Annotated in this window: 52 protein-coding genes (1 of these 52 cut by a window edge); 20 read left to right on the top strand and 32 right to left on the bottom strand. The window is 69.9% G+C overall.

Features of this window, described 5'->3' with window-relative positions; all coding sequences use genetic code 11:
* Both ahpF and ahpC read right to left on the bottom strand, forming a co-directional pair.
* Positions 1-1,289: the 5' portion of an alkyl hydroperoxide reductase subunit F gene (ahpF, locus tag J2850_RS01280; RefSeq protein WP_209977936.1), read on the bottom strand. The gene continues 310 nt to the left of window position 1, outside the view; the window shows 1,289 of its 1,599 coding nt (coding positions 1-1,289); its start codon is at positions 1,287-1,289; its stop codon lies beyond the left edge, outside the window.
* A 505-nt stretch (positions 1,290-1,794) separates the two neighbouring features.
* The gene (gene ahpC, locus J2850_RS01275) at positions 1,795-2,358 is read right to left on the bottom strand and encodes an alkyl hydroperoxide reductase subunit C (RefSeq protein ID WP_209977933.1); all 564 of its coding nucleotides are present in this window, start codon (positions 2,356-2,358) and stop codon (positions 1,795-1,797) included.
* A 237-nt stretch (positions 2,359-2,595) separates the two neighbouring features.
* Between ahpC and J2850_RS01270 the strand changes: the two genes are divergently transcribed.
* Positions 2,596-3,507, top strand: coding sequence for a hydrogen peroxide-inducible genes activator (locus J2850_RS01270; protein ID WP_209977931.1), 912 nt, complete (start codon positions 2,596-2,598; stop codon positions 3,505-3,507).
* A gap of 161 nt (positions 3,508-3,668) precedes the next feature.
* On the top strand, positions 3,669-4,559 hold the full coding sequence (locus tag J2850_RS01265; protein ID WP_209977930.1) for a prephenate/arogenate dehydrogenase family protein: 891 nt from the start codon (positions 3,669-3,671) through the stop codon (positions 4,557-4,559).
* Positions 4,560-4,635: 76 nt separating this feature from the next.
* Here J2850_RS01265 and J2850_RS32010 read toward each other — a convergent pair whose 3' ends face one another.
* Positions 4,636-6,333: a methyl-accepting chemotaxis protein gene (locus J2850_RS32010; protein ID WP_209977928.1), complete on the bottom strand. Its 1,698-nt coding sequence runs from the start codon at positions 6,331-6,333 to the stop codon at positions 4,636-4,638.
* A gap of 272 nt (positions 6,334-6,605) precedes the next feature.
* A complete protein-coding gene (locus J2850_RS01255; RefSeq protein WP_209977927.1) occupies positions 6,606-7,169 on the bottom strand; it encodes a DJ-1/PfpI family protein in 564 nt (187 codons plus the stop codon).
* A gap of 245 nt (positions 7,170-7,414) precedes the next feature.
* On the opposite strand from J2850_RS01255, the gene J2850_RS01250 reads away from it, so the two are divergent.
* A complete protein-coding gene (locus J2850_RS01250; RefSeq protein ID WP_209977925.1) occupies positions 7,415-7,564 on the top strand; it encodes a hypothetical protein in 150 nt (49 codons plus the stop codon).
* Between the two features lie 221 nt (positions 7,565-7,785).
* Here the strand turns inward: J2850_RS01250 and aceA are convergent, their stop codons facing one another.
* Positions 7,786-9,063, bottom strand: a complete 1,278-nt coding sequence (gene aceA / locus J2850_RS01245; protein WP_209977923.1) for an isocitrate lyase — start codon at positions 9,061-9,063, stop codon at positions 7,786-7,788.
* Between the two features lie 333 nt (positions 9,064-9,396).
* Between aceA and J2850_RS01240 the strand changes: the two genes are divergently transcribed.
* From J2850_RS01240 to J2850_RS01220, 5 genes are all read left to right on the top strand, one after another.
* The gene (locus J2850_RS01240; protein ID WP_209978414.1) at positions 9,397-10,839 is read left to right on the top strand and encodes a helix-turn-helix domain-containing protein; all 1,443 of its coding nucleotides are present in this window, start codon (positions 9,397-9,399) and stop codon (positions 10,837-10,839) included.
* Positions 10,840-11,076: 237 nt separating this feature from the next.
* The gene (locus tag J2850_RS01235; RefSeq protein WP_209977922.1) at positions 11,077-11,850 is read left to right on the top strand and encodes a ferredoxin--NADP reductase; all 774 of its coding nucleotides are present in this window, start codon (positions 11,077-11,079) and stop codon (positions 11,848-11,850) included.
* 292 nt (positions 11,851-12,142) lie between these two features.
* Complete coding sequence (locus tag J2850_RS01230; protein ID WP_209977920.1) at positions 12,143-13,924, top strand: glycoside hydrolase family 17 protein; 1,782 nt, start codon at positions 12,143-12,145, stop codon at positions 13,922-13,924.
* Between the two features lie 170 nt (positions 13,925-14,094).
* Positions 14,095-14,721 (top strand): LysE family translocator, encoded by a 627-nt coding sequence (locus J2850_RS01225; RefSeq protein WP_209977918.1) that lies wholly within the window; start codon positions 14,095-14,097, stop codon positions 14,719-14,721.
* 129 nt (positions 14,722-14,850) lie between these two features.
* A complete protein-coding gene (locus J2850_RS01220) occupies positions 14,851-16,362 on the top strand; it encodes an HD domain-containing phosphohydrolase (protein WP_209977917.1) in 1,512 nt (503 codons plus the stop codon).
* Between the two features lie 25 nt (positions 16,363-16,387).
* Here J2850_RS01220 and dapB read toward each other — a convergent pair whose 3' ends face one another.
* Together dapB and J2850_RS01210 are read right to left on the bottom strand one after the other, a co-directional pair.
* Positions 16,388-17,185, bottom strand: coding sequence for a 4-hydroxy-tetrahydrodipicolinate reductase (gene dapB / locus J2850_RS01215; protein WP_209977915.1), 798 nt, complete (start codon positions 17,183-17,185; stop codon positions 16,388-16,390).
* Positions 17,186-17,265: 80 nt separating this feature from the next.
* Positions 17,266-18,267 (bottom strand): zinc ABC transporter substrate-binding protein, encoded by a 1,002-nt coding sequence (locus J2850_RS01210; RefSeq protein WP_209977913.1) that lies wholly within the window; start codon positions 18,265-18,267, stop codon positions 17,266-17,268.
* A gap of 88 nt (positions 18,268-18,355) precedes the next feature.
* Between J2850_RS01210 and znuC the strand changes: the two genes are divergently transcribed.
* The 3 genes from znuC to J2850_RS01195 are packed head-to-tail and all read left to right on the top strand — an operon-like array spanning position 18,356 to position 20,164.
* Entirely contained in the window at positions 18,356-19,156 is an 801-nt protein-coding gene (znuC, locus tag J2850_RS01205) for a zinc ABC transporter ATP-binding protein ZnuC (RefSeq protein ID WP_209977911.1), read from the top strand.
* Positions 19,149-19,934: a zinc ABC transporter permease subunit ZnuB gene (gene znuB / locus J2850_RS01200; RefSeq protein WP_209978412.1), complete on the top strand. Its 786-nt coding sequence runs from the start codon at positions 19,149-19,151 to the stop codon at positions 19,932-19,934. Before znuC ends, znuB begins: the two co-directional genes overlap by 8 nt.
* Positions 19,931-20,164, top strand: coding sequence for a hypothetical protein (locus J2850_RS01195; RefSeq protein WP_209977909.1), 234 nt, complete (start codon positions 19,931-19,933; stop codon positions 20,162-20,164). The genes znuB and J2850_RS01195 overlap by 4 nt, the downstream gene beginning before the upstream one ends.
* A gap of 97 nt (positions 20,165-20,261) precedes the next feature.
* Here J2850_RS01195 and J2850_RS01190 read toward each other — a convergent pair whose 3' ends face one another.
* Positions 20,262-22,931 (bottom strand): DNA translocase FtsK, encoded by a 2,670-nt coding sequence (locus tag J2850_RS01190; protein ID WP_246512682.1) that lies wholly within the window; start codon positions 22,929-22,931, stop codon positions 20,262-20,264.
* 69 nt (positions 22,932-23,000) lie between these two features.
* Entirely contained in the window at positions 23,001-24,254 is a 1,254-nt protein-coding gene (locus J2850_RS01185; RefSeq protein WP_209977907.1) for an aminotransferase class I/II-fold pyridoxal phosphate-dependent enzyme, read from the bottom strand.
* A gap of 257 nt (positions 24,255-24,511) precedes the next feature.
* Between J2850_RS01185 and J2850_RS01180 the strand changes: the two genes are divergently transcribed.
* On the top strand, positions 24,512-25,090 hold the full coding sequence (locus J2850_RS01180; protein WP_209977905.1) for a DUF2239 family protein: 579 nt from the start codon (positions 24,512-24,514) through the stop codon (positions 25,088-25,090).
* 161 nt (positions 25,091-25,251) lie between these two features.
* On the opposite strand, the gene glnK is transcribed toward J2850_RS01180, so the two are convergent.
* The gene (glnK, locus tag J2850_RS01175) at positions 25,252-25,590 is read right to left on the bottom strand and encodes a P-II family nitrogen regulator (protein WP_209977902.1); all 339 of its coding nucleotides are present in this window, start codon (positions 25,588-25,590) and stop codon (positions 25,252-25,254) included.
* 389 nt (positions 25,591-25,979) lie between these two features.
* Between glnK and J2850_RS01170 the strand changes: the two genes are divergently transcribed.
* From J2850_RS01170 to qhpR, 3 genes are all read left to right on the top strand, one after another.
* Positions 25,980-27,278, top strand: coding sequence for a UbiH/UbiF/VisC/COQ6 family ubiquinone biosynthesis hydroxylase (locus tag J2850_RS01170; protein ID WP_211113727.1), 1,299 nt, complete (start codon positions 25,980-25,982; stop codon positions 27,276-27,278).
* A gap of 160 nt (positions 27,279-27,438) precedes the next feature.
* Positions 27,439-28,119, top strand: a complete 681-nt coding sequence (locus J2850_RS01165) for a LolA family protein (RefSeq protein WP_209977900.1) — start codon at positions 27,439-27,441, stop codon at positions 28,117-28,119.
* A 281-nt stretch (positions 28,120-28,400) separates the two neighbouring features.
* Positions 28,401-29,402 carry an AraC-like transcriptional regulator QhpR gene (gene qhpR / locus J2850_RS01160; RefSeq protein WP_209977898.1) on the top strand — a complete coding sequence of 334 codons (1,002 nt, stop codon included), beginning with the start codon at positions 28,401-28,403 and terminating at the stop codon, positions 29,400-29,402.
* A 42-nt stretch (positions 29,403-29,444) separates the two neighbouring features.
* Here qhpR and J2850_RS01155 read toward each other — a convergent pair whose 3' ends face one another.
* Positions 29,445-29,801 (bottom strand): Lin0512 family protein, encoded by a 357-nt coding sequence (locus tag J2850_RS01155; RefSeq protein ID WP_209977896.1) that lies wholly within the window; start codon positions 29,799-29,801, stop codon positions 29,445-29,447.
* Between the two features lie 299 nt (positions 29,802-30,100).
* Here J2850_RS01155 and J2850_RS01150 point away from each other — a divergent pair, with 299 nt between their 5' ends.
* From J2850_RS01150 to J2850_RS01140, 3 genes are all read left to right on the top strand, one after another.
* A complete protein-coding gene (locus tag J2850_RS01150) occupies positions 30,101-31,264 on the top strand; it encodes a patatin-like phospholipase family protein (protein WP_209977894.1) in 1,164 nt (387 codons plus the stop codon).
* A gap of 85 nt (positions 31,265-31,349) precedes the next feature.
* Entirely contained in the window at positions 31,350-32,129 is a 780-nt protein-coding gene (locus tag J2850_RS01145) for a 3-hydroxybutyrate dehydrogenase (protein ID WP_209977893.1), read from the top strand.
* Between the two features lie 116 nt (positions 32,130-32,245).
* A complete protein-coding gene (locus tag J2850_RS01140; RefSeq protein WP_209977892.1) occupies positions 32,246-32,905 on the top strand; it encodes a MarC family protein in 660 nt (219 codons plus the stop codon).
* 35 nt (positions 32,906-32,940) lie between these two features.
* Here the strand turns inward: J2850_RS01140 and paaK are convergent, their stop codons facing one another.
* The 13 genes from paaK to J2850_RS01075 form a co-directional block, all read right to left on the bottom strand.
* Positions 32,941-34,269, bottom strand: a complete 1,329-nt coding sequence (gene paaK, locus J2850_RS01135; protein ID WP_246512681.1) for a phenylacetate--CoA ligase PaaK — start codon at positions 34,267-34,269, stop codon at positions 32,941-32,943.
* Between the two features lie 73 nt (positions 34,270-34,342).
* Positions 34,343-35,551 (bottom strand): 3-oxoadipyl-CoA thiolase, encoded by a 1,209-nt coding sequence (pcaF, locus tag J2850_RS01130; protein WP_209977890.1) that lies wholly within the window; start codon positions 35,549-35,551, stop codon positions 34,343-34,345.
* A gap of 65 nt (positions 35,552-35,616) precedes the next feature.
* Positions 35,617-36,066, bottom strand: a complete 450-nt coding sequence (paaI, locus tag J2850_RS01125; RefSeq protein WP_209977888.1) for a hydroxyphenylacetyl-CoA thioesterase PaaI — start codon at positions 36,064-36,066, stop codon at positions 35,617-35,619.
* Complete coding sequence (gene paaH / locus J2850_RS01120; RefSeq protein ID WP_209977885.1) at positions 36,063-37,619, bottom strand: 3-hydroxyacyl-CoA dehydrogenase PaaH; 1,557 nt, start codon at positions 37,617-37,619, stop codon at positions 36,063-36,065. Before paaH ends, paaI begins: the two co-directional genes overlap by 4 nt.
* On the bottom strand, positions 37,619-38,413 hold the full coding sequence (paaG, locus tag J2850_RS01115; RefSeq protein WP_209978404.1) for a 2-(1,2-epoxy-1,2-dihydrophenyl)acetyl-CoA isomerase PaaG: 795 nt from the start codon (positions 38,411-38,413) through the stop codon (positions 37,619-37,621). Before paaG ends, paaH begins: the two co-directional genes overlap by 1 nt.
* 11 nt (positions 38,414-38,424) lie before the next feature.
* On the bottom strand, positions 38,425-40,116 hold the full coding sequence (gene paaN, locus J2850_RS01110) for a phenylacetic acid degradation protein PaaN (protein WP_209977884.1): 1,692 nt from the start codon (positions 40,114-40,116) through the stop codon (positions 38,425-38,427).
* A gap of 28 nt (positions 40,117-40,144) precedes the next feature.
* Positions 40,145-41,224: a 1,2-phenylacetyl-CoA epoxidase subunit PaaE gene (gene paaE, locus J2850_RS01105; RefSeq protein ID WP_209977882.1), complete on the bottom strand. Its 1,080-nt coding sequence runs from the start codon at positions 41,222-41,224 to the stop codon at positions 40,145-40,147.
* Between the two features lie 161 nt (positions 41,225-41,385).
* Positions 41,386-41,907 (bottom strand): 1,2-phenylacetyl-CoA epoxidase subunit PaaD, encoded by a 522-nt coding sequence (paaD, locus tag J2850_RS01100; RefSeq protein ID WP_209977880.1) that lies wholly within the window; start codon positions 41,905-41,907, stop codon positions 41,386-41,388.
* Positions 41,908-41,914: 7 nt separating this feature from the next.
* A complete protein-coding gene (gene paaC / locus J2850_RS01095) occupies positions 41,915-42,682 on the bottom strand; it encodes a 1,2-phenylacetyl-CoA epoxidase subunit PaaC (protein WP_209977878.1) in 768 nt (255 codons plus the stop codon).
* Positions 42,682-42,969 (bottom strand): 1,2-phenylacetyl-CoA epoxidase subunit PaaB, encoded by a 288-nt coding sequence (gene paaB, locus J2850_RS01090; RefSeq protein WP_209977877.1) that lies wholly within the window; start codon positions 42,967-42,969, stop codon positions 42,682-42,684. The genes paaC and paaB overlap by 1 nt, the downstream gene beginning before the upstream one ends.
* A gap of 23 nt (positions 42,970-42,992) precedes the next feature.
* Positions 42,993-44,006, bottom strand: coding sequence for a 1,2-phenylacetyl-CoA epoxidase subunit PaaA (gene paaA / locus J2850_RS01085; protein ID WP_209977875.1), 1,014 nt, complete (start codon positions 44,004-44,006; stop codon positions 42,993-42,995).
* Positions 44,007-44,557: 551 nt separating this feature from the next.
* Entirely contained in the window at positions 44,558-46,213 is a 1,656-nt protein-coding gene (locus J2850_RS01080; protein ID WP_209977873.1) for a sensor histidine kinase, read from the bottom strand.
* 47 nt (positions 46,214-46,260) lie between these two features.
* On the bottom strand, positions 46,261-47,079 hold the full coding sequence (locus tag J2850_RS01075; RefSeq protein ID WP_209978402.1) for a Crp/Fnr family transcriptional regulator: 819 nt from the start codon (positions 47,077-47,079) through the stop codon (positions 46,261-46,263).
* Positions 47,080-47,338: 259 nt separating this feature from the next.
* Here J2850_RS01075 and J2850_RS01070 point away from each other — a divergent pair, with 259 nt between their 5' ends.
* The gene (locus J2850_RS01070) at positions 47,339-47,587 is read left to right on the top strand and encodes a hypothetical protein (protein ID WP_209977871.1); all 249 of its coding nucleotides are present in this window, start codon (positions 47,339-47,341) and stop codon (positions 47,585-47,587) included.
* A gap of 60 nt (positions 47,588-47,647) precedes the next feature.
* On the opposite strand, the gene J2850_RS01065 is transcribed toward J2850_RS01070, so the two are convergent.
* The 8 genes from J2850_RS01065 to rimO all read right to left on the bottom strand — a co-directional run bounded on the left by J2850_RS01065 (position 47,648) and on the right by rimO (position 55,233).
* On the bottom strand, positions 47,648-49,969 hold the full coding sequence (locus tag J2850_RS01065) for an ATP-binding protein (protein ID WP_209977869.1): 2,322 nt from the start codon (positions 49,967-49,969) through the stop codon (positions 47,648-47,650).
* Between the two features lie 10 nt (positions 49,970-49,979).
* Positions 49,980-51,194, bottom strand: a complete 1,215-nt coding sequence (locus J2850_RS01060; protein ID WP_211113725.1) for an ABC transporter substrate-binding protein — start codon at positions 51,192-51,194, stop codon at positions 49,980-49,982.
* Between the two features lie 158 nt (positions 51,195-51,352).
* A complete protein-coding gene (locus J2850_RS01055) occupies positions 51,353-52,159 on the bottom strand; it encodes an alpha/beta fold hydrolase (RefSeq protein WP_307353698.1) in 807 nt (268 codons plus the stop codon).
* Between the two features lie 118 nt (positions 52,160-52,277).
* Positions 52,278-52,703: an OsmC family protein gene (locus tag J2850_RS01050; RefSeq protein WP_209977865.1), complete on the bottom strand. Its 426-nt coding sequence runs from the start codon at positions 52,701-52,703 to the stop codon at positions 52,278-52,280.
* 187 nt (positions 52,704-52,890) lie between these two features.
* The gene (locus J2850_RS01045; protein WP_209977863.1) at positions 52,891-53,142 is read right to left on the bottom strand and encodes a hypothetical protein; all 252 of its coding nucleotides are present in this window, start codon (positions 53,140-53,142) and stop codon (positions 52,891-52,893) included.
* A gap of 92 nt (positions 53,143-53,234) precedes the next feature.
* Complete coding sequence (locus tag J2850_RS01040; RefSeq protein WP_209977861.1) at positions 53,235-53,402, bottom strand: hypothetical protein; 168 nt, start codon at positions 53,400-53,402, stop codon at positions 53,235-53,237.
* A gap of 85 nt (positions 53,403-53,487) precedes the next feature.
* Complete coding sequence (locus J2850_RS01035) at positions 53,488-53,838, bottom strand: HNH endonuclease (RefSeq protein WP_209977859.1); 351 nt, start codon at positions 53,836-53,838, stop codon at positions 53,488-53,490.
* Between the two features lie 39 nt (positions 53,839-53,877).
* A complete protein-coding gene (gene rimO, locus J2850_RS01030) occupies positions 53,878-55,233 on the bottom strand; it encodes a 30S ribosomal protein S12 methylthiotransferase RimO (RefSeq protein WP_209977857.1) in 1,356 nt (451 codons plus the stop codon).
* 333 nt (positions 55,234-55,566) lie between these two features.
* Here rimO and J2850_RS01025 point away from each other — a divergent pair, with 333 nt between their 5' ends.
* A complete protein-coding gene (locus J2850_RS01025; RefSeq protein WP_246512679.1) occupies positions 55,567-56,079 on the top strand; it encodes a MarR family winged helix-turn-helix transcriptional regulator in 513 nt (170 codons plus the stop codon).
* Positions 56,080-56,081: the final 2 nt, after the last annotated feature.

The following is a 56,081-nucleotide window of genomic DNA, read 5'->3' as shown; positions in this document are numbered from 1 at the left end:
TCCTTGTAGGACAGGCCGACGACCTTGCTGCCGTCGCCGTGGACCTCGGTGGTCTGGGCCGAGGTGATGACGTCGACGTTCGGCAGGCTGTGCAGCTTGCGCTGGAGCACCGCGTCGGCGCGCAACTGGCTGTCGAACTCGATCAGGGTGACGTGGGCGACCAGGCCGGCGAGGTCGATCGCCGCCTCGACGCCGGAGTTGCCGCCGCCGATCACCGCCACGCGCTTGCCCTTGAACAGCGGGCCGTCGCAGTGCGGGCAGTAGGCCACGCCCTTGTTGCGGTACTCGGCCTCGCCCGGCACGTTCATGGTGCGCCAGCGGGCGCCGGTCGACAGGATCACCGTGCGGCCCTTCAGCGAGGCGCCGTTGGCCAGCTTCACCTCGATCAGGCCGCCCTCGCGGGCCGGCGGCACCAGCGCGGTGGCGGTCTGCAGGTTCATCACGTCGACCTCATAGTCCTTGACGTGCTGCTCCAGCGCCGCAGCCAGCTTCGGGCCCTCGGTGTGCGAGACGGAGATGAAGTTCTCGATCGCCATGGTGTCCAGCACCTGGCCGCCGAAGCGCTCGGCGGCGACGCCGGTGCGGATGCCCTTGCGGGCGGCGTAGATCGCCGCCGCGGCGCCGGCCGGGCCGCCGCCGACGACCAGGACCTCGTAGGGGGCCTTGGTCTTGATCTTCTCCGCCTCGCGGGCGATGGCGCCGGTGTCGAGCTTGGCGACGATCTGCTCCAGCCCCATGCGGCCCTGGGCGAAGGGTTCGCCGTTCAGGAAGACGGTGGGGACGGCCATGATCTGGCGCTGCTCGACCTCCTGCTGGAACAGGGCGCCGTCGATGGCGACGTGCTTGATGCGGGGGTTGAGCGCGCTCATCAGGTTCAGCGCCTGCACCACGTCGGGGCAGTTCTGGCAGGAGAGCGAGAAATAGGTCTCGAAGACGAAGTCGCCGTCCAGGTTGCGGATCTGCTCCAGCAACTCGGCCGATTCCTTCGACGGATGGCCGCCGACCTGCAGCAGGGCCAGCACCAGCGAATTGAACTCGTGGCCCATCGGCAGGCCGGCGAAGCGAACGCCGACGTCGGTGCCGACGCGGTTGATCGCGAAGGAGGGCCTGCGGGCATCGCCGCCGTCACGGACCAGCGTGATCTTGTCGGAGAGCGAGTCGATGTCTTCCAGCAGCCCCAGCATCTCCTGCGACTTCGCCGAATCGTCCAGCGACGCGACCAGTTCGATGGGCTGGGTGATGCGGTCCAGGTAGGCCTTCAACTGGGTCTTCAGATTGGCGTCCAGCATGGCATTGTTTCCCAACGTCTCTTCCGGGTCAGACCGTCGGCCTTGATCCGCGGTGGTCCGGGCGGTGAATGGGCATCCCCGCTGAAGGCAGGGCGTCTGTCCGGGCATTGCGTCCGGCTTTGAAACAGTGAAGAGGTCGAAACGTCATCGTCCTCCCCGCGCAGGTGGGGATCCAGGCTTTGAAAAAACTGCGACAAAAAGCGCGCCTGGGTTCCTGCCTTCGCGGGGACGGGAAGATCGGAGATGCGAAAACCGACAGCGAGAAAACCGGCAACCGGGAAACCGATTGCGGAAACGGCGTGACGGGTTGCCGGAAGCCGCGGAGGGTGCGGTTCGGGCATGGCGGCCGGCCCGGAAGGGCGGCGGAACTGGTTGCGGCGGCACGGCTGCGGCGGCCGGGACGGTCCCACCGAAGCTGGGGCAGGACCGATCCTGGCGGATCGGAGCGGATCGGGGCGGGGCCGGCCGAAGCCGGCCCCCGATCCGTCAGGTCCCGCGAGGGTCCTTAGATCTTGCCGACCAGGTCGAGCGACGGGGCGAGGGTCTTCTCGCCTTCCTGCCACTTGGCCGGGCAGACCTCGCCCGGGTGGGCGGCGACGTACTGGGCGGCCTTGACCTTGCGCAGCAGCTCCTTGGCGTCGCGGCCGACGCCGCCGGCGGTGACCTCGACGATCTGGATCTTGCCGTCCGGATCGACGACGAAGGTGCCGCGGTCGGCCAGGCCGGCTTCCTCGATCAGGACCTCGAAGTTGCGGCTGATCGCCAGCGTCGGGTCGCCGATCATGGTGTACTGGATCTTGCCGATGGCCGGCGAGGTGTCGTGCCAGGCCTTGTGGCAGAAGTGGGTGTCGGTCGAGACGCTGTAGATCTCGACGCCCAGCTTCTGGAATTCAGCGTAGTTGTCCGCCAGGTCTTCGAGCTCGGTCGGGCAGACGAAGGTGAAATCGGCCGGATAGAAGAAGAAAATCGACCACTTGCCCTTCAGATCGGCGTCGGTCACGTCGATGAACTTCCCGTTCTTGAACGCGGTCGCCTTGAAGGGCTTAATCTCGGTGTTGATCAACGACATTGTGTTCTCCGATGGGGTGCGATGAATGAGTGTCGCCTCTTCCCCGGCCGTCGGGCCGTGACGCGTTCGACGTAGTGCGGCGCGTCATGTCAGACAAGGGGATATGCCTTCGTGTCCGGGGTGGTGGGGCGCTGCTCCGTGTCCGGTTGACGGGTGAAGGAATACGGGAATCCGCTTATCAAGAAAAGCAGAAAATACTAATTGAACTGATCGATTTATCCGATTACATGACCGGGTATGAAACCGCTCCCCACCCTGCGCCAGCTCCGTTATCTCGTCGCCGTCGTCGATCGCCGCCATTTCGGGCAGGCGGCGGAGTCCTGCCTCGTCAGCCAGTCGACCCTGAGCGCCGGCCTTCAGGAGCTGGAGGAACTGCTCGGGGCGACGCTGGTGGAGCGCACGCGCCGGTCGGTGCTGCCAACCCCGCTCGGCCGTGAAATCGCCGAACGCGCGCGCCAGTTGCTCAAGGGGGCGGAGGAACTGGTCGACATCACCCGGTCGGCCGCCGACCCGATGTCGGGCTCGCTGCATCTGGGCGTGATCCCGACCATCGGCCCCTTCCTGATCCCCCGGGTCATGCCGGCCCTGCGCGAGACCTTTCCCCGCCTGCGCCTGTACCTGCGCGAAGACCAGACCGCGCGGCTGCTGGACCAGTTGAACGCGGGCAAGCTGGATGCCGCACTGCTGGCCTTGCCCTACCCGACGGGCGACCTGGAGACGGAGGACATCGCCGAGGACCATTTCTCCTTCGTCTGCCCGGCCGACCACCGGCTGAGCGGCACCGATCCCACCCAGCCGGTCGCCGTCCCGTCCGAGGACCTGCTGCTGCTGGAGGACGGCCACTGCCTGCGCGACCATGCCATGGCCGCCTGCGCGCTGGATGCCACGCCGCACAACACGGCCTTCCAGGGCACCAGCCTGCACACGCTGGTGCAGATGGTCGCGAACGGGCTGGGGGTGACGCTGCTGCCGCAGATGGCGGTCGATTCGGGCATCCTGCGCGGGCTCGACCTGACGGTGCGCCCGCTGGCCGGCGACCGTCCCGGCCGCCGCATCGCGCTCGCCTGGCGCCGCACCTCCGGGCGCAAGGAAACCTTCCAGTGCCTGGCCGCGGCCCTGCGGGAGGAGATGACGCGCCAAGGCGGCTGAGGGAGGCGGCCGAGGATGCCGGTCGGGAGGGCCGGCTCCTCAAGGCCGCCGGGCGGTCCGCCGCAAAGAATCGCTTGGTCCGGCCGGAGCGAGGTGGTTTAAACGGGGCGCTTTCAGCGTCGCCGTCCTTTGTCCACCCCGTTTCCGGGACACCCATCGTCATGACCGACACCGCCCCCCTGTTCGACCGCGTGGCCATCATCGGCATCGGCCTGATCGGCTCCTCCCTGGCGCGGGCGCTGGCGGACTACGGGATCGCCCGCAGCATCGTCTGCGCCGACCGCAGCGAGGCGGCCTGCGCCAAGGCGCTGGAACTGGGCATCGTGGCGGAGGCCACCACCGACCTGTCGGCGGCGCTGGCGGGGGCCGGCCTCGTGATCCTGGCGACGCCGGTCGGCAGCTTCGCCGCGGTCGGGGAACAGATGGGGCCGCTGCTGGCGCCCGGCACCATCGTCACCGACGTCGGCTCGGTCAAGCAGGCGACGCTGCGCGACGTCGGGCCGCACCTGCCGGACGGCGTCCACCTGATCCCCGGCCACCCGGTGGCGGGCACCGAGCATTCCGGGCCGGAAGCCGGGTTCGCCACCCTGTTCCAGGGCCGCTGGTGCATCCTGACCCCGCCGCCCGGGGCCGACCGGGAAGCGCTGGAGGCGGTGAGCGCGATGTGGCGCCGGGTCGGCTCCACTGTCGAGATCATGGATGCCAGCCACCATGACCGGGTGCTGGCCATCACCTCCCACCTGCCGCACCTGATCGCCTACACCATCGTCGGCACCGCGTCGGACCTGGAGGAGGACACCAAGTCCGAGGTGATCAAGTTCTCCGCCGGCGGCTTCCGCGACTTCACCCGCATCGCCGCCAGCGATCCGGTGATGTGGCGCGACGTGTTCCTGAACAACCGCGAAGCCGTCCTGGAGATCCTGCAGCGCTTCACCGAGGACCTGACCGCCCTCCAGCGCGCCATCCGCTGGGGCGAGGGCCAGCAGCTCCAGGACCACTTCACCAAGACCCGTGCCATCCGGCGGGGGATCATCGACGCCAAGCAGGCGTAAGGGACAGGCGTAAGGGACAGGCGTAGGGGAGCGGGCGGACTTCGGCCGGCGCGGGGGGCCGGGAACCGGGTGCCGGTTACGACGCCCGCAGCGCGCCCAGGAAGCCGTCCACCTCCTGCCGCATCCGCCCCGCGTCGCCGGTGACGGCGTCGACGGAGCGCACCATCACCGCGCTGGCCTGTTCGGCCGAGGCCGCGGCGGCGGTGACGGCGGCGATGTTGCCGGACACGTTGCGGGTGCCGTCGGCGGCGTCCTGGATGTTGACGGCGATCTCGCCGACCGCGGCGCTCTGCTGCTCGACCGCGGCGGCCACCTCGCCGGCGATGCCGTTCAGGCGGACGATGGTGCGGGCGACCGCGCCGATGGTCTCGACCGCCGTGCCGGAGGCGTCCTGGATCTCGGCGATGCGCGCCTGGATCTCCGCCGTGGCCTTCGCGGTCTGGCCGGCGAGCTGCTTGACCTCGCTCGCCACCACGGCGAAGCCCTTGCCCGCTTCGCCGGCGCGGGCGGCCTCGATGGTGGCGTTCAGCGCCAGCAGGTTGGTCTGGCCGGCGATGCCGGAAATCATGTCGACCACCTTGCCGATCTCCTCCGCCGCTTCGGCCAGGCTGCCCATCACCGCGGTGCCGCGTTCGGCGTCACGCGTGGCGTCGGCGGCGATGCCGGCGGAATCGGCGACGAGGCGGGCGATGCCGGCGAAGCTGGCCGACAGTTCGGTGGTGGCGGCGGCGACGCTGTCGACGTTGGCCGAGGCGCGTCCGGCGGCCGAGGAGGCCATGTCGGAATGGCGGGCGGTTTCGGCGGCGCCGCCGGCCATGGCGGCGGCGGCGGCGGCCATCTCACCGGTGGAGGCGCCCAGCGCTTCGACCAGCCGCTTCACCGTCGCCTCGAAGCCGTCGGCGAGGCTGTGCAGTTCACGGCGCCGTTCCTCCGCCGCGGCGGTCTTCAGCTCCTCCTGTTCCTTCTGCAGCCGCTCGGCGTCCAGCATGGTGTCGCGGAACACCCGCGCCGCGCCGGCCATGCGGCCGATCTCGTCACGGCGGCTGTCGTCGAGCTCGGCGGAGAAGTCGCGGGCGGCCAGCCGCTCCAGCGCACTGGCGACGTCGAGGATCGGGCGGGAGATGCCGCGCACCAGCACCACGCCGAAACCGAGGGCCAGCAGCGTGCAGAGGGTCACCCCGCCCAGCACCATGGCGTGGGCGCTGCGGTAGACGGAGGCACCCTGGTCGGCGACCGCGCCGGCATCGGTCATCGTCCCGTCGACCAGCGCGTCCAGCGCCTCCTGGACGCGGGCGAAGGCGACGGCGCTCGGGCGCTTGAAGACGCTGGTGGCGGACTTGGCGTTGCCCTCGCGGGAGAGGGCGCGCACCCGTTCCGCCGCGGCGACATAGGTGGTCCAGGCCTCGTCGAAGCCCGCCAGCCGTTCGGCACCGGTCCCGGCGGTGAAGCGGGCGCCGGCGGCCTCGCGGCGCGACGCCACGGCCGCGGCGGCTTCCTGGAAGCCGGTTTCGGCCTGGCCGACCTGAAGCTCGTTGGTGGCGAGCGCGTAGGCTGCTTCGGCGATGCGGTAGCCCTGCGCCGCCGCCGTCAGTTGGCCGGCGAGCTGCGTCGCCGGCAGCGACCGGCTGCGCATGGTTTCCGCCGCGCCGTTTAGGATTTCAAGGCGGCTGAGCGTGAAGGTCCCGAAGGCGCCGGCCATCACCACGGTGCCGAGCACCGCGACGATGATCTTCGCCCGGATGGTGAGACGTCCCGATGCCGTGTTCTTCGCCAATTCGCCGCCCCGTCGCCACGCTGCCAGCCGAGTGCCGCCTGAAAGACTACCAAGCGCGGCCCACGATTTTATTAATACGAATGTTTAAAATAATCAACGGACATGGGCGGCTTGAAGCATGACCTCGGGGGCGGGGCGGTCGTGCTGGCCGGCAGGTCCCGACCGGTGCCGGCGGGCCGGCGGCGGCCGCGATGGCGGGGATGGCGAAAACGAAACGGCCGCCGCACCAGGGCTGGTGCGGCGGCCGTTTCGGGACCGGCTGAGGATGGAGATCAGGCGGCCTTGCGAACGGAGCCCAGTTCGGTGAACAGCTTCACCACGGCCTCGACGAACTCGTTGAGCTGGTCCTGGCCGAGGGCCGAGACCGTGATGTCGTCGACGACCAGCGGCTCTTCGCTGATCTTGCCGCCGGCGGCCTGCAGGTCGGCGCGGTAGGCTTCCGGAGCGGCCAGCAGCCGGCCGCGCAGCTTGCCGGGGATGGCCAGCAACTGGATGCCCTGGTCGATCGCGGCGATCGGCTTGCCGGCGTCGAGGAAGTGGCCGACGATGCGGCGGGTGTGGGCCGACTGCTGCAGCTTCGCCACGCTGCGCTCACCGCCCGGCAGCAGCAGCATGTCGAAGTCGGCGCCGAGCGCCTCGCTCAGATGCTTGTCCACCGGGAAGTAGTGGCCCCAGGACTTGCCGTGCCAGCCGTTGACCAGACCCGTCTCGGTCGAGATGGTGCGCAGGGTGGCCCCGGTCTTGATCAGGGCGCGCTGCGGCTCGGTCATCTCCGCTTCTTCGAAGCCGTTGGAGACGAGGATGGCAATGGACTTTCCTGCGAGCGATTGATCCATACTGTCATGTCCTTTCATCGTTTCGACCAAGGACGCCGGAGCATCTTCCTTCGTCGGGTCGACCCGGAGGCGCGTCGCCTCGGGAAGAACCCGCCGCGGCGGGGGAAAGCGGCGGTTGGGAATCGGTCATCGCCGCGCATGCGAATGCGCGGCGGCCAGTCCCGCCCGCCGGTGCCCTGCGGTCAGGTGCCGGCGTTTGGGACCTTTACGTCCCGGATCGGTTTGTTTTGAGCATGGACGCTTAATTGGTCCCGAAGCCCCCGCAAGTCAACAAGGGATTCCGCGGCGCACCCAAGCCGGCGGCGGCGCGCAACGGCGCGGGCAAGGTGGATATGACCGTGATTTTCCAGTTCCGCTCAAGACTTTCGGGCTATCTCTCCGGTACCACCGGTTGATGACGTGCAGGTCTGCCATACCATAGGGGCGGGGCTTGCGCGGCCTCCTGCGCGTGGATCCGGGGCGACGGTGGCCCGGCTTCTTCGGCCGGCGCCCTGCCGATGAAAAAAACGGCCGGGGGGAAGGCCCCCGGCCGTCGGCAAGTCATAGCATCAGCCGTTCGAAAAGATCCGGCTCGCACCCCGGATCACGGACCAGTCCCAATGATCGGAACCTGCGATCAATGGAACTGATCAGCCTCGGTGGAGTCCTTGTAGGCGGTGGTCGAGGAGGTTCCGCCCGAGATCGCCGTGGCGACCGCGTCGAAGTAACCGGTGCCGACCTCGCGCTGGTGCTTGGTCGCGGTGTAGCCCTCGGCCTCGGCCTCGAACTCGGCCTGCTGCAGTTCGGAGTAGGCGGCCATGCCGCGGGCGGCGTAGCCCTTGGCCAGCTTGAACGCGGAGTAGTTCAGGCTGTGGAAGCCGGCCAGCGTCACGAACTGGAACTTGTAGCCCATCGCGCCCAGCTCGCGCTGGTACTTGGCGATGGTCGCATCGTCGAGGTTGGCCTTCCAGTTGAAGCTCGGCGAGCAGTTGTAGGCCAGCATCTTGTCCGGGAATTCCTTGTGAACCGCCTCGGCGAAGCGGCGGGCTTCGTCCAGGTTCGGCTTGGAGGTTTCCCACCACATCAGGTCGGAATAGGGGGCGTAGGACAGGCCGCGGGCGATGCAGTGGTCGACGCCCATGCCCTTCTTCAGGCGGAAGAAGCCCTCGGTGGTGCGGCCGGCGTCGAAATCGATGAAGGGATGGTCGCGCTCGTCGATGTCGGAGGTGATGAGCTGCGCCGACTCGGCGTCGGTGCGGGCGATCACCAGGGTCGAGGTGCCGCAGACGTCGGCGGCCAGGCGGGCGGCGTTCAGCGTGCGGATGTGCTGCTGCGTCGGGATCAGGACCTTGCCGCCGAGGTGGCCGCACTTCTTCTCAGAGGCGAGCTGGTCTTCCCAGTGCACGCCGGCCGCACCCGCCTTGATCATCGCCTTCATCAGCTCGAAGGCGTTCAGCGGGCCGCCGAAGCCGGCCTCGGCGTCGGCGATGATCGGCGCGAACCAGTAGGTGTCGCCCTTGCCCTCGGAAGTCTGGATCTCGTCGGCGCGCTTGAAGGTGTTGTTGATGCGCTCGACCACCGCCGGGACCGAGTTGACCGGATACAGGCTCTGGTCCGGGTACATCTGGCCGGCGGTGTTGGCATCGCCGGCGACCTGCCAGCCCGACAGATAGATGGCCTTCAGCCCGGCCTTGACCGCCTGCATCGCCTGGTTGCCGGTCAGGGCGCCCAGCGTGTTGATGTAGGGCTCGGTCTTCAGCAGCTCCCACAGGCGGCGCGCGCCCAGCTCGGCCAGCGTGTACTCGATCTTGACCGAACCGCTCAGACGCTTGACGTCGTCCATGGTGTAGTCGCGGCGGATGCCCTCGTAACGGGCGGCGTGGATGGCGGCCTTGGTCTTCTCATCGAGCGACATGGTCGGTTTCCTTCTGTCCGGAACGCCCGGTACGCTGGGCGAATGGATGGTCTCGGGGCGGGCCTTCTGTCGGTCCCCGCGGTCTCGTCGCAGCGGCGTTTCCTCCCGCCGTCTTCTGCTGCTCCTGACCGTCTTCGGGACCGCTTGCGCTTTACAGCGCGGCCGTGGATCAAGAGTTAAGCCCGCCTTGGATGCGTTGCAATAAGCCCTTGTTTGTAAAAAGGTCCGCTTGTAAACTGCCGTTCGAAAAAAGCTGTAAATCGGTAAATTTTGTAAATCCGAAAAACCGTTCCGGGCATCCGGTGCGAGGCTGGGGGAAGCATCGTGGCGATCATGGAAAAGAAGGCGATGCTGGGACCCAAGGTCCGCCGCCTGCGCCGCGACCATGGACTGACCCAGGCGCAGATGGCGGAGCAGCTCGGCATCTCCCCCAGCTACCTGAACCTGATCGAACACAACCAGAGGCCGGTCACCGTTCCGCTGCTGCTGAAGCTCGGGCAGCGCTTCGGCGTCGATCTTCAGGCCTTCGCCGAGGACGAGGAGAGCCGGCTGGTCGCCGGGCTGCGCGAGGTGTTCGCCGATCCGCTGTTCGACGGCTCCGACATCAAGAACCAGGACTTCCGCGAACTGGCGGCGGTGGCGCCGACGCTGGGGCAGGCGGTGGTGGCGCTCTACCGCGGCTACCGCGGCGCGCGCGACGACCTGCAGGCGCTGGCCGAGCGGGTGGCCGACCGCGAGAAGCTGCATCTGGTGCAGCACACCGGCTTCCCGCAGGACCAGGTCCGCGACCTCTTCCAGGCCCAGTCCAACCACTTCTCCGACCTGGAGGAGGCCGCGGAAAGCCTGTGGCAGGACGGTAAGCTGGAGCGGGGCGACATCTACCGCGGGCTGGCCGACTGGCTGAACACCCAGCACAGCGTCCGCGTCCGCCTGCTGCCGTCGGAGGTGATGGGCTACGCCGTGCGCCGCTTCGACCGCCACAGCCGCCGCATCCTGCTGTCGGAGATGCTGGCGCCGTCGGGCCGCACCTTCCAGCTCGCCTGCCAGATCGCGCTGCTGCGCCACCGCGACCTGCTGAACCGCATCGTCGAGGCCGCCAACCTGGCGGACGACGAGGCGCGGCGGCTCGCCCGCATCGGGCTGGCCAACTATTTCGCCGCCGCGGTGCTGATGCCCTACCAGCGCTTCCTGGAGGCGGCGGCCCAGGTGCGCTACGACATCGAGATCCTGCGCCGGCGCTTCGATGCCTCCTTCGAGCAGGTCTGCCACCGGCTCACCACGCTGCACCGGCCGGGAGCCAAGGGGGTGCCGTTCTTCTTCATGCGGGTGGACAGCGCCGGAAACGTGTCGAAGCGCTTCTCCGGCGCCGGCTTCCATCTCGCCCGCTTCGGCGGCGGCTGCCCGCGCTGGATCGTCTACGAGGCGTTCGGCACGCCGGGCAAGATCCACAGCCAGATGGCGGAGATGCCGGACGGAACCGCCTATTTCTCGATCGCCCGCACCGTGGCCAAGACCGGCGGTGGCCACCGCAGCCCGCCGCAGCAGTTCGCCGTGGCGCTGGGCTGCGACGTCCAACATGCGGCGCAGGTCACCTATGCGGACGGTTTCGACCTGTCCAACACCGATGCGGCGACGCCGATCGGCGTCAACTGCCGGCTCTGCCCGCGGCTGAACTGTTCGCAGCGGGCATTCCCGCCGCTGAATCACCGGCTTATCGTCGACGAGAACCTGCGCGGCCTGTCCCCCTACCTGTTCGCGCCGCCCAGTGCCGAATAGGCGGCCGGTTGACCGGGATCAATGTTCTACGGCAGTGCTTGTGTTGTTTTTGCGGAAGCCCGCCAACCGGCTGGTATAAATCCGTGGCCTTCGGCCGGGTTTGTTGATAGGTTTCGGCCGTTGCGTCGCGGCAGCTCCGCTGTTTTCCATGCACCGGCCACCTGAACGCAGCGTCCCGGACATCGGCATCTCACGTCGCCAACAGAGCTTGGCACCGACAGGTTTTGGAACGCCCCCATGAGCAACTTGATCAAAGAGCGCGTGCTGACCGTTCACCACTGGACCGACACGCTGTTCAGCTTCACCACCACGCGCGATCCCTCCTTCCGCTTCCTGCCGGGGCAGTTCACCATGATCGGGCTGGAGGTCGAAGGCCGGCCCCTGCTGCGCGCCTACAGCCTGGTCAGCGCGCATTACGAGGAGACGCTGGAGTTCTTCAGCATCAAGGTGCAGGACGGCCCGCTGACCTCGCGCCTGCAGCACCTCAAGGAAGGCGACACGCTGCTGGTGAACCGCAAGGCGACCGGCACCCTGATCACCGACAACCTGCTGTCCGGGCGCAACCTGTACCTGCTGAGCACCGGCACCGGCCTGGCGCCGTTCCTCAGCATCATCAAGGACCCGGAGATGTACGAGAAGTTCGACCGGGTGATCCTGACCCACGGCACCCGCACGGTGGCGGAACTGGCCTACGACGACCTGATCCATCACAATCTGCCGGAGAACGAGTTCTTCGGCGAGCAGGTGAAGGAGAAGCTGCTCTATTACCCGACCGTGACGCGCGAGCCCTTCCGCAACCAGGGCCGCCTGACCACGCTGATGGAGACGGGCAAGCTGTTCACCGACCTCGGCCTGCCGGATCTCGACGCCGAGAAGGACCGGGTGATGATCTGCGGCAGCCCGGCCATGCTGGCCGAGACCACGGCGATGATGGAGCGCCGCGGCTTCGTCATGGGCACCAACGGCGAGCCGGGCGGCTTCGTCATCGAGAAGGCGTTCGTCGAGCGCTGAGCGGATGGGGGCAGGGAAGGGGGCCAGGGACGGAGGCAGGCGGCCGCTGCGGGATTTGTCGCCGGCGGCCGGAATAAACCTCCCCCTCCGCCGGTTTACCAGATCGTGACGAAGGCACGTCACTCAATCCTTGACCGACCTGGCGGGCGCGCCTCTCACGGGGCGCGCCCTTTTTCCCGTCATCCCGGCCTCCGGGTTTTCTGGCGGGGCGGGTGAATAAAATCGCCCCGGCGCCTGTTGGTGCGACGGTCACCGTTCAAACCGTCAAGCCTTTGGTGTAGACATCCCGCCCATGCGCCTGATCCTCATCCTCGCCGCGATGATCGTCGCCGGCCTCGCGAATCTCGCCGTCTGGTCCCTGCCGAACCGCCCGGTGCCGCTCGACCCGCCGCCGGGCGGCAAGCTGCGCAGCGTGTCCTTCGCCCCCTTCCGCGACGGCCAGAGCCCGCTGACCCACGTCTTCCCGACGACCGCCCAGATCGAGGAGGATCTGGCGGCGCTCGCCCCGCAGGTGGCCGGCGTGCGCACCTACACCTCGCTGGAGGGGCTGGAGGTGGTCCCGGAGCTGGCGCGCAAGCACGGGCTGACGGTCACCATGGGGGCCTGGCTGTCTTCCAAGACCGACAAGAACGAGGCCGAGATCGCCTCGCTGATCGACCTCGCCAACCGCTACCCCGACACCATCACCCGCGTCATCGTCGGCAACGAGGTGCTGCTGCGGCGGGAGCTGACGCCCGAGCAGGTGGCCGGCTACATCGACCGCGTCAAGGCGGCGGTGAAGCAGCCGGTGTCCTACGCCGACGTCTGGGAATGGTGGCTGAAATACCCGCAGATCGCGGATCACGTCGATTACCTGACCATCCACCTGCTGCCCTACTGGGAAGACGTGCCGGCCGGCGTCGAGGGCGCCACCGAGCGCATCCGCCACAGCTACCGCATCATCGCCGAGCGTTTCCCCGGCAAGCCGATCCTGGTCGGCGAGACCGGCTGGCCGACCGCCGGGCGGTCGCGCGGCGCCGCGGTCCCCGGGCTGGTCAACAAGGCGAAGTTCGTCAACGCCTTCGTCCGGCTCGCCGACCGCGAAGGCTTCGACTACAACGTGATCGAGGCCTTCGACCAGGAATGGAAGGCGAAGCTGGAGGGCACCGTCGGCGGCCACTGGGGCCTCTACGACGCCGACCGCACGCCGAAATTCTCGCTGGCCGGGCCGGTGGTCGACAATGTGCGCTGGCCGTGGCTGTTCGCCGCCTCCAGCGGGCTGGCGCTGGTGCTGCTGGGCTGGCTGGCCCTGCTGCCGCGCCGGCTGCCCGGCACCGGCTGGGCGGCGCTGATCCTGCTGACCCAGGCGCTTGCCACCCTTTATGTCCGCGCCGCCTTCGTCGCCCAGCACGGCAAGCACTACTGGCAGGACACCACGCTCGCCGTCGGCATGCTGGCCCTGACCGCTGCCCTGTCGCTGGCGGTCCTGCTGACCGCCCGGCGGGCGCTGGCCAGCGGCGGGCTGGCGCGCGAGCCGCTGGTCGGCCTGCGCCATCCGCGCCCGGTGCTGTCGCGCACCGAGCGGGTGGGGCGGTGGAGCGCGGTGGCGCTCGGGGTGGTGGCCCTGGCCTGGTCGCTGCTGATCGTCTTCGACGGCCGCTACCGCGACTTCCCCAACCCCTACCTGCTGATCCCGGCCGTCGCCCTGCCGGCGCTGGGGCTGATCCGCGCCGCCCGCCGCCCGGCCGGGACCGACATCCACAACGCGCTCGGCGTCGCCAGCCTGTTCCGCCCGGCCGTGCCGGCGGCGATCGAGCCGGCGCGCGGCCTGTGGGGCGCCGTCCGCCGCCTGCCGGTGGAAACGCTCCTTGCCGCCGGCCTGCTGCTGGGTGCGGTTCTGACCGTGGTGGCGGAAGGGTTCGTGCCGCTCGAATCGCTGATCTACGGACAGCTTCCGTTCATGGCGGCGCTGCACGAGGTCGACTGGTCGCTCCCGAACTGGGAGGCGCTCGGATGGGCGGGGCTGCAGGTCCTGCTGGCGCTGCCGTTCCTCGCCACCGTCTGGACTGCGAGGCGGCCGCTGCGGCGGATTTGAGGCGGCCTCCGCCCCGTCGCCGCCGAGTGGCAACGAAAGCGCCCCTCTTCCGCCTCGGGAGAGGGGCGTTTTCGTTGCTGCACGGAAGACCCGCGCTGTCCGCGCGTTGTTGCGCCCGCAACGGCTCTGTGGATTGATGGGCGTCCACCCGACCAGCCGGAGCCCCCTCCATGTCCCCAGACCTGTGGCTTGCCTTCGCCGCCGCCTCCATCCTCATGCTGATGATCCCCGGCCCGACGGTGCTGATCGTCGTCTCCTACGCGCTCGGCCACGGCCGGCGGTCGGCGATGGCGACGGTGGCCGGTGTGGCGCTGGGCGACTTCACGGCGATGACCGCCTCGATGCTCGGGCTGGGCGTCCTGCTGTCGACCTCGGCGATGCTGTTCACCGGCCTGAAATGGCTGGGGGCCGCCTATCTCGTCTGGCTCGGCCTGAAGCTGTGGCGGGCGCCGGTCACGCCGGGCGAGGTGGAGGCGGAGCAGGCGGCCGTGCGGCCCTGGCGCATGATGCTGCACACCTATGCCGTCACCGCGCTGAACCCCAAGAGCATCGTGTTCTTCGTCGCCTTCCTGCCGCAGTTCCTCGACGCCGGCCGGCCGCTGTTCGACCAGATGCTGGTGATGGAGGCGACGTTCCTGGTTCTGGCGACGCTGAATGCCGCCGGCTACGCCCTGCTCGCCTCGGCGGCGCGGCGGGCGGTGCGCGCGCCGGCGGTGCAGCGGACGGTCAACCGCGTCGGCGGTTCGCTGCTGATGGGGGCCGGGCTGCTGACGGTCGCCTGGAAGCGGACGGTATGACGCAACCCCGCCTTGCCCGCCATGTTGACAAGGGTGGATAACCTTACCAGAAATTGATTGAACATGCATGGATGCACGCGCCGGTCGGATTTTCCGGTGGCGGGAGCGGAACGACCGGCGGGGACGGCGATGGTCGATGGCTGGGACGCGGATGATGCGACGTCGCATAACGATGTGCTGGAGTTCGCCGCCGAAACCGAGGAGAGGGACGTCGGCCGCGACTGGCCGCCCTGGCTGATCCTGATCGTCGACGACGACATGGAGGTCCATGCGATCACCCGCGTCGTCCTCGGCGAGATGGTCTTCGAGGAGCGGCCGGTCCGCTTCCTGTCGGCCTACAGCGCCAGGCAGGCGCGCGACCTGCTGGCCGCGCATCCGGGCATCGCCGCCATCCTGCTCGACGTGGTGATGGAGACGGACGACGCCGGCCTGAGGCTGGTCCGCCATATCCGCGACGGACTTGGCAACCACCATGTCCGCATCATCCTGCGCACCGGCCAGCCGGGACAGGCGCCGGAACGGCAGGTGATCGCCGCCTACGACATCAACGACTACAAGGCCAAGAGCGAGCTGACGGCACAGAAGCTGTACACCGCCACCGTCGCCGCCCTGCGCTCCTACCGGCACATCGACACGATCGAGCGCAATCGCCGGGGTCTGGAGCGGGTGATGGAGGCTGCCGACCGCCTGGCCGGCCAGCGGACCTGCGCCGATTTCCTTGCCGCCTTGCCCGGGGAGGCGGCGGCGCTGATGACGGATGCCCGCTCGGTCCTGCTGCCCGGCGACGGGGAGGGGCCAGGAGGGCCGCCGGAGCTTGCCGCGGCGGTGGCCGCGGCGCTCGGCGACGGCCGCCCGCGCTGGGGCGCCGGGTACGGCGTCGCGGTCCTGCGCAGCCGCGACGCGCCGCCGCTGGCGCTCTGCCTGCTCGGCGGTCCCTTCCAGGAGGTGGACCGTCCGCTGTTCGAGCTCCTGTGCGCCAAGGCGGCGACGGCGCTCGACAACCTGCGGCTTTACGAGCGGCTGCACCAGGCCCAGGTCGCCACCGTCCATGCGCTGGGCAAGCTGGCGGAGTACAAGGACGAGGTCACCGGCGACCATGTCCGGCGGCTGGGCCGCTGGGCGACCGCCATCGCCCGGGAGCTGCGCGCCCGCGGCGACTTCGCCGGCGAGCTGGACGAGGGGTTCTGCGACACCATCGGGCTCGCCAGCGTCCTGCACGACGTCGGCAAGGTCGGCATCCCCGACGCCATCCTGCGCAAGCCGGGCCGGCTCGACCCGGCGGAGATGGCGATCATGCGCGAGCACGCCGCCATCGGCGGCAGCATCCTGCGCGATGCCGGCATCGGGGCCGACCGCCGCGGCTACCTGTCGATGGGCGCCGAGATCGCCGAGAGCCATCACGAGAAATTCGACGGCAGCGGCTATCCGCACGGTTTGGCCGGCGACGCCATCCCGCTGTCCGGCCGGATCGTCGCCGTCGTCGACGTCTTCGACGCGCTGCTCCACCACCGCCCCTACAAGAAGGCGTGGGACATCGGCGAGGTGCTGGACCTGCTGCGGACCGAGTCCGGCCGCCACTTCGACCCGCGGGTGGTCTCCGCCTTCCTGGCCGTGCTGGGGCGGGACGGGGCGGGGGCCTAGGCAGCCCCGGCGGCCCGGGCGGCGCTCACATCCCCAGGACGTTCCGCATCGTGTAGAGGCCCGGCGTCTTGTCCCGTGCCCACAGGGCGGCGCGGACCGCGCCCTTTGCGTAGATCTGGCGGCCGGACGCCTTGTGGGTCAGCTCGATCCGCTCGCCGTCGCCGGCGAACATCACGGTGTGGTCGCCGATCACGTCGCCGCCGCGCAGGGTGGCGAAGCCGATCTCGCCGCGCGGGCGCGCGCCGGTGTGGCCGTCGCGGACCTTCTGCCAGACATCCTCCAGCGCCACGCCGCGCCCGGCCGCCGCGGCGTGGCCGAGGCCGAGCGCCGTGCCCGACGGCGCATCCACCTTCCGGCGGTGGTGCATCTCCAGGATGTCGATGTCGAAGTCGTCGTCCAGCGCGTGGGCGACCTGCTCCACCAGCGCCAGCAGCAGGTTGACGCCCAGCGACATGTTGGGCGACTGGACGATCGGCGTGTGGGTGGCGGCCTGGGCGACCGCGGCCTGCTGCGACGGGTTCAGCCCGGTGGTGCCGATGACCAGCACGGTTTCCGACTGGGCGGCGAGGGCGGCGTGGCGCTCGGTGGCCTCGGGGCTGGTGAAGTCGATCACCGCATCGGCCTGGGCGAACAGTGCCGCCGGATCGTCGATGGCGGTCACCCCCAGCGGTTCGAGCCCGGCCAGCACTCCCAGATCCTTGCCCAGCGCCGGGCCGCCGACCCGCTCGGTGCCGCCGGCCAGCGTGCAGCCGGCGGTCGCCGCGATCTCGCGCACCAGCATCTGCCCCATGCGCCCCGCGCACCCGACGACACCGATCTTCATGACGCCAATCCCCTGTTCGAGCTGTCCGAGCCGGGCTTCACCCGCTGCCAGCAGCGGTTTAGCACAGGCTCCGCCCCGGCTTAAGCGCCAAGGCAGCCGCGCAGCGACGCGGCGAGGGTGCGCAGCAGGGTGGGGTAGAGCGCCTCGCCCTCCGGCAGGCCGGCCCCCTCGGGGTCGAGGACGCCGGTCCTGGCCTTCGTGCCCTCCACCACGGTCTGCACCAGGGCCGGCTCGAACTGCGGCTCGGCGAAGACGCAGGCCGCCCCCAGCCCGGCGATCTTGGCGCGGATCGCCGACAGCCGCTTGGCCGAGGGTCGGCGGTCCGGGCTGACGGTGATCGAGCCGACCGCCGACAGGTCGTAGCGCGCCTCGAAATACTGATAGGCGTCGTGGAAGACGACGAAGGGCCTGTCCTTCACCGGCGCCAGCGTCGCCTTCAGTTCGCGGTCGAGCGCGTCGAGTGCCTGGATCGTGCGCTCGGCATTGCTGCGGTAGGTTTCGGCATCCGCCGGGTCGGCGTCGGCGAGCGTCTCCGCCGTCGCGGTCACGATGGCCCGGGCGTTGGCGGGGTCGAGCCAGATGTGGCTGTTCAGCTCCTCATGCTCCTCACCGTCCCCGTGGCCGCCATGCGCCTGTCCTTCAGGTCCATGCCCTTCATGTCCATGCCCTTCGTGGCCGTGGTCATGCGCCTCCCAGGCGCCACCCTCGCGGGTCTCCAGCAGGGTCAGGCCCTTCAGTTCCATCAGGGTCAGCCGCCTGGCCCTGGTGGCGTTGGCCGCCAGCGGCTTTTCCAGGAAGCCCTCCAGTTCGGGTCCGACCCAGACAACCAGGCCGGCGGCGGACAACGCCTTCGCGTCCGACGGTTTCATCGCGTAGCTGTGCGGGGAGGCGCCGCCGCGCACCAGCAGCATCGGCTCGCCGACCCCATGCATGACCGAGGCGACCAGGGAATGGATCGGCTTGATCGACACCACCACCTTCGGCGCCTCGGCCCGGGCGGGCAGGGCGGCGGTCAGGCAGAGCGCCGCCATGGCGCCGGCTAGGGTGCCGGCCAGGGTGGCGGACAATGCGGGACGGCGCATGGGAGGGATCCTCTCGTCTTGCTGGACAGGCTGGCGGTTTCAGCGCATAGGGAACTCACGCGCAACTGGTGTCACGTTATAACGTAACATGTCAATACCCCGCACATCCCGGGACGAGTCCCCGCTCTTCGCCGGCCCGCTTGCCTGGACCGAGGATCTCACCGTCCGCTTCGGCCGCCGCACCGTGCTCGACCGCGTCAACGTCGCCGTCCAGCCGGGCGAGGTGGTGACGCTGATCGGTCCCAACGGCGCCGGCAAGACGACGCTGGTGCGCGCCGTGCTCGGGCTGGTGGCGCCCGACGGCGGCCGGGTGCTGCGGCGCCCGAACCTGCGCATCGGCTACATGCCGCAGCGGCTGTCGGTGGACCAGACGCTGCCGCTGACCGTGCGGCGTTTCCTGGCGCTCTGGCGGCCGGTGACCGCCGACCGGGTGGAGGCGGCGCTGGAGGAGGCCGGTGTGACGCGGCTGGCGGATTCGGCGGTGCAGACCATTTCGGGCGGCGAGATGCAGCGGGTGCTGCTGGCCCGCGCCTTGCTGGGCGAGCCGGACCTGCTGGTGCTGGACGAGCCGGACCAGGCGGTCGACGTCCATGGTCAGGCCGAGCTCTTCAACCGGATCGCCCAGGTGCGGCAGCGGCGCGGCTGCGGCGTGCTGCTGGTCAGCCACGACCTGCACACGGTCATGGCGCGCACCGACCGGGTGGTGTGCCTGAACGGCCATGTCTGCTGTTCCGGCCGGCCGGAGGATGTCAGCCGCCATCCCGAGTACCATGCCCTGTTCGGCGGCCATGCCCGCGACCTCGCCGTCTATGTCCACCACCACGACCATGCCCATGCCGAGGACGGCAAGGTGGTTTCGGAGCATGACGGGGGCTGCTGCCATGGATGAGTTCGTGGTCCGCGCCCTGCTGGCCGGCGGCGGCATCGCCCTGCTGGCCGGGCCTCTGGGCTCCTTCGTGGTGTGGCGGCGCATGGCCTATTTCGGCGACACGCTGTCCCACTCGGCCCTGCTCGGGGTGACGCTCGGCTTCCTGCTGGGCGTCAACCCGATGGTCGGGGTGATGGTGGTGTGCGTGGCGCTGGCCCTGGCGCTGGTGGCGCTGCAGCGGCGGCGCACCCTGGCGGCGGACACCCTGCTCGGCATCCTGTCGCACGGCTCGCTGTCGCTCGGCCTGGTGGCGCTCGCCTTCCTGGAGACCCTGCGCATCGACCTGATGGCCTATCTGTTCGGCGACATCCTGTCGGTGACCGACGGCGACCTGATGGCGATCTATGGCGGCGGGGCGGTGGCGCTGGCCGGGCTGGCGCTGCTGTGGCGCCGTCTGCTGGCGGTGACGGTGGACGAGGATCTGGCGCGGGTGGAGGGCATGCCGGTCGATGCCCTGCGGCTGGCCTTCATGCTGCTGATCGCGCTGGTGATCGCCATCGCCATGAAGATCGTCGGCATCCTGCTGATCACCTCGCTGCTGATCATCCCGGCTGCGGCCGCCCGCCGCTTCGCGCGCACGCCGGAAACGATGGCGGCCCTGGCCTCGCTGATCGGCGTCGCCGCCGTCTTCGCCGGGCTGATGGCCTCGCTGCACTGGGATCTGCCGGGGGGGCCGAGCGTGGTGGTGGCCGCGGCGGCGCTGTTCCTGCTGGGATCGCTGGTGCCGCTGCGGCGTTGATCCGGGCGGCGCTCGGATCGCGCGCCTGCAACCAGGAAAAGAACGCGGCCGCGGAATTTTCCCGTTTTCGGACGATGCCGCCCGCGCCACAGTCCCCCTGCGGACGCGATGGCGGGTGGGCCGCCATCGCCGCCGCACTGACGGAGGGTAGGAGGATGGAAAAGATCCTCACTCTCCTGATCCTGGTGCTGGAGATCGTCAAGCGGCTGCTTGACCTTCTGATGCACTAAGATCGGGCGGGCGGGCTGGGAAATCACGGCCCCCGGTCCGCCTACCCCCGATATTGGTGCCGCACCCCGCCGCTGTCAACGGGCAGCCCGAAAACACTCATTCGTCGATGTTGCGGGCGAGAACTTCGCGCTTGCCGGAGTGGTTGGGCTTGCTGACCACCCCTTCGGTCTCCATCCGCTCGATCAGGCGGGCGGCGGAGTTGTAGCCGATGCGGAGCTGGCGCTGGATGAAACTGGTCGATGCCTTGCGCTCGCGGCAGACCACCGCCACCGCCTTGTCGTAGAGGTCGTCGCCCGACCCGCCGGCGCCGCCGGGCAGCCCGCCGTCGTCGAAGGACTCGCTGCCCTCCTCATCCTCCAGGATGGCGTCGACATAGTTGGGCTCGCCCTGCGCCTTCAGGAACCTGACGATCTGCTCGACCTCGTGGTCGGAGACGAAGGGGCCGTGGACACGGGTGATGCGGCCGCCGCCGGCCATGTAGAGCATGTCGCCCTGGCCGAGAAGCTGTTCGGCGCCCTGTTCGCCCAGGATGGTGCGGCTGTCGATCTTGCTGGTGACCTGGAAGCTGATGCGGGTGGGGAAGTTGGCCTTGATGGTGCCGGTGATGACGTCGACCGACGGGCGCTGGGTCGCCATGATCAGGTGGATGCCGGCGGCACGCGCCATCTGGGCCAGCCGCTGGATCGCCGCCTCGATGTCCTTGCCGGCCACCAGCATCAGGTCGGCCATCTCGTCGACGATCACCACGATGTAGGGCAGCTCGGTGAGGTCGAGCGGCTGCTCCTCGAACAGCGGCTTGCCGGTGTCGGGGTCGAAGCCGGTCTGGACACGGCGGGTCAGCGATTCGCCGTTCTCGCGCGCCTCGCGCAGGCGGGCGTTGTAGCCCTCGATGTTGCGCACGCCCAGCTTGGACATGTTGCGGTAGCGGTCCTCCATCTCCCGCACCGTCCATTTCAGCGCGACCACCGCCTTCTTGGGATCGGTGACGACCGGCGTCAGCAGGTGGGGGATGCCCTCGTAGACCGACAGCTCCAGCATCTTGGGGTCGATCATGATGAAGCGGCAGCGCTCCGGCGGCAGCCGGTAGAGCAGCGACAGGATCATGGTGTTGATCGCCACCGACTTGCCCGAACCGGTGGTGCCGGCGACCAGCAGGTGCGGGAAGCGGGCGAGGTCGGCCACCACCGGCTGGCCGCCGATGTCCTTGCCGAGCGCCAGCGCCAGCTTGCCGCCATGCTTGTCGAAGCCTTCGGCCGCCATCAGCTCGCGCAGCAGCACCGTCTCGCGCTTGGCGTTGGGCAGCTCGATGCCGATGACGTTGCGGCCGGGGACCACGGCGACGCGCACCGAGACGGCGCTCATCGAGCGGGCGATATCGTCGGCCAGGCCGATGACGCGCGACGACTTGGTGCCGGGCGCCGGCTCCAGCTCGTACAGCGTGACCACCGGTCCGGGATGGACCTTCTGGACCTCGCCGCGCACGCCGAAATCGCCCAGCACGCCTTCGAGCTGGCCGGCGTTGCGCTGCAGCGCCTTCTCGTCGAGCTGTTCGCCGCGGACGCCGGAGGGCGGAAGCTGCAGCAGGTCGAGCGGCGGCAGCTCGTAGCCCGGAGGACCGTCCTCGTCGCCGAGGTTGAGCGACGCCTGGCGCGGGTCGAGCCGGGCGGGCTCCTTGCGCGGATCGCTCGGCGGGCGCGGTGCGACGACCGGGATCGGACGCAGGGGCTTGTCGCCGGCATCGAGCCCCGCCGAGGCCGGTCCCGCCTGGAGGGGGCCTGGCTGGCCGGGGCCGCCGGTGACCGGACCGGCGTCGAGCCCTGCCGGCGCCGTCTCCTCGCGGTTGACGCGCACCGCCTCGTCGAACTTCGAGGTTTGCCGCGGGCGGCTGGCATTGCGGTCGGCGCCGCGCAGGGCGTCGTCGACGGCGACGGAGGCCGCCTGCGCGGCCGTGCGGCCATGGCGGCGGAGCGCATCGACGCCGTTGCCGGCGCCGTGCCGGATCATCCGCACGGCGTTGACCGTGCCCCGTCCCAGCGCCCCGACGCTGGCGATCCACTCGCCGATCGTCAGGCCGGCCGCCAGGAACAGGACGAGGCCGCCGGCGACGGCGGCGGCGGTCGCGACCATCGGCTCGGCACCGAACAGGTTGCCGACGCCGCGCAGCAGGATCTGCCCGATGCTGCCGCCCGGCAGCGGCGCCAGCGGATCGGTGGAGGCGTCGGCCAGCCCGGCCAGCGCCATCGACACCAGGATCACCCCCCACAGCGCCAGCACCGTGCGGAACAGCGGGTTCCCCAGCCGGCGCTGGGCGCCCAGCCGCCAGCCCCAGAACATCGGCACCAGCGCGATGACGAAGGCGGCCCAGCCGAGGGACTGCACCAGCAGGTCGGCGAGATAGGCGCCGGCATGGCCGAACAGGTTGGTCGTTCCGGAGACGGCTTGCGCCGGGACCGAGTTCAGCGACGGGTCGTGCGGGTCGTAGCTGCCGAGCAGGACCATCAGCAGCAGCCCGAACAACCCCAGCACGAAGCCCATCGCCTCGCGCGCCCGGGCGACCACGAAGGCGCGCATGGCCGGCGAGAAGAAGGGCGGCTTCTCCTGCCGGCCGCGGGCGGAGCGCAGGCGGTCCTTCCCCTGCTCCTTGCCCGCGTCCTTCACGCCGTCACGGGGCGAGGCGTCGCGGGAGCCGGGCTTGCGCGGGCCGGCGGCTGTCCGTCCCAGGCTGGGCCGGGGGCGCGCGGAAGAGGGGCCGGCGGGTCGGGCCATGGGGTGGAAACCTCGTGCTGCGGAAAGCTGGGACTGCTGAAGGCGAAGAGGAGCGGTAGGCGGGACGGGTCAGCCGAGAATGCGGACGATCGATGCACAGGCCTGGGCGATGGTCTCGGCATCCTGGACCAGCGCCACGCGGATGAAGGCGGCGCCGGGATTCGGCTCGCCGGGGTTGGAGCGGGACAGGTAGGCGCCGGGAAGGACGCGCACGGCGCCCTCGGCCCACAGGCGCTTGGTCGCCTCCTCGCCGTCGCCGACCTCCAGCCACAGGAAGAAGCCGCCGTCCGGCCGCCGGTAGCCGTAGCGGCCGCCGAGCTCCGCTTCCGCCGCGGCGAACTTGGCGCGGTAGGCGGCGCGGTTTTCCTCGACATGGGCCTCGTCCCGCCACAGTGCGGTGCTGGCGGCCATGATCGGCAGCGGCATGCCGGCGCAACCGTAGCTGCGCAGGCGCGAGAAGCGCCCGATCAGGGCGGGGTCGCCGGCGACGAAGCCGGACCGCATGCCGGCGGCGCTCGACCGCTTGGACAGCGAATGGAAGACCAGCAGGTTGGCCCACGGGTTGCCGTCGTGGGGCAGGCGGGCCGCCACCTGCAGGGCGCCGACCGGCGGCCGGTCCAGCCAGATCTCGGCATAGCACTCGTCGACCGCCAGCACGAAGCCGTGGCGGCGGGCCAGCCCGATCGCCTTCTCCAGATAGGCGGCCGAGGCTGCGGCCCCTTGCGGGTTTGCGGGGGTGCACAGGTAGAGCAGCGCCGTGCGGTCCAGCAGGTCCGGCGCCAGGACATCGAGGTCGGGCAGGAAACCGGTCTGGCGCGTGGCCGACAGGAACACCGGCTCCGCCCCGGCCATCACCGCCGCCCCTTCGTAGGGCGCATAGAAGGGGTTGGGCATCAGCACCGCCGGCTGTTGGCCGGCCTTGCGCGTCGGCACCGCCAGCAGGGCCAGCATGAACAGCGCCTCGCGCGTGCCGGACAGCGGCAGGACCGAGCTGTCGGCATGCAGCAGCCCGGCCGGCAGCTCGTAGCGCCGGCTCAGCCAGTCGCCGACGGCGGCGCGGAATTCCGGGGTGCCGCCGACCGGCGGGTACTTGCCCCAGCCGGCGGTGTTGGCGCGGAGAGTCTCGTCGATGATCGCGGGCGGGGTGTGCTGCGGCTCGCCGACCGTCAGGACCACCGGCGCCACGTTGGCTCGGGGGGTGATCGGCGCCAGCAGGTGGGACAGCCGGGTGAAGGGATAGTCGGCCAACTGGTCGAGCCGGTCGTTGCCGATGGCCTCGGTGAAGACCGCACCGCTGTTGACGCTGAAATCGGCAGAAACCATGACGCCGGCAACCTTCCTCGCTCAACCGGGACGCCGCCCGCAACCCCGCGGCACGGCCCTGTCGCCCCTGAGGGATCGGTCCGGGGGACCGGTCCGGGGGTGGGGCCGATCCTATCGGTGCCCAACCAGGGGCACAAGCATGCAGAACCCTCGGGCCGGACGGGTGGCCGAACGGTCACAGGGTTTCATCCGGGGGATATTGACGACGGGTTTTCATCCGGGTATAAAGCGCCCGAACCGCACAGGAGGCTTCCGTCATGTCCGTCACCGCCGAGACCCTCTGCACCGCCTTCCGTGGCGACCGGCGCCTCGCCGCCGGAGCCGCGCCGGCCGTCGCCCGCGCGGTGCGGGCGGCGCTGGAGACCGACGCGGATGGGCCGCCGGTGCTGGTCTTCGAGGACGGGACGGGCCGCGCCGTCGACTTCGACCTGAGCGGGTCGGAAGCGGACCTGGACCGGCGCTATGCCGCGCCGCCGCGCGGTCCGGGCCGGCCCAGGCTGGGGGTGGTGGCGCGCGAGGTCACGCTGCTGCCGCGCCATTGGGATTGGCTGAACGCCCAGCCGGGCGGGGCGTCGGTGGCGCTGCGCAAGCTGGTGGACGAGGCGCGCCGGGACGGGGAGGAGAAGGACCGGGTGCGCCGCGCGCAGGAGGCCGCCTACCGCGTCATGTCGGCGCTCGCCGGCGACCGGCCGAACTATGAGGAGGCGGTGCGGGCGCTCTATGCCGCCGACGGCGGACGGTTCCGGGATCTGACGCGCGATTGGCCGGCCGACGTGCGGGACTATGCGGCAACGCTGGCCGCCGAGGTCTTCCCGTCACGGGGTGAGGCCGGCTGACGGGCTGTGCGCCGGCCGGTGCCGGCCATGTCCGCCGCCGGATCAGCCGCCAAATCAGCCACCAAGTCAGCCGTCGGGTCCGCCACTGCCCGGTGGAGCGGACCCGCCGCTTCCGCCCCGCCGGCACTGTCGGGCGGAGCGGCGGACTGCGGGAAACGGGCTTACAGCGCTTCGGCGTTGGTCTCGCCGGTGCGGATGCGAACGGCCTGCGCGATCTCCAGCACGAAGATCTTGCCGTCGCCGATGCGGCCGGTGTTGGCGGCCTTCTGGATCGCCTCGACCACCTGTTCGTACTGGTCGTCGCCGACGGCGACCTCGACCTTCACCTTGGGCAGGAAGCTCACGGAATATTCGGCGCCACGGTAGATTTCCGTCTGCCCCTTCTGGCGGCCGAAGCCCTTGACCTCGCTGACGGTCAGGCCCTGGATCCCGAGCGAGGTCAGTGCCTCGCGCACCTCGTCGAGCTTGAACGGCTTGATGATCGCCATAACCAGTTTCATTGTGGCTTCCCCTTAAAGCGTTGTTCCGGCCTCGGACAAGGCTATGCCGCCCCATTGCGGGGTCCGGCCCGGCTCGCCGCCCGACCGCAGTCCCGTCTGATGCCCCAGCCTGTTCGCCTCGACCGTAAAAATCAACGTTTACAAGAATCGTGCCGGTTGAAATAGGCCGCAGGAATGAGGATATGCCTGCGGATTGGGCGCTCAAAAGGGCGGCATCTGCCTATAAAGGGGGCTGCGGCGTCTGGTCCGGCGGGGTGCCGGTCCTGGCCGGGAGACGGCACTGGACAGGCGGGCTGCGGAAGACAATTGTTCACCCGCGCATGGCGGCGGCCAGGGTCCTGTCCCGGCCGACAGCCGCGCAGTGCAGAGGCGAAAGGGCAGCAGACATCATGGCCGGACTTGGCAGCGAATCGGGCACCCCGCGGGCGGTGCGGCAAGGCGGCGGCGATGCCGCCGGCTCCGCCGGGCTCATCGAGACCGAGGTGGTGGTGCTGGGCGGCGGGCTCGCCGGGCTGACCATGGCGGCGGCCCTCGCCACCGCCGGCGTGCCCGTCGTCTGCATCGACCGCGACAGCCCGGAACGCATGGGCGGCCAGGGCTTCGACATCCGCACCACCGCGATCTCCTACGCCTCGATGAAGGTGCTGGAGGGGGCGGGCGTCTGGCCGCACATGGCGGACAAGGCCGGCCCGATGCTGGACATCCGGATCGCGGACCAGTTCTCGCCGCTCTTCATCCATTACGACCACACCGAGCTGGCGATGGAGGGCAAGCACCAGCCCTTCGGCTGGATCCTCGACAACAAGGACATCCGGCATGCGCTCTTCACCCGCGCGGCGGAGCTGCCCGGGCTGGTCCACCTGGCTCCCGCCCAGGCGGTCGCGGTGGAGCGCACGCGGCGCGGCGTCACGGTGACGCTGGAGGACGGCCGCACGGTGCGCGGCAAGCTGCTGGTCGGGGCGGACGGCCGCCGGTCGCTGGCGCGCGACGGCGCCGGCATCAAGGTGCGGCGCTGGTCCTACGACCAGAGCGCCATCATCTGCACCATCCGCCATTCCGAGCCGAACAAGGGCGTCGCCGTCGAGCATTTCCTGCCCAACGGCCCCTTCGCCGTGCTGCCGATGACGGACAACCGCTGCTCCATCGTGTGGAGCGAGAAGACGTCGCTGGTCGACACCTACCTGAAGCTGCCGGACGACCAGTTCATCGAGGAACTGACCCGGCGCTCCGGCGGCTATCTCGGCGAGATCACCCTGCTGACCCGGCGCGAGGCGTGGCCGCTGTCGGTGCTGCTGGCCGACCGCTTCGTCGCCGACCGCCTGGCGTTGATCGGCGAGGCGGCGCACGCCATTCACCCGATCGCCGGGCAGGGGCTGAATCTCGGCATGCGCGACATCGCGGCGCTGGCGGAGGTGGTGGTCGACGCCTACCGGCTGGGGCTGGATGTCGGCGGGCCGGAGGTGCTGGCCCGGTTCCAGCGCTGGCGGCGGTTCGACACCGTGCTGCTGGCCGCGGTGTGCGACGGGCTGGTCCATCTCTTCTCCAACAACATCCCGCCGGTGAGGCTGGCGCGCGACGTCGGCATGGCGGTGATCAACCGGCTGCCGCCGGTGAAGCGGTTCTTCATGAAGCACGCCATGGGGGTGGTCGGCGACCTGCCGCGGATGATCCGCGGCGTGCCGCTCTGATCCGGCGCCTCCCTCTTCGGTGGTCCTTGGCAGCGGGCGGCGGGCGCCTTATGTCCGCCTCATCGCCCGGTTGAGGCGGCCGGGCCGTCGCGCCTCCGTTCCTGCCGCCCGCTTCCGTCGCCTGCTACTGCCGCCCGCTTCCGCTGTCGAGCCTCCGAGGATGACCATCGTGCTTCGCCGCCTTTCCGCCGCCCTGCTGTCCGCCACCCTCCTTGCCCCCCTGCCGGCCGCCCTGCTGTCGGTCACGGCCCCCGCGGCAGCGGCGGCCCCCGCGCCCGCGGCGCTGTCGGCCCAGGACCAGGCGACCATCGCCAAGGTCGAGGAGTACATGAACGGCATCACCACCATGCAGTCCAAGTTCCTGCAGGTGGCGCCCAACGGCCGGCAGGCGACCGGCACCTTCTATCTCTCGCGGCCCGGCCGGATGCGGCTGGAATACGACCGGCCGCTGAAGGATTTCATCGTCGCCGACGGCAGCTTCATCTTCTATTGGGACGGCGAGATGCGTCAGCAGTCGAGCGCGCCGATCGGCTCGACGCTGGCCGACTTCATCCTGCGCAAGACCATCCGCCTGTCCGGCGACGTCATCGTCACCGACGTCTTCTCCGCTCCCGGCGTGATCGAGGTCAGCCTGGTGGAGACCAAGGATCCCGGCAAGGGTACCCTGACCCTGGTGTTCGAGGACCGTCCCTTCCAACTGCGCAAATGGCGGGTGCTGGACGCCCAGGGGCTGACCACCGAGGTGGCGCTGCTCAACCCGCGCACCGACGTTGCCTTCGACCGCGATCTCTTCTATTTCAAGGAACCGCAGCGCGGGTCGGATTTCGGCCGCAACAACTGACGGCGACGGCTGCCGCCGTTCCCCTGTCGCCTTTCCACGGGGGCGGCAACGGATTGATTCCCATGCCCGCCGTGGGCTGGGCGCCTCTCGCTATGGCATCGTCATGCGGCGTGATGATGCGAACGTATAGTTTCCCATACGAACGGTTTCTGTCAGCCTGATGTCCGGCACGATGTTTGCTGCGTTGCGGCAAACCGGCTGCGAAGGGCTGTGTCATGACGCCGCACCGACCGAATCTTGGGCAGACCGCCGGGCGAACCGCCGGCCGCCGCACAGGAACTGTGCAGCACAACATCCTTGCCGCCGCGGCATCCGGCGTGTCCGGCTTCATCGCCGGGCAGGGCGGCTGTCCGGATCGGGTGTTCCATCGCGTCGGCGTGGAGGAGCGGGCGCTCGGCAAGCCGACCATCGCCCTCGACCTCGCCGCCTATGTGGCGATGATGGAGGTGGCGGCGGCGGACACCGGCAACGACAATTTCGGCCTGCTGTTCGGACGGCAGTTCCAGCCCGAGATGCTGGGGCTGATCGGCTCCATCGCGCTTGCCGCACCGACGCTCGGCTCGGCACTCGACCATCTGGCCCGGCTCTTTCCCTTCCACCAGCAGGCGACGGAGACGCGCTTCGTGCGCGACGGCGAGTTCCTGCGCCTGGAATACCGCATCCTCGACGGCGCCATCGTCGAGCGGCGGCAGGACGCCGAACTCACCATGGGCATGTTCGCCAACGTCGTCCGCGCCTGCCTCGGCCCCGGCTGGATGCCGGAGGAGGTCCATTTCGAGCATCCCAGGCCCGAAGGCTGGCGCCAGCACGAGGCGCTGTTCGACGCGCCTGCCCATTTCGGCCAGCGCACCAACGCCATCCTCCTGCGCGACCGCCACCTCGACCGCCGCATGCCCGGCGGCGACATCGGCCGGCTGACCACGCTGTGTGGCACGCTGGTCGACATCGCCCGCGACACCGGGACGCCGCCGCTGCTCGACCGCGTTCGGGCCGAGGTTCGCGCCTGCCTGCCGGATGGCCCGCCCTACATCGAGGACATCGCCGACCGGCTCGGCATCGCCCGCTGGACCCTGCAGCGCCGTCTCGCCGACGACGGGCTCAGCTTCTCCGACCTTGTGGAAGCGGTGCGGCGGGATCTCGCCGCGATCTACATCAGCCAGCGCCATGTCCCGGTCGCCGACATCGGCATCCTGCTCGGCTATTCGGAGGTCAGCGCCTTCAGCCGCGCCTTCCGCCGCTGGTTCGGGGTGTCGCCAGCGAAGATGCGCGACGGGAGGGGGTGAAGGGCACCGCCCGTGGCCGGGACGCCGGGCGGCAGCGCGACATCAGATCCCCACCTCCACCGCCGCGTTCACCACATAAATCTGTTCGTTGCGGTCGTTCTTGTCGGCGAGGAAAATGCCGCTCGGCGCCAGCATGCCGCCGTTGGTGACGTGGATGCTGACCGCGCCGTAGGGGAAAACCGCCTTCACCGCCTCGTGGTCCAGCCGGTCGGCGTCGGCCGGTACGGCAAGATGGACGCGCACCTGCATCCTGCCGGTGTCGCCGTCGACCAGCGCCCGCATCCCGGGCATGGAGTTGCGCTCGATGGCGTTGCGCACGGCACGGATCGCCGCCTTGGTGACGTCCTGCCCATGCAGGTCCACCCCCATCCCGAGTTCGACGAACATCACCTGCTTCATCGCCTGTCGCTCCCTGTCTCACGGTTGCCGGACAGCATGACGCCGGGTCTCCATCCGCGCCAGTGGGCTGACGGCGACTTTCCATTTCCCGGGCCATTTCCCGGGCCATTTCTCGGGCCGCGACGCCCGCGAGTCCGATCGGGCGCCCGATATTCCCATTCCCCCGGTCATGGCTGCCATGAGGGCCTCCTCGGTCCACCGCGCTGTTTTGCGTGGCCGCTTCGGATTTTCGCCCCATATCTCGGCTGCCGGCCAAGGCAAAGGTCTTCACGACATTCATTTGGTTGGGAAGGGCACTGATGCGCGACGGATCCTTTGCTGATCTCATCGCCCCCTATGAACGGGTGGCTCTTGTCCTTCAGGGCGGCGGCGCGCTCGGTGCCTACCAGGCCGGCGTCCTCGAAGGGCTGTTCAGGCACGAAATCCATCCGACCTGGGTTGCCGGCGTGTCGATCGGCGCCATCAACGCGGCGCTGATCGCCGGCAATCCCCCGGAGCGCCGCCGTGCCGCGCTGTCGGACTTCTGGACCCGCGTTGCTCCACCCTCGCCATGGGAGGGGGCGGAGTCCCTGTGGCGGCGCCTGGACCCCGATGGCCCCTCCATTTCACTCCTCAACCAGTGGAGCGCCTGGAGGACGGCGCTGTCCGGGCAGCCGGGGTTCTTCCGGCCGCGGCCGGCGGTGGAGTGGGCGGCGGCCGGACCCTTCGCCGGGCCGACCAGCCTGTACGACACCACGCCGCTGAAACGCACGCTGGAAGACCTGATCGACTTCGACCGCGTCAATTCCGGCGGCATCCGGCTGTCGCTGGGGGCGGTCAACGTACGGACCGGCAACTCCATCTATTTCGATACCGAAACCCACCGGATCGGCCCCGAGCATGTGATGGCCAGCGGTGCCCTGCCGCCCGGATTCGCCCCGGTCGAGATCGACGGCGAGTTCTACTGGGACGGCGGGCTCGTTTCCAACACGCCGCTCGACCATGTGCTGGAGGATCGGCCGCGCCGCGACACGCTGGTCTTCCAGGTCGACCTGTGGAGCGCGAGCGGCCAGGTTCCGCGCGGCATGTCGGAGGTGCTGGAGCGGCAGAAGGACATCACCTATTCCAGCCGCACCCGCTTCAACACCGACAAGGTCACCTACGAGCAGACCTTGCGCAACCAGCTCGTCGCCCTTCTCGACCGGCTTCCCGACGATCTCAAGGACACACCGGAGGCCAAGGCCCTGCGTCTGGCGTCCTGTGGTGCTGCGATCAACATCATCCACCTGATCTACCGCCGCAAGAGCTACGAGCGCGACAGCAAGGACTACGAGTTCTCCAACGCCGGCATGCGGGAGCATTGGGACAGCGGCCTCGCCGACACCCTCGCCACCCTCGCCCATCCGGAATGGCTGGCGCTGCCGTCCCGGCGCGACGGCCCCGTCACGCACGACGTGCTGCGCGACGACGCCCGGCCATCCTGACGCCCCGCCGTCGCGGCCGCCGGCCCCGACACCGCCGATCACCCGTCACCGATCGAACCCATCTCGACTGACAAGGAGCAGACCCATGCGCTTGCAGGATAAAGTCGCCGTCATCACCGGAGCGGCGAGTGGAATCGGGCTGGAGATTGCCCGCACCTTCGCCGCCGAGGGGGCGAAGGTCGTCATCGCCGACCTCAACCAGGCCGGTGCCGACGCGGCGGCGGCCAGCCTCGATCCGACGGGAAAGCGGGCGATCGGCGTCGGCATGGACGTCACCGACGAGGCCCAGGTCGATGCCGGCATGGCGCGCGCCGTCTCCGTTTTCGGACGCATCGACATCCTGGTGAGCAACGCCGGCATCCAGATCGTCGCCCCGGTCGTGGAGTTCGAGTTCGCCAAGTGGAAGCAGCTTCTCGCCATCCATCTGGACGGCGCCTTCCTGACCACGCGCGCCGCCCTGCGGACGATGTACAAGCAGGGCGGCGGCAGCATCATCTACATGGGCTCCGTCCACTCCAAGGAGGCGTCGCCGCTGAAGGCGCCGTATGTCACCGCCAAGCACGGGCTGATCGGCCTTGCCAAGGTGGTCGCGAAGGAGGGCGCGGCGCACGGCGTGCGCGCCAACGTGATCTGCCCCGGCTTCGTCCGAACCCCCCTGGTCGAGAAGCAGATCCCCGAACAGGCCAAGGAACTCGGCATCTCCGAGGAGGCCGTCGTAAAGACGGTCATGCTGAAGGACACCGTCGACGGCGAGTTCACGACGGTCGAGGACGTGGCGCAGGCCGCCCTGTTCTTCGCGTCCTTCGATTCCAAGGCGCTGACCGGCCAGTCGCTGGTCGTGAGCCACGGCTGGTTCATGCAATAGGCCGGACGGGGCGGGGAAGGGGAAGGAGCGTGGCGGGAAGAACGTGATCGCCCCCCTTGCCAGAGGTATGGCGGCACCGCTAAGTGTTCGCACGGCCGACGGACATCCGGACTTCCATGCTCGACAGCTTCCTGCTCGCCTTCACCGCCCTGTTCTCGATCGTCAATCCCATCGCCATGGCGCTGATCTTCAGCCAGGTGACCGCCGACAGCAGTCCACGCGACCGGGCGCGGCTGGCCGGGCTGGTCAGCCTCTATTCGGCGATCGTCATGCTGACTGCCCTGTGGGCCGGCGCCTATGTGCTGAACTTCTTCGGCGTGTCGATGGCGGCGCTCCGGGTCGCCGGCGGCTTCGTGGTGGCGGAGCGGGCCTGGGTGCTGCTGTCGGCGCCCGAACGTCACGAGGCGCGCAAGCAGGAGCAGGCTGCCCCGGCCGCCGACGGCGACACCATGGCGGAATCGGCCTTCTTTCCGATGACCATCCCGCTGACCACCGGTCCGGGCACCATCTCGGTGGCCATCGCGCTCGGCGCCACCCGGCCGACCCGCGGCGACGGGCTGACGGAATTCTTCGTCGGCATGTCGGGCGCGGCCCTGGCGATCGCCGCGCTGATCTGGCTGTCCTACCGCTCGGCCGACCACATCGTCGCCTTCCTCGGGCCGACGCGGGTGCGGGTGCTGACGCGGCTGTTCGCCTTCCTGCTGTTCTGCGTCGGCGTCCAGATCCTGCTGACCGGCGTTCTGGACGCCTTCCCCCTGCTGGCCCGCAAGGGCTGACCCCCGCCCTCACGAAGGGGCGGGGGCTTGCCCTCTCACCCCTTCGGGCGCAGGTCCTGCACGCGCTTGGCCTTGCCGATGGACCGGGCGATCCCGCCCGCCTCGGCGACCTCGACGCGGGTGCTGATGCCGATCAGCGACTTGATCGAATGCTGCAGGTGCCTGGCGTGGCCGTCCCACTCCGACGGGTGGACGCCGTCGTGCATCTCGACGCGGACCGCGAGGTTGTCCATGTGGCCGTCGCGCGTCACCACCAGCTCGTAGTGCGGGGCGAGCGCCGGGATCCGGCAGATCAGCTCCTCGATCTGGGTCGGGAAGACATTGACGCCGCGGATGATGAGCATGTCGTCGGAGCGGCCGGTGATCTTGTCCATCCGCCGCATGCCGCGCGCGGTCGGCGGCAGCAGGCGGGTGAGGTCGCGCGTGCGGTAGCGGATGACCGGCATGCCCTGCTTGGTCAGCGTGGTGAAGACCAGCTCGCCGTAGGAGCCGTCGGGCAGCACCTCGCCGCTCTCCGGGTCGATGATCTCGGGATAGAAATGGTCCTCCCAGATCACCGGGCCATCCTTGGTCTCGACGCATTCCGACGCGACGCCCGGACCCATCACCTCCGACAGGCCGTAGATGTCGACGGCGTGGATGTCGAAGGTGCGCTCGATCTCCTCGCGCAGCGCGCCGGTCCAGGGTTCGGCGCCGAAGATGCCGACGCGCAGGCTGGTGCTGCGCGGGTCGATGCCCTGGCGCCGCATCTCGTCGGCGATGTTCAGCATGTAGGACGGCGTGACCATGATGATGGTCGGCTTGAAGTCCTGGATGAGCTGGACCTGCTTCTCGGTCTGGCCGCCCGACATCGGCACGACGGCGCAGCCCAGCCGCTCCGCCCCGTAATGGGCGCCGAGGCCGCCGGTGAACAGGCCGTAGCCGTAGGCGATGTGCACGATGTCGGACCGCGTGCCGCCGGCGGCACGGATGGAGCGTGCCACCACCTCCGACCAGACGTCGATGTCGCCCTTGGTGTAGCCGACCACCGTCGGCCGCCCGGTGGTGCCGCTGGAGGCATGGACGCGCACGATGTCCTCCATCGGCACGGCGAACATGCCGTAGGGATAGGCCCGGCGCAGGTCGTCCTTCACCGTGAAGGGGAACAGCGCCAGATCCTTCAGCTCCCGGAAGTCGTCGGGATGGACGCCCTTCGCCTCGCACTTGGCGCGGAAGGAGGCGACGTTGGCGTAGCTGTGGCGCAGCGTCCAGGCCAGGCGCTCCGTCTGCATGCCGACGATCTCGTCGCGGCTGGCGAACTCGTAGCGGTCCATCCCCGCCCTGCCGCCGCCCTGCGCGGTGTCTGTGCCCGTCATGATGGACATGGGTTCGCTCCTCCCCTCGCTGCGGATGCCCGGCGCTTGGTCGCCGGTGTTGCCGATGTTGTCTTTCGCTCGTTCAGACCCGTTCGACGACCATGGCGATGCCCTGGCCGACGCCGATGCACATGGTGCAGAGCGCGCGCTTCGCCTTGCGGTCCTCCAGTTCCATCACCGCGCTGGCGACCAGGCGGGTGCCGCTGGCGCCCAGCGGATGGCCGAGCGCGATGGCGCCGCCGTTGGGGTTCACCTGCTCGGCGTCGTCGGGCAGGCCCAGCAGGCGCAGCACGGCGAGGCCCTGCGCCGCGAAGGCCTCGTTCAGCTCGATCACGTCGATGTCGGCGATCGTCAGCCCGAGGCGGGCCAGCAGCTTCTGCGTCGCCGGGGCCGGGCCGATGCCCATCACCCGCGGCGCCACCCCGGCCACCGCGGTGCCGGCGACGCGGGCACGCGGCGTCAGGCCATAGCGCTTCACCGCGTCCTCCGAGGCCACGATCACCGCCGCGGCCCCGTCGTTGACGCCCGAGGCGTTGCCGGCGGTGACGCTGCCGCCCTCCTTGCGGAAGGGGGTGGAGAGCCTGGCCAGCGCCTCCAGCGTGGTGTCGGGGCGCAAATGCTCGTCCTGCGCGACGACGACCGGGTCGCCCTTGCGCCGGGCGATGCTGACCGGGACGATCTCGCGGGCCAGCCGTCCGGAGGCCTGGGCGCGGCCGGCACGCTGCTGGCTGCGCAGGGCGAAGGCGTCCTGGTCGGCGCGGGAGACGTTGTAGTCGGCGGCGACGTTCTCCGCCGTCTCCGGCATGCTGTCGATGCCGAACTTCGCCTTCATCACCGGGTTGACGAAGCGCCAGCCGATGGTGGTGTCGAACATCTCGGCCTGCCGGGAGAAGGCGCTGTCGGCCTTGCCCATGACGAAGGGCGCGCGGGTCATGCTCTCCACCCCGCCGGCGACGATCAGCTCCGCCTCGCCGGCCTTGATGGCGCGGGCGGCCATGCCGATGCTGTCCATGCCGGACCCGCAGAGTCGGTTGACCGTGGTGCCGGGAACGCCCTCCGGCAAGCCCGCCAGCAGCGCCGCCATGCGGGCGACGTTGCGGTTGTCCTCGCCGGCCTGGTTGGCGCAGCCGAGGATGACGTCGTCGACGGCCGACCATTCGACGCCCGGGTTGCGCTCCACCAGCGCCTTGAGCGGAACCGCGGCGAGGTCGTCGGCGCGCACCGGCGCCAGCCCGCCGCCGTAACGGCCGAAGGGGGTGCGGACGGCATCGCAGATGTAGGCTTCACGCATGGTTCGCTCCAGAAACAAACAGATGGGGATTGCGGGCACGGCCGCCAGGGGGCGGCCGGCCGGGGTCAATCCACCGGAATCACGGTTCCCGCTATGCGTGCCGACTGGCCGCGGAACAGGCCGACCACCGTGCCGTCCTGGCTGGTAACGGTGACGTCGTAGACGCCGGACCGGCCGCGCTTGTGCACCTCCCGGCATTCGGCGGTCAGCACGTCGCCCAGCTTCGCCGGGGCCGGGAAGGTGATGGAGCAGCCGGCCGCCACCGTCACCTCGTTGGCGGCGTTGCAGGCATAGGCGAAGGCGGTGTCGGCCAGCGTGAAGGTCATGCCGCCATGGCCGATGTCGTGGCCGTTCACCATGTCCTTGCGCACGGTCATCGACATGCGGGCAAAGCCGGGGGCGATCTCCAGCAGCTCGATGCCGTGCGCCCGGGCGCAATGGTCGCGCTCGTACATGCCGCGCCCGACCGCTTCGGCCAATTTTTGAAGATCGGCGGATTGGGGTTCGGTGGTCATAGGGTCGGCTCCTGACCCTCTCCCCGGGGGGGAGAGGGGATTTGGGCGATCTGGGTGGCGGAGATCTTCCGGCGCAGCAGCGCCGAGGCGCGGTAGCGGTCCTCGCCATAGGTGCGGGCCAGCGCGTCGAGCACGCCGACGACCCGCGGCAGCCCGATGCGCTCGGCCCAGGCGAGCGGGCCGAGCGGGTAGTTCACGCCCTTGGTCATCGCGGTGTCGACGTCGGCCGCACCGGCCACGCCCTGCATCACCGCGTCCGCCGCCTCGCTGGCCAGCATGGCGACGGTGCGCATCACCACCATCGCCGGGGCGTCGTCGATCACCGACACCGCCTTGCCCAGCGCCTGGAACAGCCCGGCCGCCGCGGCGACCGCTTCCGCCGGCGTGCCGTCGGCAGGGGCGAGCGCCACGCGGGCGGCCTTGGCGTAGTCAAGGGCCAAGTCGAACAGCACCAGCGGGGCGATGCCGTCCTCCGCCGCGCGCGCCGTCGCGGTCCGCCCGTCGGTCAGGGCCAGCGTGACGCCGTCGGCCACGAGCAGGCCCGTGCCCGGCTGTTCCTCGACGGCGACGCCGGCCTCGCGCAGCAGCCCGGCCAGCGCTGCGGCCGGGCCGAGGTCGCCTCGCACCGTCACCCGGTGCGGCCGCGGGCCGGGTTCGGCGGTGCGCGGCGCCGGCTTGGCAGCGCCGGCGGCATGGTCGTAGAAGCCGCGGCCGCTCTTGCGCCCCAGGCGCCCGGCCTCCACCAGCTCCTGCTGGATCAGCGAGGGTTGGAAGCGCGGATCGCCGAAATAGGCGGCATGGACCGAGCGGGTGACGGCGAAGTTCACGTCGTGGCCGATCAGGTCCATCAGCTCGAACGGACCCATGCGGAAGCCGCCGGCCTCGCGCATGACGGCGTCGATGGTGGCGGGGTCGGCCGCCTGCTCCTGCAGCAGGCGCAGCCCCTCGGCGTAGAAGGGGCGGGCGACGCGGTTGACGATGAAGCCGGGGGTGGAGCGGCAGCGCACCGGGCTCTTGCCCCAGGCCTTCGCGGTGTCGACCAGCGTGTCGAGCACGCCGGCGTCGCTGGCCAGCCCGCCGACGACCTCGACCAGCGCCATCAGCGGCGCCGGGTTGAAGAAATGCAGGCCGGCCAGCCGCTCCGGCCGGCCGATCCCGGCGCCGATGGCGGTCACCGACAGCGAGGAGGTGTTGGTGGCGAGGATGGTGCCGTCGCCGACGATGCCCTCCAGCTCGGCGAACAGGCGGCGCTTGACGTCGAGATCCTCGACGATCGCCTCGACCACCAGCCCGGCACCGGCGAGGTCGGGCAGGCCGCCCGCCGCCCGCAGCCGGCCGACCGCGGCGTCGCGCGCGGCGGCCGTCCGCTTGTCCTTCCCGACCAGCGAGGTCAGCGCCTGCGCGATCGCGGCGACCGCGGCCTCGGCGGCACCGGGGCGGGTGTCGTACAGCAGCACCGGGTGGCCGGCCTCGGCGGCGACCTGGGCGATGCCCTGGCCCATGGCCCCGGCGCCGACCACCGCCACCACGACGGACGGATCGAGCGCCGCCATCAGCGTCCCTCGAACTTGGGCGTGCGCTTCTCCATGAAGGCGGCCACGCCCTCGCGGTAGTCGCGGCTGCGCCCGGCTTCGCGCTGCAGGTCGCGTTCCAGGTCGAGCTGGGCGTCCAGCCCGTTGGTGCTGGAGGCGTTCAGCGCCTGCTTGGTCAGCGCCAGCCCGTGCGTCGGCTGTGTGGCGAGGTGGCGGGCGAGCCTGCCGGCCTCCTCCATCAGCCTGTCGTCGTCGACCACCTTCCAGATCATGCCCCAGGCTTCCGCCTGCTCGGCCGGCACCTTGTCGCCCAGCATGGCCAGCCCCATGGCGCGGGCATGGCCGACCAGCCGCGGCAGGGACCAGGTGCCGCCGCCGTCGGGAATCAGTCCCAGCTTGCAGAAGGCCTGGATGAAGCTGGCCGAGCGCGCCGCCAGCACGATGTCGCAGGCCAGCGCGATGTTGGCGCCGGCCCCGGCGGCGACGCCGTTGACCGCGCACACGACCGGCATCGGCAGGGTGCGCAGGGTGCGGACCAGCGGATTGTAGTTCGCCTCGATGGTGGCGCCGAGGTCCGGCCCTTCGCTGCCCGGCGCCATCTTCCGGTCGGACAGGTCCTGCCCGGCGCAGAAGCCCCGCCCCGCCCCGGTCAGCAGCAGGCAGCGCACGCTTGCGTCGCCGCGTGCCGTGGCGATGGCCTGGCGCAGCGCCTCGTGCATGGCGTCGTTGAAGCTGTTCAGCCGGTCCGGCCGGTTCAGCGTGATGGTGGCGACGCCGTCGGCGATCTCCAGCAGGATCGACTGTTCGGTGGTCATCGGGTCGGTGGTCATTGGGCGGCCTCCAGAACCGGAACGCGGCTCTGCACCACGCGGAAGCGGTTGGCGACGAAGGCGAGGTCGCACAGCGCGGCGTTGGCCGCCGGGTTGGCGCCGGTGCCGTGGAAGTCGCTGAAGGCCGCCGACTGGTTGACGAAGACGCCGCCGGTCAGGTTGACCGACAGGGCGACGCCGGCCTCGACGAACAGGTCGGTCGCCTGCTCGACGAGCTGCGGGTCGGTGCTGTAGAGCCCGGCGGTGAGCGCCCCCTTGGTCCGGGCGAGGCGCGCGGCGCGCTCCAGGCTGTCGGCGGTGCCGTCGGTCTTCACGATGATGGAGATCGGGCCGAACAGCTCATGGCCGTACTTGTCCTCGTCGGCCGCGTCCATGGTCAGGATCAGGGGCGTGCGGATGCGGGCGTCGGGGAACTTCGGATGGGCGATGGCGCGCGAGGGCAGCACGACGGTGCCGAGCTTGGCGGCCTCGTCGATGCGGGCCAGCGTGGCGTCGGACTGGATGGCGCCCAGCACCTCCACCGCGCGCTCCGGGTCGGACAGGAACTTGTCGACGCCGCCGGCCAGCGCCGCGACGACCTGATCGAAGCTCATTCGCTCCGGCCCGGCCTTGATGCCGTCCCTGGGCACGAAGAGGACCTGGGTCGTCGTGCACATCTGCCCCGAATAGAGGCTGAGCGTGAAGGCGAGGTTGCGCACCATGCCCTTGGGATCGTCGGTGCTGTCGATCACCACCGTGTTGACGCCGGCCTTCTCGGTGTAGACCTGGGCCTGGCGCGCGTTCTGCTCCAGCCAGTCGCCGAAGGCGGTGGAGCCGGTGTAGTCGATGACCGCCACCTCCGGCCGCAGCGCCAGCTCCTTGGCGACGGTGTCGCCGACGGCCAGCGTGACGAGATTGGGGTCGAGGCCGCACTCCGCCAGCACCTCGCGCGCGATCCTCACGGTGATGGCGAGCGGCAGGATGGCGGTCGGGCCGGGCTTCACGATCACCGCGTTGCCGGTGACCAGGCTGGCGAACAGGCCGGGATAGCCGTTCCAGGTCGGGAAGGTGGCGCAGCCGATGACCAGCCCGACGCCGCGGCCGACCACCTCGAAGCGCTTGTCCATCACCAGCGGCGGGTTCTTGCCCTGCGGCTTCTCCCAGCGGGCCGCCGGCATCTGGTCGGTCATCGCCTTCCAGCCATAGGTCACCGCCTCCAGGCCACGGTCCTGGGCATGCGGGGCGCCGGCCTGGAAGGCCATCATGAAGGCCTGCCCGGTGGTGTGCATCACCGCGTTGGCGATCTCGAAGGACCGCGCGTTCAGCCGCTTCAGGATCTCCAGGCAGACGCCGGCGCGGCCGTCCGGCCCGGCCTTGCGCCAGCCCGGCATCGCCGCCTTGGCAGCATTCACCAGCGCCTCGACGTCCGACACCGGGTAGGTGATGCCGAGGTCGAACCCGAAGGGGGAGCGCTCGCCGCCCACCCTGCCGGTCACGCCCGGCTGGTCCAGGTCGAAGGGCTTGTCGCGGCAGGCCGCGAAGGCCGCCTCGCCGTCGGCCGCCGCCGTCTCGCCATAGGCGCGCGGGCTCGGCATCTCGGGGAAGGCCGACCAGTAGGCACGGCTGCGGCAGGCTTCGACGGCCTTCCGCAGCGTCGCCTCGTGCGTCTCGAACAGGCCCTGGGGCGTGAGATGCGGGGTGGTGCTCATGGCGGGGCGTTTCCTTATTGTCGTTTCGTCAGGCGGCGTCGAAGTCGATGACGACCCGCTCGGTCAGCGGGCGGGACTGGCAGGTCAGGACATAGCCGGCCTCGACCTCCCACGGCTCCAGCGAGTAGTTCTCGGCCATCTCCACCTTGCCTTCGCGGATTTTGGCGCGGCAGGTGCAGCAGACGCCGGACTTGCAGGAATAGGGCAGGTCGGCGCCGTGGCGGTGGGCGGCGTCCAGGATGCTCTCGCCGTCATAGGCCAGCGTGAATTCCTTGCGCTTGCCGTCCTGCAAAATGGCGATGGTGGCGGCATCGGTGGGGGTGTCGGTCGCCACCTTCCTGACGGCCGGGCGCGCCGCCGTGGTGGTGCCGAACAGCTCGACATGGATGTTGGCGGGCGGCGTGCCGCAGGCGGCCAGCGCATCGCGCACCTCCTCCACCATCGGCTGCGGACCGCAGAGGAAGGCGGCGTCGATGTCTTCCGCCTTTAAGGGTCCGGCGCACAGCTCGCGCACTAGGCCGGCGCCGATCCGTCCACCCAGCAGCCCGGCCTCTTCCGGTTCGCGGCTCAGCACATGGTGGATGACCAGCCGGCCGATATAGCGGTTCTTCAGGTCCTCCAGCTCTTCCCGGAAGATGATGGAGGAGACGGTGCGGTTGCCGTAGACCAGGACGAAACGGCTCTTTGGCTCCTGCGCCAGCACGGTCTTCAGGATCGACATCACCGGGGTGATGCCGCTGCCGGCGGCGAAGGCGACATAGGTGCGGGATGCTGCCGGATCGACGGGGGTGTGGAAGCGCCCCATCGGCGTCATCACCTCCAGCACGGCGCCGGGTGCCAGCGACTGGTTGGCATGGGTCGAGAACAGGCCGCCCTCGACCCGCTTCACCGCAACGCGGAGCTCGCCCTCGTCCACCCCGGAACAGATGGAGTAGGAGCGCCGCACCTCCTCGTCCCCGACCCTGGTCTTGAGGGTGAGGTACTGGCCCTGGACGAAGCGGAAGCGGTCGGCGAGCTCGGCCGGCACGTCGAAGGCGATCGACACGGTGTCCGCGGTCTCCCGCCGGCACTCGCGGATGGTCAGCGGGTGGAAGCTGGGGGTGGTCATGGGGTGGTCCTCGGTCGGGCCGGTTGAAGTGTCGTGACGGGTGCCCCCTCCCTAACCCTCCCCCACCTTCGGTGGGAGAGGGGACTGCCGCCGGTGTGGCGCGTGCTCCCTCTCCCGCGGAGCGGGGGAGGGTTGGGGAGGGGGGATTGCGCTGCAACCGCTCAATGGCATTTGAACACGTCGAACGGCTCCAGGCAGGCGTTGCAGGCGTGCAGAGCCTTGCAGGCAGTGGAGCCGAAGCGGCTGATCTGGCGGGTGTCCTCCGATCCGCAGCGCGGGCAGGCGATCACCTCGTCGGGGGCGGTCAGCGCCCGCTTGCCGGACGCCGGCGGCGGGACGATGCCGACCTCGGCCAGCTTTTCGCGGCCGGTGTCGCTGATCCAGTCGGTCGTCCAGGGCGGGGCGATCACCACCGAGACGCGGGCGTCGAGGCGTGCGCGGGCCAGCGCGGTTTCCGCCTCCAGCACGATGACGTTGGTGGCGGGGCAGCCGGAGTAGGTCGGGGTCAGCGCCACCGACAGCCGGCCTTCCGCGTCCGCCGAGACGGCGCGGACGATGCCGAGATCGACGATGCTCAGCACCGGGATCTCCGGATCCATCACTCCGGCCAGCGCGTCCCAGGCGGCCTTCACCACCGCCTCGGCGCCCGGCTCCGGTCCCCAGCAGCCCGCTGCATCCGGCATCTTGCCCTCACCAGGTCGCGTCGGGATAGGCGCGCGGCAGGAACTGCATCTCGGCCAGCAGATAGCCCAGATGCTCGCTGTGCTCGCCGCGGCGGCCGCCCTTCTGCATCCAGCCGTCGGCCGGGCGCTCCAGCGTCGCCTCCTCCAGCACCGCCTCGACGCGGGCGGCCCAGGCGGCCTTCAGCTCGGCCGGGTCGGGAACGATGCCGGCGGCGACCAGCGCCTGCTCGGCCTCGTCGCGCTCGAACATCTCGCCGGTGTAGGGCCAGAGGCGGCCGAGCGCGTCGGCGACCTTGGCATGGCTGGCGTCGGTGCCGTCGCCCAGCCGCACCAGCCAGTCGCCGCTGTGGCGGACATGGTAGCGCACCTCCTTCACCGCCTTGGCGGCGATGCCGGCGAGCGTGGCGTCGGTGGAGGCGCACAGCCGCTCGTACAGCTCCAGTGCCCAGGCATCGTGGAGGAACTGGCGGACGATGGTGTGGCCGAAGTCGCGGTTCGGCTGCTCGGCCAGCAGGTGGTTGCGGTAGTCGAAGACGTCGCGGCGGTAGGCGAGGCGGTCCTCGTCGCGGCCCTTGCCTTCCAACTCGCCGGCATAGGTCAGCAGCATGCGGGCATGGCCGACGAGGTCGAGCGCGACGTTGGTCAGCGCGATGTCCTCTTCCAGCTCCGGCGCATGGCCGCACCATTCCGACAGCCGGTGTCCCAGCACCAGCGAGGTGTCGCCGAGGCGCAGCGTGAAGCCGAACAGCGCTTCTCTATGGAGATCCGTGCTCATCAGATGTTCTTCACGTCGGCGGGGATGTCGTAGAAGGTCGGGTGGCGGTAGACCTTGTCGTCGGCCGGCTCGAACAGGCTGGCCTTGTCCGACGGGTCCGACGCGGCGATCGCCGCGGCCGGCACCGCCCAGATGCTGACCCCTTCGCCGCGGCGGGTGTAGACGTCGCGGGCATTGTCCAGCGCCATGCGGGCGTCGGCGGCGTGCAGGCTGCCGACATGCTTGTGGGACAGTCCGTTCTTCGGCCGGATGAAGATCTCGAACAGCGGCCAGTCTTTGCGGTCCATCGTCTCTTCCCTCGATCTCGTCGTCAGCCGGCCTTCTTCAGGGCGCGCTGTTTGCGTTTTGCGGCGTGGGCGACGGCGGCCTCCCGCACCCAGGCGCCGTCGTCCCACGCCTTGCGGCGGGCCTCGATGCGCTCGCGGTTGCAGGGGCCGTTGCCCTTCAGGATCTCGTTGAACTCGGTCCAGTCGATGGCGCCGAACTCATAGTGCCCGGTGTCGGCGTTGAAGCGCAGGTCCGGGTCGGGAATGCTCAGCCCGAGGAACTCCGCCTGCGGAACCGTCGCGTCGACGAAGCGCTGGCGCAGCTCGTCGTTGGAGAAGCGCTTGATCTTCCACGCCATGTTCTGGCTGGAGTGGGCGGACTGCTCGTCGGACGGGCCGAACATCATCAGCGATGGCCACCACCAGCGGTTCAGCGCATCCTGCGCCATCCGCTTCTGCTCCGGCGTGCCTTGGGCCAGGGCCAGCATCAGTTCGTAGCCCTGACGCTGGTGGAAGCTTTCCTCCCGGCAGATGCGGACCATGGCGCGGGCATAAGGCCCGTAGGAGCAGCGGCAGAGCGGCACCTGATTCATGATCGCCGCGCCGTCGACCAGCCAGCCGATGGCGCCGATGTCGGCCCAGGTCGGGGTCGGGTAGTTGAAGATGCTGGAATATTTGGCCTTGCCCGACAGAAGCTGGCCGATCAGCTCGTCGCGCGACACGCCCAGCGTCTCGGCGGCGCTGTAGAGGTAGAGGCCGTGCCCGCCCTCGTCCTGCACCTTGGCCAGCAGCGCCACCTTGCGGCGCAGCGTCGGCGCGCGGGTGATCCAGTTGCCTTCCGGCAGCATGCCGACGATCTCGGAATGGGCATGCTGGGAGATCTGGCGCACCAGCGTGCGGCGGTAGCCGTCCGGCATCCAGTCACGCGGCTCGATCTTTTCCTCGGCATCGACGCGGTCCTGGAACCCTTGCTGGAGGCGGCCCTCCTCCTCCGTCACCAATCGGGGGGACGGCTGGTTGCCCTGCTCGGCCTTGGCGTCCAAACCCTGTGTGTACATCGGTGCCCCCGCGGATCGATTGCATGTCCAGCGAACAATGTCGAAGGAAAAATATGATACAGATCAACGACTGTAAAGCAGAAATGTGTGTCGCTTCGGCCGTTGCGAAGGCAGGCCGGCCGATCACGTTTTGAATCAGTGATTTAGATGGATATATCCGGATGGATCGTCCCGGAATAACGCGGGGCTATGACCGTGAGGTCCGCTGCGCCGATACAGAAGCAGGGCGACGCGCCGCTTATTGTGCAGCGCAGCGAAGCCGCCGGACGCAATGTCGCAAGCCGTAAAGTCGCGCCGTCAAGCCGATGGGGAAAAGCAGGAGCGTGGCGTTTGCCAAGTGCCCGCGCAAGCATCCGGCCGACGCCGGCCGTGTGACGCGGCGCGATGATCGAGGGACGGGGCGGCCCGGCGGGCACTGTTTGCCGGCGGCTTCGCGCGCCGTGCCCCGGCTGGAGTGTGATCGTCTCAAGCGCTATCGCTTGAAACGCGACTCACGCGGAAGATCAAAAGCCGAGAGTCCGTCCGGCGCTTCGAAAAGCACCGGACGGACCCTAGACCGTGGCCGGCATGCGGGCCTGCGCGGGCTGGGGACGGAAGCGGATGACGACGCGGGCGCCGGGGTCGGCCGCCTCCACCGTGAGCCCGGCATCGAGTTGCCGGGTCAGGCCGGTCAGCAGGCGCATGCCGAGGCTCCGGGGCCTGCCCGTCATCGCCCCCGCCGGAAGGCCGGGGCCGTGGTCGCGCACGGTCAGGGCGATCTGGCCGTCTTCGGCCCGCGCCAGCCCGATCTCGATCGTCCAGAGCGTCGGGTCGGCGGATGCCGGCCGCGCGTGCTTCATGGCGTTGGTCACCAGCTCGTTCACCATCAGGCCGAGTGGGACCGCCTGGTCGGTCGGCAGCTCGATCGGCTCGGCGATGACGCGGAGGCGCCAGGTTCCCTCGTCGGCGGGTGCGGACTGCTCGAGATCGGCCGAGAGCGCCGCCAGATAGGCCGACATCTCCACGCTCCGGACGTCGGTGCTCTGATAGAGCTGGTCGTGGACGCGGGCGATGGCGTGCAGCCGTGCCACCGTGTCGGTGAGCTGCTGGCGGGTGTCGGGCGACTGGACCACCTGCCGCTGCATCTGGACCAGCGAGGCCGCGAGCTGCAGGCTGTTCTTCAGGCGGTGGTTGACCTCGCGCAGCAGCAGATCCCTCTGGGCCAAGGCCTCGGTCAGCGCGCGCGTGCGGTCGGAAACGTTCTCCTCCAGCTCGGCGTTGGCGCGCCGCAGGCGCCCGGCAAGCGCGGCCAGGCTGTTGCGGTCGGCTGCTTCGGCCGCCGACCAGCGCAGAAGCAGAAGGGCGACGGTGCCAAGCAGCACCAGCACCAGCAGTTCGAGCGCCAGGACGGGAGCGGCGCCGGCAACCCAGCGCTCCAGCGCCGCCTGCCGGCTCGCCGTGACTTCCACCAGCAGCGGATAGTTTCCGACCGGGCGGCGCACGGCGATGCCGTCCGGTGTGGGGGCGGCCCGCGACAGGGTTGCGATCTCGGTTTCACCCGTTCGCTCCGGGCCGGGATCCGCATCGGCACGGCGGAGCCAGCGGACGCCGTTGATCTCGCCCATGCGCAGCCCGGGCATGCCGCGCATCAGGTCCGCGGCGATCTCCGCCGGGCGGACCGTGATGGTCGCGGCACCGGCGAAGGCGCCATCCCGGTTGGTCAGCCGCCGGCCCAGCACCAGCACCTTCATGCCGTCGGCCATCGAGGCCAGGGGGGTGCTGAAGACCATATGGCCGTCCGCCTGGGCGATCGCGCCGAAATAGGGGCGGTCGGCAACCGTCAGGCCGGCGGGGAAATCGCTTTCGGTGGTGGCGAGCGGCCGGCCGGCGGTGTCCCACAGGCCGATGCGCACGACCGTCGGCAGCAGGTCGCGCAGGCGTCGAAGCTCCGCCGCAACCTGCGTGCCGGCATCGCCGGCCGTCCAGTCGGTGTCCTCGCCAAGCCGCATGGCGCGGTCCAGCAGCAGCGACGCCGCCTGGATGGTCAGCGCGCCGCGGTCGGCCAGCGAGTCCGCCTGGGTCTCCAGGTCGAGGCGCAGCTCGTCCCGGCTCCAGCGGTAGGAGTCGTAGGAGGTCAGGCCCAGCGCCAGGGTGACCACGGCCGCGCTCAGGGCGGTTCCGAGCCCCAGCCGCCGGATCCGGCGGCGCAGCCCCGGGGAGCGCGGCAAGTCCGGATCCTCGCGTGACGGCGATCCGGGGTTCGGGCCGCGCGACCTCACGCCTTGGCCTGCTCGTCCCTGCCGCCGGAGCGCGGGGAACGATTGTCGGAGAAGGTGCGTTCGAGCCGCCGCGGCGCCCGGATCAGGTGCAGGTACAGCTCGTCGAACTGGCCGACCGACGCAAGCTGGCGCACGTCGTTGACGGTGATGCGCTGCCCGTTCAGTTCGATCAGGCCGCTGTCGCGCAGCCGCCGCAGGGTGCGGTTGATGTGGACGATGCTGAGGCCCAGCGCGTCGGCCAGGATCTCCTGCGTGACCGGCAGCACGAAATGCCCGTCGGCCGCCATGTTGACGACGCTGAGGCGGCGCAGGAGTTCGACGATCAGATGCGCCGTGCGCTCCAGCGCCGTGCGCCTGCCCAGGCTGAGAAGCCGTTCGGCGACCATCGCCTCCTCGCGCGCGCCGGACCAGGCGAGCGCGGCGGCGAGGCGCGGGAAGGAGCGGAACAGTTCGCCGATCCGTTCCGGCGGGAAGCTCGCCACCTCGACCTGGGTCAGGGTGGTGACGCTGTGGTCCGCCGACTCGAACAAGGTGCAGTACATCCCGATGATATCGCCGGGCAGAACAAAGTTCACCACCTGCCGGCGGCCGTCTGGCAATGCCTTGTGACGAATTGCCCAGCCGTCCCGTATGATGCGGACGTCGCGGTATCTTTCCCCCTGCTGGAGAAGGTCGCTTCTCGGCGGCTGCTTGACGATCGTCTTCTCCAGTTCGGAGAGGTACAGCTTTTCGTCGTCTGACAGGACAAGGTAGCTACTGAGTTTCAGCCACAATGGTGTCGTTTCGGGCTGGCGGCTCGCCGGAACGCGAGTCATGGTCGTCACTTTGCCTTCTTTGTCCTGATATTCGTCGTCCCAAGAACGGATGCGCCGCTGGAGCGGTTCCGGCCGGTTTCGAACGATTAGGGCTTTCGACAAAGGCGGCTACAACATAGGTTAATCGGCCAGAGATTTTTCCCCGATGGGCTGCGACACGGCCGACCCTCTGTTGTTGTTCCTATGCCGTTGGGGCAGTGCCTGCCGAAATTCCAGGCCCGGCACGGGACATTATCGGGACAATCACAAGGGGGACAAGATGGCCGGCGAGGAAGAGGCGGCGGGGATGGCTGCTCTTTCCATATGTGAGTCGCTGATGATCGCAATGGTGGAAAAAGGCCTGTTCACGGTGGAAGAGGTCAGGGGTGCATTGGAGGACGCCGCAGCGGCCCATCTCCGGCAGGAGAACAGGGACAGCGCACGGCGGCGTCAGGAACTGGCTGTCCGTCTCATAGAACGGCTGGCAGGCCAACTCGATGCCATAGGGCGGCCCACACGCGGAAGCTGATGCCGCAGCCGGGATGCGGCAATTGCCGAAAAGGGCATCCTGGACGAGGTATGGACCTGTTCAGAGACTGGCCAGGGCGGACCGGCGGCCGTGGGGTGTCTCCCGCGGTGCGCCGGCCTCGCTCAGCAGGTGCGCCACCTCCTTGGCGGCGATCGGCTTGTGCAGGATGCGGAAGCCACTGGCTTCCGCGTCGGCGATGCGTTGCGGCGCGGTGTCGCCGGTCAGCACGACGCTGAGCGGCGAGGCGGTTCCGCGCTCGCGCAGCACCGCCTCCACCGCGCGGATGGCCTCCAGCCCGGTGGCGCCGGCTTCCAGGCGGTAGTCGGCGATCACCAGGTCGGGTGGCTGCGGCTCTTCGTCCAGAAGCCGCAGCGCCGCGGCGCCGCTGTCGGCGGCGGCGACCCGCCAGCCGAAATCCTCGATCAGCAGCGTCAGGCCCTCGCGCACCAGCGGATCGTCGTCGATCACCAGCGCCACGCCCCGGCCGGGCTCCGGCGTGCGATCCCGGTTGTCGGCCGTTTCCGGCTTTGCGGTGGTCACCGCCGGATCCGGGATCTCCAGGGTGAAGCAGGATCCCTTGCCGGCCGTCGAGGCCACATGCACGCGGTAGCCGAGCAGCCGGGCCAGCCGGTCGACGATGGCCAGCCCCAGCCCCAGCCCCTTGCCGCGGTCACGGGTGGGGTTGGAGATCTGGTAGAACTCGTGGAAGATCCGCTCCAGATGCTCCGGCGGGATGCCGATCCCGGTGTCGTGGATCTGGATGCGCAGGCCCCGGGGGCTGCGGCGGCAGCCCAGCAGGATGCGGCCGTGGTCGGTGTAGCGCAGGGCGTTCTCGACCAGATTGCGGATGATCCGCTCCAGCAGGGCGGCGTCGGCGTTGAGCGTCACGTTGGTGGAGACGCTGCGGAAGGCGATCCCCTTCTCGGCGGCGCGAAGCCGGTACTCGCCGTCGAGCCGCGCGAAGATGGTGCCCAGCGACACCGCCTGGGCGTTGGGCGTGACCGTGCCGGCATCCAGCTTCGAGATGTCGAGGATGGCGTCGAGCAGGCGGCAGAGCGCGTCCATAGACGCCTCGATGCTGCCGACCAGCGACGCCGCCGGATGGTCGCCCAGCCGGACCCCCAGCGCCGAGGTCAACAGGACCAGCGACTGCACCGGCTGGCGCAGGTCGTGGCTGGCCGCCGCCAGGAAGTGCGTCTTGGCGGCGTTGGCCCGTTCCGCCACCATCAGCGCCATCACCGCTTCCTGGCGCGAGCGCTCGGCCTCGTTGCGCGCGCTTTCCGCCTCCGCCCGCGCCTGCTCGGCCCGCTCGGCCAGGGTGCGCTGGATGGTGATCTCCTCCGCGGCGCGCAGTTCGCGCTCGCGCTGGATCGCCGCGATGTGGTCGAGCATCGCGTTGAAGCCCCTGGCCAGGGACGACACCTCGTCGTCGCCGCGCACCTTCGCCCGCTGGCCGGTGAAGCCGTCGGTCGCGATGGCGCCGGCCAGCCGCTCCAGCTCGCGCAGCGAGCGCGTCATGTGGCTGCCGACGGCCCTGCTGCCGATGTAGATCGCCAGCAGGGCGGCGATGGCCACCAGCCCGTAGGCCGGCAGCATCCAGGACACGAAGGCCGCGGTCGGCGTGTCGGGCGCCACCAGCCGCAGGCGCAGCCCCAGTTCCGAGAGCCGGTCGGGCACCGTCAGCGGCACCGTCACCGTCATCGTGTCGTCCGGCGTCGGGTCCGGTGGGGCGCCGACATGGAGCAGTTCGGCCTCGGGATGCAGGACCAGGGCGTCGAGCGGCACCTTGTAGACCAGCGCACCCTCCGGCGAGGCGGTGCGCGAATAGATCAGCATCTCCGCCGCCAGCAGGTAGTCGCCCGTTCCCTGGCGGACGATCCGGGCGGCCGGCCGGCCGGCGGCGATGGCGGTGCGCAGCCAGGCCATGTCGGACGCCGTGATGGACACCGCGTCGCCGTGGCGGCCGTTGTCGGTGATCGGCATCCCTTCGAAATCGGTGAAGACCATCGCCACCGGGATGCTGGCGATGTGGTTGAAGCTGCGCAGGAAGGGGACGAGGTAGGTTTCCTTGCCGGAGGAGTCGACCAGCGCCGTCGCCAGCACGCTGTTGTCGGCCAGTTCGCGCACCGTGGTGACCAGCGTGTTCAGCAGCCCCTCGGTCTGGCGGGCGGCGAGGCTGGCGTTGGCCTCGACGTTCGCGTGGTGCTGGCGCATCAGGTGGCGGCTCGACACCAGATAGAGGCTGGCGCCGATCAGCATGGCGATCAGCACCCCCAGCATCAGCGAGACCATGGCGAAGCGGCGGGCCAGGCGTCCCGACGTCAGCAGGCCGGGTCCGGAGGTGGCGTTGGCGAGGGGGGGAAGGCGATCGGGGCCGGTCATGCGGGCATCCTCACTCCGCCGGGACCAGGACGCCGTCGGGGCGGAACCGGGCCATCAGCAGGTCGTCCGGCCCGAGCGCCTCATGGCGGTCCGGCGTGAACGGGCGCTCATAGTCCTTGATGACGCCGCGGTAGGGGCCGACCTGCTCCAGCGCGTCGCGCACCGCCGCCCGGTCGATGGTGCCGGCCCGCTCGATGGCGAGCGCCAGGATGCGGGTCAGGTCGTAGGCGTGGAGGAAGCCGACCGCCGACACGATGTCCTCCGGCCGGTGGATGCCGAACAGGCGCCCGGCGGTTTCCAGCACCGGGGCGAGCCGCTCGGGCGGGATGCGCATCGGGCTGACGGTCTGGATCACGCTGAAATCCACGGATTGCAGGGCCGGCCCGGCCTGGCCCACGAAGTCGCCGCCGGTGACGCCCCAGTGGCTGAGGATCGGCAGCCGGCGGTCCGCCGGCAGGGCCGCCACCTCGCGCACCAGCAGGGCCGCCTCGTCGTCGTTGGCGACCAGCACGATGGCCTCGGCGCCGGCGGCGGCCAGCGCCTCGTACCGGTCGATCAGCGACTTGTCGCGCCAGTTGTACCAGGCGGTCGCAACCAGCTCCGGAGGCCGGCGGTCGGCGAGATAGCCGTTGGCCGCCTCCAGGTTGGACCGCCCCCATGCGGTGTTCGTCAGCAGCAGGCCCACCCGGTTCAGGCCACGCCCGGCGGCGTGGCGCAGCAGGAACGGCATCGCCAGGCTGTCGCGCAGCGACAGGCGGAAGATGTAGTTGGGCCGCATGCCGTTGTCGATGATCGGGTCGGCCGACGACCAGGGCGCCAGGAACAGGGTGCGGGTCTGCTCCAGGATCGGCAGTTCCTCGATCACCACCGGGCTGAAGCGTCCGCCGAACACCGCCACCAGGTCGGGGATGGTGGCGAGTTCGCGGATGTTCTTGATGCCGCGGGCCGAGATCGACCGGTGGTCGCGGGTGATCAGGGCCAGCGGCCGCCCGCCCAGCACGCCGCCGTCGCGGTTGATCTCGTCGATGGCGGTCAGGATGCCGCGCTGGATGGCGACGGCGGAGGTGCTGTTGTCGAGCCCGAACTCGCCGTCGAGCGCCAGGACCACCGGTTCGCCGGCCGGCCCTCCCGCGGGTTGCCCCGACGGGGCCGCAGCCGCCCCGCCCGCCAGCGGAAGCAGGAAAAGCAGGAGCAGCAGCAGAATGCGGCAGGGTGCGGCAGGCATCGTCCGTCGTTCGAAAGGGGGCGGCCGGGGCACGCTAACGGGGCACTATGGGTGGCTGGAAGCGGCGGGGTCAATCTGTCATTCGGCCGAAGGGTTCCCGCCCGCTTTGCCGCCGCGGGTGCCGCTCTGGTTGCCGCCCTGGTTGCCGCCCTGGTTGCCTATGCCCGCCCGATCGCCTCGGCCATCGCGGCGAGCACGCGTTCCGGCTGGTCGCGGTGCGGGGTATGGCCGCACTCCTCAAGAACCAGCAGCGTCACCGGGCCGCCCGACTGTGCCGCGATCGCCTCGTACTGGGCCCCGGTGGCGTACTCGTCGGCCACGCCTTGTATGACCAGCAGCGGCACGCGGAGCGACGGAAGCCTGTGTTCGATGTTCCAGGCGCGGAAGCGGGGGGCCAGCCAGGTCTCGGCCCAGCCGCGGAAGGCGATCTCGGTGTTCGCACCGTGCAGGCGTTCCAGCGCGCGGCGGAGCGCACCGTCGCGCCAGGCCTCGCAGGCGGCTTCGATGCCGGCGATCGTGACGTCCTCGACGAAGACGTGCGGCGCCTCGGCGATGGCGAGGCGGATGCGTGGGGCGAGCCGTCCTGCCGCCGCCAGCAGGGCGATGGTCGCCCCGTCGCTGTGCCCGACCAGCACCAGGTCGCCGGCCACCCCCAGCCGGTCCAGCAGCGCCGGCAGCATGCCGTCGGCCTCCTCGACATGATAGTCCAGCGGGCGCGGCAGGCTGCAGGGCGTCGAACGCCCGTAGCCCTGGCGGGAGTAGACGAGGGCGCCGCAGCCGGTCGCGGCCGCCAGCCGGTCGGGGAAATCCTTCCAGATGGCGATGCAGCCGAGCCCTTCATGCAGGAACACCAGCGTCGGCGCGCCGGGGCGCCGTGCCGGGATCCACCGGTATTCCAAACGGGCCGCGCCCAACTCCACCAGTCCGTCCACCTCCGTGGGTCCGGCATCCGGAATACCGCTCACTGTCACCCTCCGCTCCTTCGCCCTCCGGCGACCGCGGCGGCGGGGTGAGCCGCCCCGGCCCGGGGCGGCGCACCTTATCATCTGTGAAACCCGCGGCGAAACCCGTCGGGAGGCGGCGTCACAGCAGCTTGGCGGTCAGGCTGATCTCCGTGCCGGCCAGGGCCTTCGACACCGGGCAGTTGGCCTTGGCGCCCTTCGCCTGTTCCTGGAAGGCGGCATCGTCGATGCCGGGGATCTCCGCCTCGCAGTCAAGTTCGATCCGGCTGATGGCGAAGCCGGCGCCGGCCTTCTCTAGATGCACCTTGGCCGTGGTGTGGACGCGGGTCGGCGGATGGCCGGCCTGCGACAGCGCGGCCGACAGCGCCATGGAGAAGCAGCCGGCATGCGCGGCGGCGATCAGCTCCTCCGGATTGGTGCCCTGGCCGTTCTCGAAGCGCGACGGGAAGGAATAGGCGCCCTCGAAGGCGCCGCTGCCCAGCCGCATGGTGCCGCTGCCCGACTTCAGGTCGCCACGCCACTCGGCATCGGATTGTCTCATCGCCATGTCCGGTTTCTCCCCTTCTTCGTGATGCTGCGGTCAAGGATGGGGGCCGCGGGGCGAGCCGCCCACGGCCGCAGCATCACCTAGTCGGCAGTCCCCGGATCGCCAGCCCCTTAATCCGCTTGCGGTACCCTGATGGTTGGGGGGCGGGCGGGGAAAGCCGCTCCCCCGGCCGGCGAAGCGGGCCGCTTCAGCCCTCCTGCACCGTTTCGACCTCCGGCAGGTCGGAGAGCCGTCGGGCGAGCCGTTCCGTGCAGCGGACTTCGAGGATGCCGAAGCCGGCATTGGGGGCGATGGCATGGAGGTCGCCGGCCATGCCGTTCTCGCCGGCGAAGCGGCGGACCCGGTCGACCATGGCGTCGCGTTCCGGCCGCCCGGGCCGCAGGCCGGGCAGGGGGCGGGTGAAATGGACTTTGTAGCGCTTGAAGATCGAAGGTGCCATGCGGGAAGACGTCCTTTGCGGTGCCGTCCCCCGGATCTCGCACAGGCGGGGCCGGCGATGCCAGCCCCTATCGGCAAGGCCGTTTCCTGCGGCTATTTCTTCGGCTCGACGTTCTCCGCGCCGGCGCGGGTGCCGCCGAAGCGGTCGGCGCCGCCGGCGTCGGGCGCGTCCGGCTTCTTGTGGTTGCCGGTGTTCTGCTCGCCGTCGGTGTGGCGGATGCTCTGTTCGGTGTGCGGCTGCTTGTTCTGCTCTCCGGCCATCGCGGGACGCCTCCTCGTTGCGTGTTGCACCCCTCTTCAACGGATCGGCGGCGGATTGGTTTCCAGCGGGCGAGGATGGCTCCGCTCAGCGCAGGCGCGCGATCGCCTCCGCCACGGCGATCCACGCCGCGTCCTCCCCCGCCCCGCGCAGGACCGCCTCGCGCAGGGCGTGCAACGGCGGCCAGACGCCCAGCCGGCTGCCGCGGCGCAGGGAGAAGAAGCGGTCGAGTTCGCCGGCGGTGGGAAGGCGGTCGCCCTTGCGCTGGTTGCAGCGGCGGTGGGCGAGCACGACGTTCGCCGGGGCGTCGATCCCGCCATAGGCCTGGGGGATGAGATGGTCGAAGGTCGCCTTCGCCCCGACCGGCCCGTCGCAGTAGAAGCAGCGCCCGCCCTGCTGGACGTCCATCAGGCGGGTGTCGTCGGGCGTCACCGGCATGGACGCTGTTCCCGCATGGGCGCTGCACCTGCCGGACGGTTACTGGTCGCGCTCGACGCTGCCCCACAGGTCGTAGTCGTCGGCATGTTCGATGGTGACGTCCACCATGTCGCCGGGCTTCAGGCCTGTCTCGCCGTTCAGGAAGACGTTGCCGTCGATCTCCGGCGCGTCGGCATAGGAGCGGCCGATGGCGCCGTCCTCGTCGACCTCGTCGATCAGCACGCCGAGCGTCCAGCCCACCTTCTGCTGCAGCCGCTCGGCGCTGATCGCCTTCTGCGTCTCCATGAAGCGCTCCCAGCGCTCCTGCTTGACCTCTTCCGGCACGGCACCGGCCAGTTCGTTGGCGGCCGCACCCTCCACCGGCTCGTACTTGAAGCAGCCGACGCGGTCGAGCTGGGCCTCCTTGAGCCAGTCCAGCATGAACTGGAAATCCTCCTCCGTCTCGCCGGGGAAGCCGGTGATGAAGGTGGAACGCAGCACCAGATGCGGGCACTCGTCGCGCCATTTGCGGATGCGGTCGAGCTGCTTTTCCTGGGCCGCCGGGCGGCGCATCGCCTTCAGCACCGTCGGCGAGGCGTGCTGGAACGGGATGTCGAGGTAGGGGAGGATCTTCCCCTCCGCCATCAGCGGGATGACCTCGTCGACATGCGGGTAGGGATAGACATAGTGCAGGCGGACCCACAGGTCGAAGTTCGCCAGCTCGTTGCACAGGTCGAAGAAGCGGGTGCGCACCTCGCGGTCGTACCATTTCTCCGGCTTGTACTTCACGTCGACGCCATAGGCGCTGGTGTCCTGCGAGATCACCAGCAGTTCCTTGACCCCGGCGACCGCCAGCTTCTCCGCCTCGCGCAGCACGGAATGGATCGGGCGGCTGACCAGGTCGCCGCGCAGGCTCGGGATGATGCAGAAGCTGCAGCGGTTGTTGCAGCCCTCGGAAATCTTCAGGTAGGCATAGTGGCGCGGCGTCAGCCGCAGCCCTTCCGGCGGCACCAGGTCGGTGAAGGGGTTGTGCGTCGGCGGCACCGCCTCGTGCACCGCGCTGACCACCTGCTCGTACTGGTGCGGCCCGGTGACGGCGAGCACGTCGGGATGGACCTGGCGGATCATGTCCGATTCCACGCCCATGCAGCCGGTGACGATGACCCGCCCGTTCTCCTTGATCGCCTCGCCGATGGCGTCCAGCGACTCCTTCTTGGCGCTGTCGAGGAAGCCGCAGGTGTTGACCAGCACCACGTCGGCACCGTCATAGCTGGGCGAGATCTCGTACCCCTCGGCGCGCAGGCGCGTCAGGATGCGCTCGGAGTCGACGAGCGCCTTCGGGCAGCCGAGGCTGACGATACCGACCTTCGGGGCGGACGCCGCCGAGATGGGCTTGGAGACGGGAGATGTGGTCATCCGCGCGCGTATACAGGCGAATGCGACATTACGCCAGTGAAACCTGATGATCGACTGCCCGGGGTGCCCGTTTGCATGGCCGGCATGCCGAATCCGCCGGAGAATCCAGCAAATACAAAGACAAGCGTGAGCGGAACAGTGCCAGAGGCAATTCTAAGGCTTTGCGACATTTCGAGACAAAAGGATGAAGTCTTCAGGGTTCCGTTTTGGTGGGATAAAGGCTAAAGTGCTTCGAGACGTAAGGAACAAAGTGGCTTCCGCTTTGACAGCGTTGGCCGCCCGCTTTTTTGTACGCCCATCGTATAGCCACTGAACAATATAGAGTGGAAGAACATGGACTTCGCAAAACTGCGCGGTGCTGCTCTCGACAGCCTGACCCTCGGGGCCCGCATGGACTTCGCTGAACACGAACCTGCAACGGGCGGCGCGGCACCCCAGGCGATCGCCGATGTGATGCTGCAGATCGCGCACATCGCCGACAGCCTCGGATACACACACGGGCTGAAGCCGTCGCAGTGGACGGCGCTGCGCTACTTCGCCGGTGCCAACAACAGCCAGCGCACGGTATCGGCCTTCGCCGACTTTCACGCCACCACCCGCGGCGCCGCATCGCAGATGGTGGAGGTTCTGGTCGGCAAGGAGCTGCTGGTCCGCGTCCCGGTGCCGGAAGACCGCCGGGTCACGCAGTTGCACCCGACGCCGAAGGCGATGGAGCTTCTGCGCCACGATCCCTTGAACGACTTCGCCGGCGTCATCGCCGACCTGCCGGCCGAGGACCAGTACAGGCTGGCCGAAACGCTGACCATCCTGTTGCGCGGCCTGCTGGAGAAGCGGCAGTCGACCTGAGC

This window comes from Azospirillum picis (genome assembly GCF_017876115.1).
Taxonomy (GTDB): Bacteria; Pseudomonadota; Alphaproteobacteria; order Azospirillales; family Azospirillaceae; genus Azospirillum; species Azospirillum picis.
The sequence above is the reverse complement of the archived record's forward strand: the minus strand, read 5'-3'. Positions and strand labels throughout refer to the sequence as shown.

Coding starts and splice junctions, on each gene's coding strand:
- J2850_RS01255 (WP_209977927.1), bottom strand. CDS start 7,169: ATGGATCAATCGCTCGCAGGAAAGTCCATTGCCATCCTCGTCTCCAAC.
- J2850_RS01185 (WP_209977907.1), bottom strand. CDS start 24,254: ATGGTTTCTGCCGATTTCAGCGTCAACAGCGGTGCGGTCTTCACCGAG.
- J2850_RS01150 (WP_209977894.1), top strand. CDS start 30,101: ATGCGCGACGGATCCTTTGCTGATCTCATCGCCCCCTATGAACGGGTG.
- J2850_RS01065 (WP_209977869.1), bottom strand. CDS start 49,969: ATGACCGGCCCCGATCGCCTTCCCCCCCTCGCCAACGCCACCTCCGGA.
- J2850_RS01050 (WP_209977865.1), bottom strand. CDS start 52,703: ATGGCGATGAGACAATCCGATGCCGAGTGGCGTGGCGACCTGAAGTCG.
- J2850_RS01210 (WP_209977913.1), bottom strand. CDS start 18,267: ATGCGCCGTCCCGCATTGTCCGCCACCCTGGCCGGCACCCTAGCCGGC.
- J2850_RS01155 (WP_209977896.1), bottom strand. CDS start 29,801: ATGAAGCAGGTGATGTTCGTCGAACTCGGGATGGGGGTGGACCTGCAT.
- J2850_RS01045 (WP_209977863.1), bottom strand. CDS start 53,142: ATGGCACCTTCGATCTTCAAGCGCTACAAAGTCCATTTCACCCGCCCC.
- J2850_RS01165 (WP_209977900.1), top strand. CDS start 27,439: ATGACCATCGTGCTTCGCCGCCTTTCCGCCGCCCTGCTGTCCGCCACC.
- J2850_RS01235 (WP_209977922.1), top strand. CDS start 11,077: ATGAGCAACTTGATCAAAGAGCGCGTGCTGACCGTTCACCACTGGACC.
- J2850_RS01025 (WP_246512679.1), top strand. CDS start 55,567: ATGGACTTCGCAAAACTGCGCGGTGCTGCTCTCGACAGCCTGACCCTC.
- J2850_RS01270 (WP_209977931.1), top strand. CDS start 2,596: ATGAAACCGCTCCCCACCCTGCGCCAGCTCCGTTATCTCGTCGCCGTC.
- J2850_RS01070 (WP_209977871.1), top strand. CDS start 47,339: ATGGCCGGCGAGGAAGAGGCGGCGGGGATGGCTGCTCTTTCCATATGT.
- J2850_RS01225 (WP_209977918.1), top strand. CDS start 14,095: ATGTCCCCAGACCTGTGGCTTGCCTTCGCCGCCGCCTCCATCCTCATG.
- dapB (WP_209977915.1), bottom strand. CDS start 17,185: ATGAAGATCGGTGTCGTCGGGTGCGCGGGGCGCATGGGGCAGATGCTG.
- paaI (WP_209977888.1), bottom strand. CDS start 36,066: ATGACCACCGAACCCCAATCCGCCGATCTTCAAAAATTGGCCGAAGCG.
- rimO (WP_209977857.1), bottom strand. CDS start 55,233: ATGACCACATCTCCCGTCTCCAAGCCCATCTCGGCGGCGTCCGCCCCG.
- paaE (WP_209977882.1), bottom strand. CDS start 41,224: ATGACCACCCCCAGCTTCCACCCGCTGACCATCCGCGAGTGCCGGCGG.
- J2850_RS01145 (WP_209977893.1), top strand. CDS start 31,350: ATGCGCTTGCAGGATAAAGTCGCCGTCATCACCGGAGCGGCGAGTGGA.
- paaK (WP_246512681.1), bottom strand. CDS start 34,269: ATGTCCATCATGACGGGCACAGACACCGCGCAGGGCGGCGGCAGGGCG.
- J2850_RS01190 (WP_246512682.1), bottom strand. CDS start 22,931: ATGGCCCGACCCGCCGGCCCCTCTTCCGCGCGCCCCCGGCCCAGCCTG.
- znuC (WP_209977911.1), top strand. CDS start 18,356: ATGTCAATACCCCGCACATCCCGGGACGAGTCCCCGCTCTTCGCCGGC.
- paaD (WP_209977880.1), bottom strand. CDS start 41,907: ATGCCGGATGCAGCGGGCTGCTGGGGACCGGAGCCGGGCGCCGAGGCG.
- J2850_RS01060 (WP_211113725.1), bottom strand. CDS start 51,194: ATGCCTGCCGCACCCTGCCGCATTCTGCTGCTGCTCCTGCTTTTCCTG.
- J2850_RS01180 (WP_209977905.1), top strand. CDS start 24,512: ATGTCCGTCACCGCCGAGACCCTCTGCACCGCCTTCCGTGGCGACCGG.
- aceA (WP_209977923.1), bottom strand. CDS start 9,063: ATGTCGCTCGATGAGAAGACCAAGGCCGCCATCCACGCCGCCCGTTAC.
- paaA (WP_209977875.1), bottom strand. CDS start 44,006: ATGTACACACAGGGTTTGGACGCCAAGGCCGAGCAGGGCAACCAGCCG.
- paaG (WP_209978404.1), bottom strand. CDS start 38,413: ATGACCACCGAACAGTCGATCCTGCTGGAGATCGCCGACGGCGTCGCC.
- znuB (WP_209978412.1), top strand. CDS start 19,149: ATGGATGAGTTCGTGGTCCGCGCCCTGCTGGCCGGCGGCGGCATCGCC.
- paaH (WP_209977885.1), bottom strand. CDS start 37,619: ATGGCGGCGCTCGATCCGTCCGTCGTGGTGGCGGTGGTCGGCGCCGGG.
- J2850_RS01035 (WP_209977859.1), bottom strand. CDS start 53,838: ATGCCGGTGACGCCCGACGACACCCGCCTGATGGACGTCCAGCAGGGC.
- J2850_RS01230 (WP_209977920.1), top strand. CDS start 12,143: ATGCGCCTGATCCTCATCCTCGCCGCGATGATCGTCGCCGGCCTCGCG.
- J2850_RS01140 (WP_209977892.1), top strand. CDS start 32,246: ATGCTCGACAGCTTCCTGCTCGCCTTCACCGCCCTGTTCTCGATCGTC.
- J2850_RS01170 (WP_211113727.1), top strand. CDS start 25,980: ATGGCCGGACTTGGCAGCGAATCGGGCACCCCGCGGGCGGTGCGGCAA.
- J2850_RS01040 (WP_209977861.1), bottom strand. CDS start 53,402: ATGGCCGGAGAGCAGAACAAGCAGCCGCACACCGAACAGAGCATCCGC.
- pcaF (WP_209977890.1), bottom strand. CDS start 35,551: ATGCGTGAAGCCTACATCTGCGATGCCGTCCGCACCCCCTTCGGCCGT.
- ahpC (WP_209977933.1), bottom strand. CDS start 2,358: ATGTCGTTGATCAACACCGAGATTAAGCCCTTCAAGGCGACCGCGTTC.
- J2850_RS01075 (WP_209978402.1), bottom strand. CDS start 47,079: ATGACTCGCGTTCCGGCGAGCCGCCAGCCCGAAACGACACCATTGTGG.
- paaN (WP_209977884.1), bottom strand. CDS start 40,116: ATGAGCACCACCCCGCATCTCACGCCCCAGGGCCTGTTCGAGACGCAC.
- paaC (WP_209977878.1), bottom strand. CDS start 42,682: ATGAGCACGGATCTCCATAGAGAAGCGCTGTTCGGCTTCACGCTGCGC.
- J2850_RS01220 (WP_209977917.1), top strand. CDS start 14,851: ATGGTCGATGGCTGGGACGCGGATGATGCGACGTCGCATAACGATGTG.
- glnK (WP_209977902.1), bottom strand. CDS start 25,590: ATGAAACTGGTTATGGCGATCATCAAGCCGTTCAAGCTCGACGAGGTG.
- J2850_RS01265 (WP_209977930.1), top strand. CDS start 3,669: ATGACCGACACCGCCCCCCTGTTCGACCGCGTGGCCATCATCGGCATC.
- J2850_RS01240 (WP_209978414.1), top strand. CDS start 9,397: ATGGAAAAGAAGGCGATGCTGGGACCCAAGGTCCGCCGCCTGCGCCGC.
- paaB (WP_209977877.1), bottom strand. CDS start 42,969: ATGGACCGCAAAGACTGGCCGCTGTTCGAGATCTTCATCCGGCCGAAG.